The organism is Acidovorax sp. GW835-FHT14G06 (genome assembly GCF_058793595.1).
Map to the genome: position 1 here is coordinate 228368 of NZ_JBXAGA010000005.1, position 55068 is coordinate 283435.

The following is a 55068-nucleotide window of genomic DNA, read 5'->3' on the forward strand; positions in this document are numbered from 1 at the left end:
ACCGGCAAGGTGCAGGTGGTGGGCTACGACAACATCGGCGCCATCAAGCCCATGCTGGCCGACGGCCGCGTGTTGGCCACCGCCGACCAGTACGCCGCCAAGCAGGCCGTGTTCGGCATCGAGCTGGCACAGAAGGCCCTGGCCGCCAAGACGCCGCAGAACCAGCTGCCCGCCACGGTGAAGACGGATGTGGTGCTGGTGACGAAAGACAGCAAGTAAATCCGAGAGCGGCGAACAAGGCCCTTCTGGCGTTGTTCCCCGCTCAACCGATAAACACCGCCCTGCAGCCGCCCACTTCAAGCCCCCATGCCCAGTCGCTCGCCCGATCCTCAGTCCCCGCCCTTGCTCGCCATCCAGGCCGTGGGCAAGGACTACACCGCCACCGTGCTCGATGGCGTGAATGTGGAGCTGTTTGCGGGCGAGGTGCTGGCGCTGACCGGGGAGAACGGCGCGGGCAAGAGCACGCTGTCCAAGATCCTCTGCGGGCTGGAGCAGCCCACGCGCGGCGGCATGCAGCTGGCGGGGCAGGCCTACGCCCCCACCTCGCGCCGCGATGCCGAGCGCCACGGCGTGCGCATGGTGATGCAGGAGCTGGGCCTGGTGCCCACGCTCACCGTGGCCGAGAACTTGTTGATGGGCCGTCTGCCGCACCGGCTGGGCTGGCTGCAGCGCGATGTGCTGCACTCCGCCGCCCGTGCGCAGCTGTCCAAGATCGGGCTCGACACCATCGACCCCGCCACGCCGGTCTCGCAGCTGGGCATCGGCCAGCAGCAGATGGTGGAGATTGCGCGCAATCTGCAGGACGACACGCGCATCCTGGTGCTCGATGAACCCACGGCCATGCTCACGCCGCGCGAGACCAACTACCTGTTCGAACAGATCGCCCACCTCACCGCACGCGGCGTGGCCATCATCTATGTGTCGCACCGGCTTGAAGAACTGCGCCGCATTGCCGACCGCGTGGCCGTGCTGCGCGATGGCCGCCTGGTGGACGTGCGCCCCATGGCCGGCATGAGCGAAGACGACCTGGTGCAGCGCATGGTGGGCCGCGTGGTGAGCGACCTGGACCACCGCCCGCGCCGCCCCATCGGCCCCGTGGTGATGAGCGCTGAAAACCTGGGACGGGGCACCGCCGTGCAGGACGTGAGCCTGGAGCTGCGCGCGGGCGAGATCTTCGGCATTGCCGGGCTGGTTGGATCGGGCCGCACCGAGCTGGTCCGCCTGCTGTTTGGCGCCGACCGGGCAGACCGTGGCAGCGTGACGCTGCACCCGAATTCAGAGCAAAAACAGCCGCAAGCGCTAGTGGATCATGCGCCAGCAACTACACAAAACATAGCAAAACCATCAACTACAGCACCCACCGCCCCCCGCACCTGGCAGCGGGGTTTCGCATCCCCGCTGCAGGCCATCGCCGCAGGCGTGGGCCTGGTCACCGAAGACCGTAAATCCCAGGGCCTGCTGCTGTCGCAGCCCATCCGCATCAACGCCACACTGTCCGACCTGTCAGCCGTGTCGCGCGGCGGCTGGCTGCAGCGCGGGCTCGAAAGCCGCCTGGTGCAGGGCTTTGTGCGCACGCTGGGCATCCGCTGCCGCAGCCCCGAGCAGCCTGTGGGGCAGCTGTCGGGCGGCAACCAGCAAAAGGTGGTGTTTGCCCGCTGGCTGCACCGCGAAGGCCGCGTGCTGCTGCTCGATGAACCCACGCGCGGCGTGGACGTGGGTGCGCGCGCCGAGCTGTATGGCGAGCTGGACCGCATGGCCCTGGAAGGCCGCGCGCTGCTCATGGTGTCGTCGGACCTGCGCGAACTCATGGCCATGGCCGACCGCATCGGCGTGATGAGCGCGGGCCGCCTCGTGGCCGTGTTCGAGCGCGGCGAGTGGTCCGAGCAATCGCTGCTGGCGGCCGCGTTCTCCGAGCCCGGCGGGCGCACCAGCAACACCCCTTCAACTTCTTCTCCTGTGACCGCATGAACGCCCCCACCACATCTGCCGCGCCCGCTGCGGCGCCCTCCTCCGCCTCGGTCTGGCGCAGCCAGCTGGGCACCTACCTGGGCCTGCTGGCCGTTTTGGCGGGCATGGTGGCGCTGTTCTCGTCGCTGTCCGAATATTTCTGGAGCGCCGAGACCTTCATCACCATCGCCAACGAGATTCCGGCCCTGGCCGTGATGGCGGTGGGCATGACCTTTGTGCTCATCATTGCGGGCATCGACCTGTCGGTGGGCTCGGTGATGGCGCTGGCCGCTGCGACCTCGGCCGCCGCCATCCTGCAATGGGGCTGGACGGTGCCCGCCGCCGCCGCGCTGGCGCTGGCCACGGGCCTGGTGTGCGGCACCATCACGGGCACCATTTCCGTCGCGTGGCGGCTGCCCTCGTTCATCGTGTCGCTGGGCATGCTCGAAGCCGTGCGCGGCAGCGCCTATGTGGTCACCGACTCGCGCACGCAGTACGTGGGCGATGCGATTTCGTGGCTGTCAGCACCGTTTTTTGGCGGCATCTCGTTCGCCTTCTTGCTGGCCGTGGTGCTGGTGGTGGTGGCGCAGCTGGTGCTGTCGCGCACCGTGTTCGGCCGCTGCGTGGTGGGCATTGGCACCAATGAAGAAGCCATGCGCCTGGCCGGTGTGGACCCGCGTCCCATCCGCGTGATCGTGTTTGCCATGACCGGCCTGCTCGCAGGCCTGGCAGGCCTGATGCAGTCGGCCCGGCTGGAAGCCGCCGACCCCAACGCGGGCACCGGCATGGAGCTGCAGGTGATTGCGGCCGTGGTGATTGGCGGCACCAGCCTCATGGGCGGGCGCGGCTCGGTGGTGAACACCGCGTTTGGCGTGCTCATCATCGCGGTGCTCGAAGCAGGTCTGGCCCAGGTGGGCGCCAGCGAGCCCAGCAAGCGCATCATCACGGGTTTTGTGATCGTGGCGGCCGTCATTGTGGACACGCTGCGCCAGCGCCGCGCCGCCCGCTGAACCTGTTTCAACACACCGATTTTTCTTCTTCCTGCATGGCTACTATAAAGGACGTTGCGCGCCACGCCGAGGTGTCGGTCACCACGGTGTCGCACGTGGTCAACGGCACACGCCGCGTGAGCCCCGAGGGGCGCGAGCGCGTCGAGGCTGCCATCCGTGCCCTGGGCTACGTGCCCAGTGCCATTGCGCGCAGCCTCAAGAGCAACAATACGCGCACGCTGGGCATGCTGATCCCCAACAGCTCCAACCCCTACTTTGCCGAGATCGTGCACAGCGTGGAAGACCGCTGCTTTGGCGCGGGCTACAACGTCATCCTGTGCAACACCAACGACGAGGCGCACCGCCAGGGCTCCTACCTGCAGGTGCTGGCCGAACGGCGCATCGACGGGCTCATCGTAGTCTCCACCGGGCATGACGCCACGCTGGCCACGCAGCTGGCGGGCCTGTCCATCCCCACCGTGCTGGTGGACCGCGAAATCGACATCGCCGGGCAGCAGCCCTGTGACCTGGTGGAAACCGCCCACATGCAGGGCGGCCTGCTGGCCACGCGCCACCTGCTGTCGCTGGGCCACCGGCGCATTGCCTGCATTGGCGGCCCCGAAGGCATTGCACCCAGCGAACAGCGCATTGCCGGCTGGCGCACGGCGCTGGCCGACGCGGGCTGCGGCACGGGCGAGGGCCTGCTGTGGCACGGCAACTTCACGAGCCAGGGTGGCTACGAAGCCATGCACGCGGTGCTGCGCGCGCCCGAGCCGCCCACTGCCGTCTTCGTGTGTAACGACCTCATGGCCATGGGCGCGCTGTGCGCCGCGCACGAGCGCGACCTGCGCGTGCCCGAGGCACTGTCCATCGTCGGCTTTGACGACATCGAACTCACGGCCTTCACCAGCCCACCGCTCACCACCGTGGCGCAGCCCAAGCAGCGCATCGGCGCGCTGGCGGTGGACATGCTGCTGGAGCGCATCGACGGCAAGCGCCAGGACGCGCGCAAGGTCATGCTGCAGCCCGAGCTGCGCGTGCGCGCCTCCACCGCCCATGCGCCCGGAGGTGTGGCATGAGCACGCCCCAAACACCCCACGCGCCCCGCATTGCCGTCGTCGGCAGCCTGAACATGGACCTGGTGCTGCAGGTGCAACACGCGCCGGGCCCTGGAGAAACCGTGCTGGCCGACGCCCTGCATCTGGTGCCCGGTGGCAAGGGCGGCAACCAGGCCGTGGCCTGCGCGCGCCAAGGCGCCCAGGTGGCCTTGTTCGGCCGCGTGGGCGACGATGGCTACGGCCACACGCTGCGCGCCGGGCTCGACGCCGACGGCATCGACCACAGCGGTGTGCAGACCGACACCGACACCACCACCGGCGTAGCCGCCATCACGGTGGAAGCCACGGGGCAGAACCGCATCGTGGTCGTGCCCGGCGCCAATGGCCGGTTTGTGCTGGACGCTGCCGCGCTGGGCGCTGCGCTGCAGGGCGCAGGCGGCCTGGTACTGCAGTTCGAAACCCCCCTGCCCCAGGTACTGGCCGCCGCCGCGATGGCCCATGCCGCTGGCTGCCCCGTGCTGCTCAACCCCTCTCCCATCCAGCCCCTGCCCGATGCGATGTGGCCGCTGGTGCACACGCTGGTCGTGAACGAGGTGGAAGCCGCCGCGCTGGGAGGCCAGCGCGTGACCACGCCCGCCGATGCCGCGCAGGCCGCGCAGGCCCTGCGCGCCAAGGGCCCCGCACAGGTCGTAGTAACTCTGGGCGCTGCGGGCGCCGTGGCCGCCGATGCGGCAGGCAACCGCTACCACCCCGGCCTGGTCGTGAAAGCCGTGGACACCACGGCCGCTGGTGACACTTTCCTGGGGGCACTGGCCGTGGCGCTGGCACGCGGCGAGCCGCTGGACGCCGCCGTGCGCGAAGGCATCCGCGCGTCGGCGCTGTGCGTCACCCAGCCCGGCGCCCAGCCCTCCATCCCTACCCGCGCCGCCGTGGCGCAAAGCCCCCAACCGCCCGCCTGGAGCCCCCTGTGAAACGCACCGCCCTGCTGCACGCCGAACTCTCCCACGCCATCGCCACCCTGGGCCACGGCGACATGCTGGTGATCGGCGACGTCGGCCTGCCCATCCCCAACGGCCCGCTCCGCATCGACCTGGCTCTCACGCCCGGCATCCCGGCCGTGGCCGATGTGCTGCGGGTGGTGCTGGACGAAATGCAGGTCGAAAAAGCGCTGATCGCCACCGAAGCCGTGGAGCGCAATGGAGGGCAGTTGCCCGCCTGGTGCCACTTGCCGGTGGAGCCCCAGTCCGTATCGCACGAGGAGTTCAAGCGCCTGACCGAGCAGGCCAAGGTGATGGTGCGCACCGGCGAGTGCACGCCTTATGCCAATGTGATCCTGGTGGCGGGCGTCACGTTCTGACACAGCCTGGGCGGCCAGGCTGCGGGTTTTGGAGGACTTCGGGCAGGCACGACCTGCGGTACGCTGGGCAGCAGCCCACGGCGCGGCGTTAAAGCCCGCCACCGAAGCCCCGAATTCCTGCACCCATGCCCACCACAGCGCCCCACGATCTCCTGCCCCCTGAAATCACCGTTCTCGAACGCGGCTGGCTGTCGGCCAACAACATCCTCTTCATCGGCCAGCACGACACAGCCATCGTGGACACCGGCTATTGCAGCCATGCCGAGCAAACCGTGGAGCTGGTGCGCGATGCTCTCGCGGGCCGCAGGCTGGACCGCCTGCTCAACACCCACCTGCACAGCGACCACTGCGGCGGCAATGCCGCGCTGCAAAAGGCCTGGCCCGGCGTGCTCACGGCCATACCGCCCGGCCAGGCCGACCATGTGCGCCAGTGGGATGCCTACGCGCTGAGCTACACCCCCACAGGGCAGGAGTGCCCACCCTTTCGGGCCGACACGCTGCTGGTGCCGGGCTCGTGCGTGCTGCTGGGCGACAAGCCCTGGCAGGTGCATGCCGCGCCGGGGCACGACCCGCACTCGGTGGTGTTGTTCGAACCCCAGGGCCGCGTGCTGATCTCGGCCGATGCGCTGTGGGAAAACGGCTTTGGCGTGGTGTTCCCGGAGCTGGAGGGCGACGATGCCTTCGCCCAGGTGGGCGCCACGCTGGACCTGATTGAAACGCTGTCGCCCCAGGTCGTGATCCCGGGCCACGGGCCGGTGTTTGCCGATGCGCCCCGCGCCATCGACGGCGCCCGTCGCCGCCTGGATGGTTTTGTGCGCAACCCGGGCAAGCACGCGCTTTATGCGGCCAAGGTGCTGCTCAAGTACAAGCTGCTCGAATGGCAGCAGATCGGCATACCCAACCTCACGGCCTGGGCGCAGGCCACGCCGTATTTCGGCATGCTGCGCGCACGGCACTTTGCCACGCAGACCGAGGCCGAATGGCTGGAGAGCCTGGCAGATGAACTGGTGCGGTCAGGCGCCGCTGCGCGCCAGGGCGAGGTGCTGCACAACGTGTGAGGCCTGGCGCCTCGGCATGGCTGGGTGCCAGTGCGTGCCCTGACGGAGGGACCCCACCACTGGCGCAAAGCGCCTGGGCGGATCAGCACAACGCCCTCAGTGCTTGTATTGCTTGTCGCAGCCCGTCACGTGGTTCTTGCTGCTGGACATGCACTGGTAAAACGACTTCTTGTTGCCCGAGGCGCCCTGACAGTCCGACACGCTGTACTTGCCCTTGGCCTCGCGGATTTTGGGGGCGGCGGAATCAAACGCTGCCTGCGTCATGTAGCCATCGCGCACGTTCTTCTGGCCCACCTCCAGCATCAGGTCGGCCTGGTAGTGAATGTTGTCAACGGCCACGGCGCAGTTCAGGGGCACCTGCTGGCTGTCCACGGTGCCCAGCGATTTCTTGAGCCCTTCGCCAAACTCCTCCACGTCCTTGGAGACCTTCTTGGTGCCATCGGGGTTGTACTGCTGGCCCGCCTTGGCGCTGGCGCCCTTGTTGCCGGATGAGGTGCTGCCGCCACTGGTGCCGTTGTTGCTTTGCAGCTTCAGCGGCTCGGCGTCCTGTTTGGCGGGCGGGGGCTGCGAGCCATAGTGGGTCTTGCCATCGGCATCCACCCACTTGTACACGGGTTGCGCCTGAGCACCCGCGCCCCACGCCCACACTGCGGCCACACAGGCCATCCATGCCAGTTTGCCCATCACACCCTCTCTCTTTTAATTAAAACCCACTGAAGCGCCAGTTGAACATGCGCCTTCAGCTCCTCTATTTATAGCAAACCTGCTACCCCTCACTGCCTGTCAGCTCGGTGAGCGAAAGAGCGTCAGGGCAGGTCCTTGTTCACCTCGGGCAACGCCGCATCGCGGGGGCCAATGGTGCCCAGGCGGCTCTTGAGCGACTGGGGCTGGCCGGTGAGCATGGCCGCGTAGTTGGTGGTGTTGGAGAGCACCTTCTTCACGTAGTCGCGCGTCTCGGCAAAGGGCACGTTCTCGGCCCAAATGGCAGCGTCCAGCACCGGGCCGTTGCGCCAGCTGCGCGGACGGCCAGGGCCGGCGTTGTAGGCGGCGGCAGCCATGGGCATGGAGCCTGCAAAATCGTCCAGCGCCAGCTTGAGATAGGCGGTGCCGATGGTGATGTTGGTGTCGCGGTCGGTGATCTGGTCGGGCGTGAAGTTGGTGAGACCAATCTTCTTGGCCGTCCAGCGGGCCGTGGCGGGCATCACCTGCATGAGGCCCGAGGCACCGACGTGCGAGCGGGCATCCATCACAAAGCGGCTTTCCTGGCGGATCAGGCCGTACACATAGGCTGGGTCGATGCCGATGCCCTGGGCACGCTCCACCACGGTGCTGCGAAACGGCATGGGAAAGCGCTGCGTGACGTCCACCACGCCCTTGGTGCGCTCGCTGGTGTTGATGCAGCGGTCCCATACCTCGCGTTGGCACGCAAAGTCGGCGGCGGCCAGCAGTTCGCGGTCGGGCATGCCACCGCTCTGGTGCAGGTTGGTGGTGTAGTTCCACTCGCGCACGCCTTCGCTGCGCAGGCCCAGCAAGATGGCGTACAGCGCGCGGTTGAGCCCCGGGTTGGCGCGGGCTGCGGCTTTTTCTTCGGCGGTAAGGGGCGCGGGAGCGGGGGGGGTGGTGATGCGCTGGCCCAGCTCTTCGAGCGCCAGCTGCTCATAGAAGCCGCGCGTTCCGGCGATGCCTTCGAGCAGTTGCCGTGCTTCGGCGCGTTCGGCATCGGTCACGCGGCCTGCCAGCAGCGAGCGCGCCTTCCAGTACACCCAGGTGCTGTCCTGGCGGCCTTCAGGGCCCATGGCGTCCACCGCCTTGCCCACGGCCTTCCACTGGCCAGCGCGCAAGGCGGCACGCACCTTCCAGCCCAGCAGGTCGTCGTTGAGGTCGCTGTCCTTGGTCACATTGGCGAAATAGCCGTGGGCGTTGCTGGCCAGCTTCTGCGCAGCGGTCTTGCCAATCACGCCCCAAGCCCAGTTGCGCTCTTCGGCGGAGAGGTGCACGCCCCATTTGTTGTCAAGCTGATAGGCCGCACCATCGGGGTCGCTGGTGGCCAGTTTCAACAGCGCCAGCAGCACCAGTTCCTGCCGCGCCTTGCCGGCCGCAGTGGCGCGCGAGAGCAGGTATTTGCTGGGCGCATCGAGCACATCCTTGAGCTGCGGCAGCGATTCGGGCGAAACGATCTCGACCGCCGAGCGCACCACGCGGGGGCGGTTGGCCTCCACGCCCAGGCGGGCCTTGCGCCACACGTCCAGGGCCGAGAGCTTCTTGTAGCCATACAGCTCGCGCGCGGCGTGGGTGCAGCCATCGTCGGCGTCGCGGATCGCATACCAGTTGCTGCGCACGTCCTCGGCCACGGTGGCCGGTGCCGTGCCCTTGATCTGGTCGATCAGCAGCGCGTAGCAGCGCACTTCGCGGTCGTCCGACATGCGGTAGCTGGGGTGTTGGTCGGCAAACTGGCCCCAGTCGCGCCGCTGGCCCAGCAGCAGCAGCCAGTCATTGCGCAGGCGGTCTTCCTGGTAGGTGCCGGCGTAGCGCTGCATGAAAGCCTGAATCTCCTGTGGCGAGGCCTCGCCCAGACGCACGCGCAGCTCCCAGTAGGCGGCCCAGGGCTCGAGCGCATGGCCGCGTGCCGCAGGCAGCAGCTGCGCGAGCTTGTTGCGGTCGCCCTTGCGGAACGCCTGCTGCATCTCCAGCAGGGTATCGTCACCACGGTTTTGCGCCATGACAAGGGGCGCGGTGGCGGCCAGCAGGGTGGCGGCCACAAGGGGTGTCAGAATCGCTCTGAGAAATTGCATGGGGGAATTATCTGATGGACAAAGCAGCCCTTCGGCGCACATTGATAGAAGAACGCCTCAACCTGCCCGACCGCCTACAGCGGGCCGACCTGTTACAGCAGGTGATGCGCATCTGGCTGGTGAACCGGCCGGATACGGTGATCGGCGCCTACTGGCCCATCAAGGGCGAGTTCGACCCCCTGCCCGCCCTGCACCGCTGGAAGGAAGATGGCGAGCTGCTGGACGAACCCCTGCGCCGCCGCATCGGCCTGCCGGTGGTCAACAAGCAGCACAAGACCCTCACCTTCCACGCCTGGTACCCCGGCTGCCCCATGGAAGAAGACGCCTACGGCATCCCCAAGCCCAAGGACACCGAGGTCATCGTGCCCACGCTGCTGTTCGTGCCCTGCGTGGGCTACGCGCCGGGCGGCTACCGGCTGGGCTATGGCGGCGGCTTTTACGACCGCACGCTGGCCACGTTGCAGCCCAAGCCATTCACCGTGGGCCTGGGCTTCACCCATGGCTATCTGGACGACTTCGAGCCCGAGGAGTTCGACCTGCCACTCGACGCCATCCTGAACGACAACGGCGTGGTCTGGCCCATCTGATCCCCATCCAGGCAGACCTGCACAATGGCCTGTGATGCCTGCAGCGCATCATTCAGGCCAGTTTTTGGCATCGCTGGCGCGCCTGGTAGCCGCTAGCATGGCGGGCTGACCTCTTCATTTCAGGTGCCCACCATGCTCAAGCTCTACATCGGCAACAAGAACTACTCGTCCTGGTCCATGCGCCCCTGGGTGCTGCTCAAGCAGGCGGGCATCGTCTTTGAAGAAGTGCGCGTGCGCTTTGACAGCTTTGACGCGCAGTCGGAATTCAAGCGCACCATCGGGGCCGTGAGCCCCACCGCCAAAGTGCCCGTGCTGGTGGACGGCGACCTGGTGGTGTGGGACACCCTGGCGATTGCCGAGTACGTGGCCGAAACCCACCCTGACAAAAAGCTCTGGCCCACCGACGCCAAGGCCCGCGCGCGCGCCCGCAGCGTCTGCGCCGAGATGCACAGCGGCTTCACCGCCCTGCGCGGTCACTGCCCCATGAACATCGAAGCGACCCTTGCCGACACCGGCGCCCTGATCTGGCGCGACCAGGCCGGCGTACGCGCCGACGTGCAGCGCCTGGTGGACATGTGGAGTGCGCTGCTGCAAGAACATGGGGGCCCGCTGCTGTTTGGCGAATTCACCGTGGCCGACGCCTACTTTGCCCCCGTGTGCATGCGCCTGCATACCTACGCCTTGCCTGTGCCTGCGATCATCCAGGCCTATGTGGCCCGCGTGCGCGCGCTGCCCGGCGTGCAGGCCTGGATCGACGAAGCCCTGGCCGAAAAGGACTTTCTGGACTTCGAAGAGCCCTACCGCCTGCGCCATACCGAAGGCTGAGCATCACCATGGCTGTCACCATCTACCTGCGCTACGTGCTCAACACCAGCAAACTCAAGGAGTTCGAGCACTACGGAAAGCTGTGGATCCCGCTGGTCGAAAAATTCGGCGGCCAGCACCACGGCTACTTCATGCCCAGCGAGGGCGCCAACAACATCGCGCTGGCGCTGTTCACGTTCGAGAGCCTCGCAGCCTACGAGCGCTACCGTGAGGCGTCGATGCAGGATGCGGACTGCCAGGCGGCCTTCCGCTATGCCGAGGAAACGGGGTGCATCGTGAGTTATGAGCGGAGTTTTTTCAGGCCGGTGTTCCGATGAGACTTCAGGTACGTCGGTAGGAAGCACGGCGCGAGAACTCTGTCTATTCGCGCTGGATCAGCTTGCCCTCATCGTCATACTCGTTAGCCCAGCCAATGTGAATCGCCATCTGGCCCAACCCCAACAGCGCAACAATGGCCGCGATCGCGAGCAAAAGTGCCCGGCCATCGTAGACAGCGTCGTAGGGGTAGAGGATCCGCTCCATGTCGGCGACCTGGAACACGCGCACCCCATCGTGCCAAACGGTGAGTGGCGCCTGACTTGCCTCCATCTTGACCAATTGTTCGATAGGGCATCTGCCCGACTTTCCCCTGGTACAAGACACCTCCGCACCCGACGCAGTCCGAAAGACGGCCTCCCGCCCCAACGGCCCCGGGTGCTTCACTCTCACCGTCGCACTCTCTGCCGTGAGTGTTTCAAAAGGAGGAGCGTAGGGCCATAAAGCCATCCGCGCCAGCAAAGCCGCCAAGGAAAAAGTAAACACCGTGAAACGTTTCTTCATCGGCAGCGCTACCGGAACTGCTTGCGCAAAAACGCCTTGTGCCGCGCGATGTGCGCCAGCTGGGCGGGGGCAATGGAGCCGCCCAGGTCTTCGTCCTCGGTGTTGAGCACCCGGTTCGCATAGGCCATCGCGCGGGCCACCACCTCTTCCTCGCTCACGCCCCGCGAGGCAGCCAGGTCCATCGCAACGCGGCGCATGGCGCGCTGCGACAGCATCCACATCGCGCCGAAGGAATCCCACGCGGCCGCAACCTCCTTGAACTTGTCGTGTTCGGCCAGGATGTCGTTGAGCGGCTTGGCCAGGATCTCCTGCAGCGCCTCCACCTGGGCCTTCAGGGCCTCGAACTGCGCCTCGCGCTGCAGGGCCTCGGCGGCCGCATTGGCAGCGGCATCGGGCGCCGTCGGCACGGGCACGCTGCCATCGGGGTTGAGCTGGGCAATGGTGAGGTCGGAGGATAGGGACATGGTGGGTTGGAATATACGGCCGAGGGCTCGTCCTAAACTACGCCGATGCAAATCTACATGGTGGGCGGCGCCGTCCGCGACAAGCTGCTGGGTCGGCCCGTGAATGACCACGACTGGGTGGTGGTGGGTGCCACGCCAGAGCAGATGCTGGAGCTGGGCTACCTGCCAGTGGGCCGAGACTTCCCGGTGTTTTTGCACCCCGAAACGCGCGAGGAATATGCACTGGCCCGTACCGAGCGCAAGAGCGGGCGCGGCTACCGGGGCTTTGTGGTGGAAAGCTCGCCGGATGTGACACTGGAAGAAGACCTTTCCCGCCGCGATCTCACTATCAATGCAATAGCTACTAGTGCTTATGGGACAAGCGCTGGAGGCATTTTTGACCCATATTCTGGAGCCAAAGACATCGAGGCGCGGGTGCTGCGCCATGTGACGGACGCCTTCCGCGAAGACCCGGTGCGCATTCTGCGTGTGGCGCGGTTTGCAGCGCGGTTCACCGACTTCACGGTAGCGCCCGAGACAATGCAGCTGATGCGCGAGATGGTGGCGCATGGCGAGGTGGACCACCTGGTGGCCGAGCGCGTGTGGCAGGAGCTGGCGCGGGGGCTGATGGAAGAAAAGCCGTCCCGCATGTTCGAGGTGCTGCGTGAGTGTGGCGCGCTGCAGGTGCTGCTGCCCGAGGTAGCGCGCCTGTGGGGCGTGCCCCAGCGGGCCGAATACCACCCCGAGGTGGACACCGGCGTGCACCTGATGATGGTGCTGGACATGTCGGCCCGGCTGCAGGCGCCGCTCATCGTGCGGTTTGCCTGTCTGGCACACGACCTGGGCAAGGGCACCACGGCCGCCGATGTGCTGCCGCGCCACATTGGGCACGAAGAGCGCAGCGCCGAGCTGCTCAAGGACGTGGCGGAGCGCCTGCGCATGCCGGTGGACTGCCGCGAGACCGCCGATGTGGTGGCGCGAGAACACGGCCACATCCACCGCAGCACCGACTTGTCGGCCGCAGCCCTGGTACGCCTGCTGGAGCGCTGCGACGCCATCCGCAAGCCCGAGCGTTTTGCCGACATCCTGCTGGCCTGCGAGTGCGATGCCCGTGGGCGGCTGGGGTTTGAAGAGTCGGCTTACCCGCAGCGTCCCCGCCTGATGGCCGTGTTGGGTGCCGTCCAATCGGTCGTCACGCGCGAGATTGCAGCGCAGGCCGCCGCCAAGGGCCAAAGCGGCCCGCAGGTGGGTGCACTGATCCACCAGGCGCGGGTCGAGGCGGTGGCGCAGTGGCTGCACACCCAGGCGCACAACGAAACTACCTGACCGGGTGCACCACGTCCCGATGCGGGGATCCACCCTTTCTACAATCCGCGTCCGCTCGCACCCCTGGCGGGGTGCGCCTCTTGGCCTTTTTGCGATCCGACGCCTCCATGACCTCTGTGCACATCCGCCCCGCCACCCCGGCAGACGCCGACACCATCTCGCCGCTGTTGGATGCCTACCGGCAGTTCTACGAGCAGGCGCCGGACCTGGCCGGAACACGGGCATTCATTGCAGAGCGGTTGGAGCGTGAAGAGTCGGTCATCCTGCTGGCGCTGGATACGTCGCAGACAGCCGTGGGCTTTTGCCAGCTTTACCCCACGTTCTGCTCGGTGGAGGCCGCGCCCATCTACACGCTGTACGACCTGTTCGTGGCGCCCTCCGCGCGCAAGACAGGTGCCGGGCGCAGCCTGCTGCTGGCGGCAGAAGCGACGGCCCGCGCCCATGGCAAGGTGCGCATGGACCTGACCACGGCCCACACCAACACCACGGCGCAAAAGCTCTACGAATCGCTCGGCTGGACGCTGGACACAGTGTTCCGCGCGTACAACAAGCGTGTCAACGCCTGAACCGCCACGGCGCTTGCCGTGCTCCCCGCGCCAAACCCTCACCAGCGCAGCAGGCGCGGCCCCAGCACAGCCCCCAGCGCGGTGGGAATGGCCATGCCCGCCAGGTACCAGACCGCCAGAAACGGTGCGGCCATCTCGGGGCAATGCAGGGCGTACACCAAGGCGCCCAGCGCACCGGCCAGCAAACCGGCACCCGCGCCCGCCCAGGCCAGGCGTGTGGGCGCCGCGCCCTTGAGCGCCCAGAAACCCGTAGCAAACGCTGGCACCGACAGCGCCGCGATATTGAATGGGCAGGTGCGCCACGTGCTGCCCAGGATGAGCGGCATGCGCTCTGCGGCAGACACCTGTGACAGGGCCATCAGCGCCATGGCCCACAGCACCAGCGGCGGCACGGCCAGCCACAGCGCTGCGTTCCCCACGGGCATGCCCGGGCGGGCCATGCGACGCAGCAGCGCCAGCCCGGCAGCGGCCAGCGCGGCGGCAAACACCAGCTTGCCCCAGAACATGGGCAGTGCCATGGTCGTGAGCAGGTCGGGGCGCAGGCCGAACATTGCCAGCATCAGCACCCCGGCACCCACAATACCCGCTGCGATGGCAACGGCAAACCGCTGCTCAATCGCAGTGGTCTCTACGGGCCGGTCATCCGTGGCCAGCAGGTGGATCAATTCATCGGTTTTCATGCCATTCCCCTGATCTTGGCGGCCAGGGCCTTGAGCCCCCGGTGCACGCCGACTTTGACGGCCGACTCCGACAGCCCCGTGAGGCGCGCCGTCTCGACCACAGACAAACCTTCCAGCTTCACATACTCAATCGGCAGGCGCTGCTTGTCTGGCAGCGTGCGCAGAAGTTGCCCCAGGTCCCGCCGGGCTTCGGCAGCCTCGCTGTCGCTGCTGGCAAACAACTCGTCGGCATCGTCCAACGGGTCGTTGCGGCCCTCTTTCACCGCGTGCGAGCGCAGCCAGTCGATGAGCTTGTAGCGCGCAATCGCGTGCGCCCAGGCCGTCACCGGCATCTCGGGCCGGTAGGTGTGGCGCTGGTTGTGCACGGCCAGCAGCGTCTCCTGCACCAGGTCTTCCACCTCATCGGGCCGCTGCGCGAGGCGGCGACGCAGGAAGGCGCGAAGGTGAGCACTCAGCTCCTTCAAAAAGCGCTGGTAGGCGGCGGCGTCGGCATCCAGCCCCTGCAGCAACAAGCCTCGCAGGCGCTCTTCCACTATCTCCATGGTGTCTCCCTGAAGGCAATTCGGATGCCGGGACCGATGGGTTACAGGCCGCGCAAAAAATATTGGAGGCCTGCCGCCAATATTTTTTGCGCAATGCTGTAACCCGCCTGCTGCACAGCGCGAATTACAACGCAGATCGGGCAGTTCAGTGCTGGCTCTGTGCAGCACCCCGGTCGGATTCAAACCCTACCCAACCCTCGGAGAACCGTACCATGACCACTCGCACCCTCAGCCTCGGCGCCCTCGCACTCGTTGCCCTGACCTCTGGCGCCGCCATGGCCCAAACTAACGCGGCCCCCATGGATGGCGCCAAGCCCGCCATGGAGAAGTGCTATGGCGTCTCGATGGCAGGCAAGAACGACTGCGCCGCCGGCCCCGGCACCACCTGCGCGGGCACGTCCAAGATGGACTACCAGGGCAACGCCTGGAAGTTTGTGCCCGCTGGCACCTGTAGCACCATCAAGACCCCCAAGGGCATGGGCACACTGACACCCGCCAAGGCCTGAACCATGACCCCGTGCCCTCTCACCGCCGGCCTGGGACTCAAGCCCCAGCACTACGACGAGGCGCTGCATTGCTCGGCCCCCGGCCTGTGGTGGGAGGTGCACCCCGAAAACTACCTGGCCGATGGCGGCCCGCGCCTGGCCTGGCTGGATGCCATCCGCGCGCACCACCCGGTGGCATTGCACGGCGTTTCACTGTCCCTCGCGGCCGATGCACCGCCCAACGCGGCCCACCTGGCGCGACTGGCAGCCCTTGCAAGGCGGATGGAACCCGCCATCATTTCAGAGCACCTGGCCTGGTCCACCTGGCGCGGACAGTACCTGCCCGACCTGCTGCCGTTTCCGCGCACGCACGCGGCATTGCACCGCATCGCAGACAACATCGCCCGCACGCAGGATGCGCTGCAACGCCCCATCGCCATCGAGAACCCCACGCACTACCTCCACATCGACGGCCACGACTGGGCTGAAACCGATTTTTTGGCCGAACTGTTGCAGCGCACTGGTTGCACCCTGCTGCTGGACGTGAACAACGTGTTCGTCAGCGCCAACAACCTGGGCTTTTGCGCACAGGCCTACCTCGACGCCTTTCCCCTGCACGCAGTGACCGAAATCCACCTGGCAGGCCACCATGCCGACCCGGTGCATGGCAACGCCCTGCTGATCGACAGCCACGATGCGCCCATCGCTGCTGCGGTGTGGGCGCTGTACGAGCAGGTGATCGCGCGCACAGGCCCCGTGCCGACCCTGATCGAACGCGACGACCAGCTGCCCGCCTTCAGTGAACTGCTGGCCGAGCGGGAGCAGGCCCACAGCGCGCTTGCAAAACCACTGCCTCAGGAGGCCGCATGCAGTTGAGTGCATTTCAAGACGGTCTCTCTGCCGCGCTTCTGGGCCACGCCGTGCACGTACCGTGGGTGTCGGCGCTGGAGTCCCAACCGGGCTTTGCCGTATACAGCAACACCGTGCTCAAGGGCGGCATCGACGCACTGCAAGCCAACTACCGCACGGTGTGCCAGCTGGTGGGAGAAGACTGGTTCCGCGCCGCCGCAGCGGTCTATGTCCGCGCGCAGCCGCCGGCTGACGGACTGCTGATGGACTACGGCGTGGGGTTTGCAGACTTTCTGGCCGGGTTTGCACCGGCGGCCGAGCTGCCCTATTTGCACGCCGTGGCACGCCTGGACCGCTGCTGGACCGAATGCCATCTGGCGGCAGACGCCACCGCTGTCGGCCGCGACTGGCTGGCACAGCAAGCGCCCGACACTTTGCCCCTGGCGCAGCTGCTCCCCCACCCCGCCGCGCGCTGGGCCTGGTGCGAAGAACATCCCGCCTACGCACTGTGGCAAAGCCACCGTGAAGGCCTGGCCCTCACAGAGCCGCTGGAGTGGACAGGCGATGGGGCCTTGCTCACCCGGCCCCGTGCAGAAGTGACGTGGCGTCCCCTGTCGCGCGCAGGAATGGCGTTTCTGGACGCCTGCGCCCACAGCCAGACACTGGAGGCCGCCGCCACTTCAGCCCTGGATGCCGAACCCACCGCAGACTTTGCGGCCCTGATAAGCACCTTGCTGGACGCAGGCGCATTGATACCCACCGATTCACGCCCAGGCTAAGGAGCACTTCATGACCACCAGCACACATTTCCTCACCGCGCCCGCCAAAGGCCCCCGCGTGCTGTGGGCGCGCCTGGCCGATGCCGCCACGTGGCTCACCCCGCACAGCCTGCTGGCCTTGGTCAACCGGGTGGCCATTGCAGGCATCTTCTGGCTGTCGGCCCGCACCAAGGTCGAAGGCTGGTTGACCATCTCTGACAGCGCCTATGCGCTGTTCCGCGACGAATACAAGCTGCCCTTGCTGCCGCCCGAGCTGGCGGCGCAGATGGCCACTGTGGCGGAGCATCTGCTCCCTGTCCTTCTGGTGCTGGGGCTGTTCACACGCCTGTCGGCCCTGGCCCTCTTGGGCATGACGCTGGTGATCCAGCTGTTTGTCTACCCCGACGCATGGCCCACCCATCTGTCATGGGCGGGGCTGATGCTGTACCTGGTGGGGCGCGGTGCAGGCAACGTATCGCTGGACCGGGCGCTCGGAATCCGCTGAGCAACAGGTTTCTTCAACCTGCCGCTGTGCGCACCCAGCGCACGATGTCTGCCGCCCCCAGTGCGCCCGAGATGCGCGCCACCTCACGCCCCTGCTGGAACAGGATCATGGTCGGAATGCTGCGGATGGCATAGCGCGCTGCGATGGCCTGCTGGTCTTCGGTGTCGAGCTTGGCCAGGCGCACTCGGGGCTCCAGCTCCCGTGCGGCCTGCGCAAAGGCCGGTGCCATCTGGCGACATGGCCCACACCAGGGGGCCCAAAAGTCCACCAGCACCGGGATGTGGCTGCGCGCCACATGCTTGTCGAAGCTGGTCGCATCCAGCTCCAGAGGCGCCCCCGCAAAGAGCGGCTGATGGCATTGGCCGCAATCGGGCGCGCTGCCCAAGTCGGCACTTTGCACGCGGTTGGTGGTGTGGCAATGGGGGCAGACGATGTGCAGGGCTTCGGTCATGGCGTGGCAAGGGCTGGGGGGGGAATCGGCGTACTGATCACATTGCGACGCAGGCTCACCGTTTCAAGGGTTGGCCTCGCCAGCCTCGGTTGCCAAAGTTGCATACGGTCGCAGACCTTGCGCGCGTTTACCAGCCCTGAATCCCCCTGGTGGCCGTATCTGCATTGCAGCGTCTGCTATGGTTTCGCGCATGCAGCTGCTCCCCACACTGACAACTGCCCATGCGCTTTTTCTGGACTTCGACGGCACGCTCACCGAGCTGGCGCCGCGCCCCGAGGCGGTGCGCGTTGCGTCGGGGCTAGTCCCGACACTGTCATCGCTGTACACCCACCTGGGCGGCGCGCTGGCCATCGTGACCGGGCGGCCCGAGGCCGACATCGACGGATTTCTGGCACCGCTGCGTCTGCCGCTGGCCAGCGAGCATGGAGCCCAGTACCGCCTGGGTGGCACCTCTGTTCCCGCCACGTCACCACCCGCCCTGGAGCCCGTTTTACAGGCCGCACAAGACCTTGCAGCACGCCACCCCGGCCTGCTGGTGGAGACCAAGCGCGTCAGCGTGGCCTTGCACTACCGCCTTGCGCCACAGCTGGAGGCCTTGTGCCACGACACCCTGGTACGGGCCATGCACCAGGTGGAAGGCGTGGAACTGCTCTGCGGCAAATGTGTCTTTGAAGTGAAGCCCCGTGGCGTTCACAAGGGCCAGGCGATTGCCGACTTCATGACCCAAGCCCCTTTTGCAGGGCGCATACCGGTCTTCATCGGCGATGACGTCACCGACGAAGCGGGCTTTGCTGCCGTTCAAGCCCTGGGCGGCTGGGGCATCAAGGTGGGCGAAGGACCCACCATGGCACAACACCGCTGCATGACATCTGCCGCATTGCGCGGCTGGCTGTCGTCTGCACGCACGACCTTGGAGCGCGAACGATGAACACAGCCGCCACACAACCCCAGACGGGCTCGCTCAACCTCGGGATGATCGGCAACTGCGCCATCAGCGCACTCATCGACAACCATGCCCGCATGGTGTGGTGCTGCCTGCCCCGTTTTGACGGCGACCCCGTATTCAACGCCCTGCTGCAGCCCGGCGACGAAGGCAGCCACTTCGCGATCGAACTGGAAGACCTGGCGTCGGCCCACCAGTGGTACGAGCCGAACACCGCGATCCTGCGCACGCAGCTGTTCGACAAGGCAGGCCACGGGGTGGAGATCACCGACTTTGCGCCGCGCTTTTACAGCCGCTCGCGCTACTTTCGCCCTATGACGCTGGTGCGCCGGGTACGCCCCATCCAGGGCGCGCCACGCATTCGCGTAGCGCTCAAGGTGCGCTACGACTGGGGCCAGACCACACCCGAGATCACACGGGGCAGCAACCACATCCGCTACGTGGGCGAGAGCATGACGTTGCGCCTGTCCACCGATGCGCCGGTATCGCATGTGCTGTCAGGCCAGGCATTTGTGCTCACGCGCGAACACAACTTTCTGCTCGGGGCCGATGAAACCCTGGTGGACGGCATTGCCGACACCGCGCGCCTGTTTGAGCAGGAAACCACGGCCTACTGGCGCAGCTGGACCCGCGCTCTGGCCGTGCCCCTGGAGTGGCAGGACGCGGTGATCCGCGCAGCCATCACGCTCAAGCTCTCGCTGTACGAAGACACCGGCGCCATCGTGGCCGCCATGACCACGAGCATCCCCGAGTCCGCCCACAGCGGCCGCAACTGGGACTACCGCTACTGCTGGCTGCGCGATGCGTTTTTTGTGGTGCGCGCGCTCAACAGCATCTCTGAAGTCGGCACCATGGAGGACTACCTGCGCTGGCTGAGCAACGTAGTGGTCGAAGGCGGCGACGGGCACATTCAGCCGCTGTATGGCATTGGGCTGGAGAAAGACCTGCCTGAGCGTTTTGTGCCGCAGCTGGCGGGCTACCGGGGCATGGGCCCTGTGCGCGTGGGCAATCAGGCGGCCGAGCATTTTCAGCACGACGTGTACGGCAACATCGTGCTGGGCGCAGCCCAGGCGTTCCACGACCACCGCCTGCTGCACCGTGCGGGCCTGGCCGAGTTCACGCGGCTGGAACAGGTGGGCGAGAACGCGGTGCGTGTGTATGGCCAGCCCGACGCCGGCATGTGGGAGCTGCGCACGCGCGCCAGGGTGCACACCTCGTCCGCGCTGATGAGCTGGGCAGCCTGCGACCGGCTGGCCAAGATCGCCGCCACCCTTCAGCTGGCCGACCGTGCCAGCCACTGGCAGCAGCATGCCGACCGCATGCGCGCCGAGATCCTCGACAAATCCTGGTGCGAAGCGCGCCAGGCGTTCGCCGAGAGTTTTGGCGGCCATGAACTCGATGCGAGCGTGCTGCTGATGGCCGAGGTGGGCCTGATCGACCCCAAGGACCCACGCTTTGTGAGCACCGTGGAGGCCATGGAAAAGAGCCTGTGCGATGGCCCCTACATGCGCCGCTACGAGGCGGCCGACGACTTCGGCAAGCCCGAGACAGCCTTCAACATCTGCACCTTCTGGCGCATCGACGCGCTGGCGCGTATCGGCCGCAAGGCCGAGGCCCGCGCCATCTTCGAGACCATGCTGGCCGCCCGCAATCCGCTGGGCCTGCTGTCCGAAGACACGCACCCCGAGACCCGCGAGATGTGGGGCAACTTTCCGCAGACGTACTCGATGGTGGGCGTCATCAACGCTGCCGTGCGCCTGTCGGCGCCCTGGGACAGCGTGATTTGAGGCACTGTCCGACAACGGCCAGGGGCGATCCACAACGATGATCAATCCATGAGCCGTCTTGTTGTCATCTCCAACCGCCTTGCAGACCCCCGAAAACCCGCTGCCGGTGGCCTGGCCGTCGCCCTGGGCGAAGCCCTGAACCAGACCGGGGGCCTGTGGTTCGGCTGGAGCGGCACCGTGGTCGAAGGCGGCACACCCGGCGAGGGCGACCTGCACACCCGGCAGGCCGGTGCCGTCACCCTGGCCACCGTGGACCTGTGCCGCGAAGACCACGACAGCTACTACCATGGCTACAGCAACAGCGTGCTCTGGCCGGTGTTCCATTACCGCCTGGACCTGGCCGACTTCAACGCCAGCTACATCGCGGGCTACCGCCGCGTGAACCAGATGTTTGCGCGCAAGCTGCTGCCGCTGCTGCGCGACGACGACGTGATCTGGGTACACGACTACCACCTGATCCCGCTGGCCGCCGAGCTGCGCGCCATGGGCTGCAAGCAGCGCATCGGGTTCTTTCTGCACATTCCCATGCCGCCGCCGCTCATCATGGCGGCCATCCCGCAGCATGAGTGGCTGATGCGTTCGCTGTTTGCCTACGACCTGGTGGGTCTGCAGAGCGAGGCCGACGTTTCGCATTTCATGCGTTATGTGCGCAACGAAGGCCGCGCAGAAGAAGTGGACGAAAAGCGCGTGCGCGCCTTTGGGGCCACCGTGGTGGTGCAATCGTTTCCTATCGGCATCGATGTGGACGAATTCACGCGCCTCACGCACGCACCCGACGCGGTGGAAACCTACGAGAACATGCGCGCTGAGTATTCACGCAGGCGCCTGATGCTGGGCATCGACCGGCTCGACTACTCCAAAGGCATCCCGCACCGCGTGCGCGCGTTCCGTGAGCTGCTGGACCGGTATCCGGAAAACCGCGACAGCGCCACGCTCATCATGATCGCCTCGCCCACGCGCGACGACGTCAACGCCTATGCCGACCTGCGCCAGGAGCTGGAAGGTCTGTGTGGCTCTGTCAACGGCGACTATGGCGAACTGGACTGGATGCCCGTGCGCTACATCCACCGCATGGTGGCGCGCAAGCGGGTGCCGGGCCTGTGCCGCGCCGCTGCCGTGGGGCTGGTCACGCCACTGCGCGACGGCATGAACCTGGTGGCCAAGGAGTACGTGGTGGCGCAAGACCCGAACGACCCGGGCGTGCTGGTGTTGTCACGCTTCGCGGGTGCGGCCGAGCAGCTGAAAGAAGCGCTGCTGGTGAACCCCTACGACACCCAGGGCATGGCCGACAGCATCCAGCAGGCCTTGCAGATGCCATTGGTGGAACGGCAGGTGCGCCATCAAAAGCTCATGGCCCGTATACGCCAGTACGACGTGCACTGGTGGCGCAAGGCGTTTCTGGACGCGCTGCAGACGGCGGGCTAGCAGGCGCACCGGCAACAGCAGCTGTTGCGGCTGCCCTACAGCAGCTTGGTGATCAGGCTGACCACAAAGCTCAGCAGCAGCGTGGACGCCAGCGGCACATCCCAGTCGCGCCCCAGCCAGCGAAACCGGAAGTCCCCCGGCAACCGCCCAAAGCCCATGCGGCGCAGCAGGGGCGACAGCCAGCTGATGAACATCAGGGCCAGTAGGATGACGAGGAGCCAGCGGAACATGGGCAGCGCAGCAGCAGGCGGTCAGAGCCGGTGCGAACGGTCTCCGTGCCTGAACCCCACCGGTTCCCACGGCTCGCCCGCGCCCACGGCCAGCACCTTGAACAGCTCACCCATCTCGTGCTCCATGATCAATTTGGCCGCTGTCGCGCGCTGGGCCTGCGGTAGCTGCTCCATTTTTGGGAGCAATCCACAGTTGATCAGAAAGTGCGCCTGCGTGGTGTAACCCAGCACATTCAGGCCCGCCTCCTGCGCGGCCAGCGCCATGGCGGTGAAATTGACGTGCGCGGTGATGTCTTTAAGCCCCACCGCCACCAGCGGGTCGCCGTCGGCCAGGTGACCCTGGTGGCACATCAAGGTGCCCATGTGGCGCTGGGGGTGGTAGTACTCGTCTTCGCCAAACCCATAGTCCAGCAAGAAGGCCGCGCCGCACGTGAGCCGGTCGGCCAGCATGCGCATGAAGCCCTCGCCCTGGGCGTGGATCTCAGTCAGGTAGTCCTGCGGGCCTTCGATGTCGATGGGCGGGCGCAGGTCGGTGGGCCGGTCGGCCCAGGCAAAGCGGCCGTCTTCAGCCACCACCACGCCACGTTCGTGCCAACCATCACCGTCTTTGCCGCCCTGCTGGCCGCCGCGGCGCGCCAGCAGTTGCACGGGCATGGCGTCCAGCACCTCGTTGCCCACCACCACGCCGCTGAATTTCTCAGGCAAGGCATCCACCCAGCGCAGCTTGTGGGCATGCGCCACCAGCTTGGCCTGCTGGCGCGCGCGCAGGCTGCCCGACAGGTCGACGATGGTGTAGCGCTGCACCTGGTCGCCCAGCGCATCCAGCAACTGCAGCGCCAGCGCGCCCGAGCCCGCGCCAAACTCCCAGACCTCTTCGGTACCAGTTTGGGCAAGCGCCTCGCCCACCTGCACAGCCAGGGTCTGGCCGAACAGGGGCGTTAGCTCAGGCGCGGTCACAAAGTCGCTGCCCGACTCGGGCATGGCGCCGAACTTGGTGGAGTCATTGGCGTAGTAGCCCAGGCCGGGTGTGTACAGGGCCAAGGCCATGAAGCGGTCAAAACCCAGCCATCCGCCCTCGGCGGCAATGGCCTGGGTGATGTGCTGGTGCAGGGCGGTCGTTAAACTGTCGGGTCTTTGGGTCACGGCCCGCATTGTCCCCCACATGTCCACCCCTTCCCTCCCCCATCGCCCCCGCACCGTGCTGGTGACCGGTGCCGCCAAGCGCCTGGGCCGCAGTATTGCGCTGGCCCTGGCCGCCGGCGGCTGGCAGGTGGCGGTGCACTACCGCTCATCGGCGCAAGACGCTATTAATACCGTAGCTGAATGCGCAAGATTGACTAGCGCCAGCGCCCATTTTGAGGCTGATTTCGATGACGAGGCCGCTGTGCGCGGCCTGCTGCCCCGCGTGGTGGCGCATTTCGGCAGCGTGGACGCGGTGGTCAACAGCGCCTCCCTGTTCGAGCACGACAACGTAGAGACCTTTGGCTTTGCCGCGCTCGAAAAGCACCTGCGTAGCAACACCGCCGCCCCGGTGCTGCTGGCCCAGGCGCTGCACCAGCATGTGGCCGACCGGGTGGTGGCAGGCGAGACCGATGCTCAGGGCGCCGTGGTCAACCTGCTGGACCAGAAGCTCTGGAACCAGAACCCCGACTTCATGAGCTACACGCTCTCCAAGGCAGCGCTGGAAGCCGCCGGCACCATGCTGGCGCTGGCCCTGGCGCCGCGCGTGCGGGTGGTGGGCGTGGCGCCCGGACTCACGCTGACCAGCCACATGCTGAGCGACGAAAAATTCGCCCAATTGCATGCCCTCTCGCCTCTGGGCCGCTCGTCCACCGCCGAGGACGTGGCGAGCGCAGTGAAGTTTGCGCTGGAGAACCGGTCCATCACCGGCACCACGCTGCTGGTCGATGGTGGCCAGCACCTGATGAAGTTTGACCGCGATTTCTCTTTGATGTGAGCGCACGCACACACGCAAAAAATGGCTCACTCAAGCCAGGACCTTTCCCCATGACCCACGCTGTTGGCACCCAGATCCTCACGCTCACCGGTTTGCGCTTTGACGCCAACCTGGGCATCCTTGACCATGAAAAGACCGCCCCCCAGCCCATCCAGGTCGATGCCGAACTGAGCCTGGGCGTGCAGCCGCTGGCTCCGCGCGACGACGACATCGGCCATGTGCTGGACTACCGCCGCGTGCGCCAGATCATCATCGATGAGTGCACTGCCGAGCATGTCAACCTGCTGGAGAGCCTGATCGGCAAGCTGGCCAACCGCCTGATGCAGCTGCCCGGCGTGCTGGGCGTGCGGGTGAAGATTGCCAAACTCGAAATTTTTGACGACTGCGAAGTGGCCATTCGCGTCGAGACAGGACAGTGGTGACCCCATGAGCACCGTATTGAACGAAGCCCCGACCGCAACCTCCGCCCTCTCTACCCCCGTCGGCTGGACTGACGAGTCCACAGAAGCCGCAGCCAGTGCGACCGCCCGCATGAAGATCGAGCGCGAAACCCACAAGCTCGAAAAGCGCCTGTGCCGCGAGGTCGGCAAGGCCATCGTGGACTTCAACATGATTGAAGAAGGCGACAAGGTGATGGTGTGCATGTCCGGCGGCAAGGACAGCTACGCGCTGCTGGACATCCTGCTCAAGCTCAAGGCCCGCGCGCCCATCCACTTTGACCTGGTGGCGGTGAACCTGGACCAGAAGCAGCCGGGCTTCCCTGAGCATGTGCTGCCCGAATACCTGGCCAGCACCGGCGTGCCCTTCCACATCGAGAACGAAGACACTTACAGCATCGTCAAGAAGCTGATCCCCGAGGGCAAGACCACCTGCAGCCTGTGCAGCCGCCTGCGCCGGGGCATTTTGTACCGCGTGGCCGACGAGCTGGGCTGCACCAAGATCGCGCTGGGCCACCACCGCGACGACATCCTGCAGACGCTGCTGCTCAACATGTTCTTTGGCGGCAAGATGAAGAGCATGCCCCCCAAGCTGGTCAGCGACGACGGCAAGCATGTGGTGATCCGCCCGCTGGCCTATGTGGCCGAGAAGGACACCACCCGCTGGGCCGCGCACCGCAACTTCCCCATCATTCCCTGCAACCTGTGCGGCAGCCAGGAGAACCTGCAGCGCAAGCAGGTGGGCGAGATGCTGCGCGATTGGGAAAAACGCTTCCCGGGCCGGGTGGAGAACATGTTCAACGCGCTGCAGAACGTGGTGCCCTCGCACCTGCTCGATGGCAGCCTGTACGACTTCCAAAACGCCAAGGCCACGGGCATCGCCAGTGAAGATGGCGACAAGGCGTTTGACAAGGAAGAGTTTGTGGCGCCGTCGCCGTCGCTGCCGGGCGTGCAGGTGGTGCAGCTGTCGTGAACTGCCGGGGCCAGCGGCACTCTCATGGAGATCCTCTTTTTCAGGAGCCTCTGAAGATGCGACAACGCCGATGGATTCCCCTTCTGGTACTGAGCCTGGCCGCCGCCCTGCTCACAGGCTGCAGCACCACGCGCGTGGTCGAAGGCCAGGTGCAGAGCTTCTCGACCCTGGCGGCCGTGCCCGCGCCCGCCACCTACCGCATCGAACGCCTGCCTTCGCAGCAGGCCCCCTCATTTGACGCCATCGCCACGCTGGCCGAACAGTCGCTGGCACGCGCAGGGCTACGGCGCGACGATGCCGCGCCGCGCCTGCTGGTGCAACTGGGTGCGCAGGCCGACACGGTACCGCGCAACGATCCTTTCGGCCCCTCCGGCCCCTACAGCACAGGCCCTTGGGGCTTTGGCGGCTGGTATGGCCGGGGCTGGGGCGTGCATGGCATGTGGCGTTTTGGTGAGCCCACGCCCCTGCACCGCCGCGCGGTCAGCATCGTGATGCGCGACGCCAGCACCCAGGCCGTGGTGTACGAAACCTCGGCCGTGCATGAAGATGTGTGGGTGAGCGACCCTGCCGTCTATGGCGTGCTGTTCGACGCTGCGCTCAACGGCTTTCCGAAGCCGCCCGAGGGGCCACGGCAAGTTCGCCTGCCATTGGTTCCACCCTCACACTAATTCCCCATACACCTGTCCACTGCATGCACGCCACCCGCATCGTTGCCATTCGCCACGGCGAAACCGCCTGGAACGTGGACACCCGCATTCAGGGCCACCTGGACATTCCGCTCAACGATACGGGCCTGTGGCAGGCCGATCAGGTGGCGAAGGCCCTGGCGGGCGAGCCGATTGCGGCCATCTACTCCAGCGACCTGCAACGCGCACACACCACCGCCCAGGCCGTGGCCCGAACCACCGGCGCACCTCTGACGACCGAGCCCGGCCTGCGAGAACGCAGCTTCGGGCACTTTCAGGGCCGCACCTTTGCCGAGATCGAGGCGGAGCTGCCCGACGACGCGCTGCGCTGGCGCAAGCGCGACCCGCACTACACACCCGAAGGCGGCGAGTCGCTGGTCACGCTGCGCGAGCGCATTGAACGCACCGTGACCACCCTCGCGCAGCAGCATGTGGGCGAGCAGGTGGTGATGGTGGCGCACGGTGGGGTGCTCGATGTGCTGTACCGCCTGGCCACGCGCCAGGACATCCAGGCGCCACGCACCTGGCAGCTGTCCAACGCCGCCATCAACCGCCTGCTGTGGACGCCCGACGGCCTGACACTGATTGGCTGGGCAGACACCCAGCACCTTGACAACAACGCAGCGCGCGATGAAACCCATTCCTGAAGCACTAGAGGCCTGTATCGGCCAACGCGTGGACCTGATCGACACCCCCGCCCTGGTGGTGGACCTGGATGCCATGGACCGCAACATCCAGCGCATGGCCGACTTTGCGCGCAAGCACCATGTGCGCTGGCGGCCCCATGCCAAGCTGCACAAGAGTGCCGAACTCGCGCTGCTGCTGCAACGCGCAGGGGCCCAGGGAGTGTGTGTGCAGAAGGTGGCCGAAGCCGAGGCGCTGGCTGCCGGTGGAGTGGATGACATCACCATCACCAACCAGGTCATCGCCATGCCCAAGCTGCACCGCGTGGCGCGGCTGGCCGCGCAGCTGGCGGCACGCGGCGGACGCCTGGGTGTGGCTGTGGACCACTCCGACGGCATCGAACGCCTGGCCGAAGCCATGACACAGTACGGCAGCGACGCGGGCATTGATGTGCTGGTGGAGATCGACGTAGGCCAGGGCCGCTGCGGCGTACCCCCTGGCGAGGCCGCAGTGCCCCTTGCGCTGGCCGTGGCGCGCAGCCCGCGCCTGCGTTTTGCAGGTCTGCAGGCCTACCATGGCCGGGCCCAGCACCTGGCCAGCACCGTGGGGCGCAAGGAGGCCATCGCGCAGGTCGTGCGTGCAGCCATCCATACACGGCAGCTGATTGAGGAGGCCGGTGTTACGGTGCCGCTGATCACCGGATCGGGCACAGGCACCCTGGTGCACGAGGCCGCCAGCGGCGTATTTGGCGAGTTGCAGGCAGGCTCCTTCCTCTTCATGGATGCCGATTACGCCCGCAACGAGCGCGAACCGGCGCAACCCGCGTTTGAACACGCGCTGTACGTCAAGACCCAGGTGGTATCGGTGCGCGACACCCACGCCGTGTGCGACGCGGGCCACAAGAGCCACGCCATCGACTCCGGCCTGCCCACGGTGGCCCTGCTGCCGGCCGACCGCACCCTGCGCTACGCCAACGGCGGTGATGAACACGGCCTGCTGTATGCCGACGCCCCCGACGCCCGCCTGCCCAGCCTGGGCCACATGCTCTGGCTCATCCCCGGTCATTGCGACCCCACGGTCAATCTGCATGACTTTTTGATCGGTGTGCGCGGAGGTTTGGCGACGGGTACGGTAGAGCGCATCATCAGGGTTGATGCCAGAGGCGCGCTGACCTGATTGGGGCAAGAATCGGCGGACATTTTGGTGTCCTCCATGAGCCCCAGCCAGATCATTGTCCTTGCGACCCCCGTCTTCTTTTTGCTGATCGCCATCGAACTGGCGGTGGGCTACAGAAGGCAGCGCAACACCTACCGGCTGGCCGATGCGGTCAGCAGCATCAGCCTCGGTATGCTCAGCCAGACCAGCGCAGTGTTCACGCGGCTGCTGCGCATCGGCATCTACACGGCCCTGTTCGAGCACGTGGCGCTGTGGCGCAACGATGCCTTCTGGACCAGCCTGCCCGGATGGCTGCTGGCGCTGGTGTTCTACGACTTCTGCTACTACTGGCTCCACCGCATGGGGCATGAATCGGCCGTGCTGTGGGCCGCCCACGCGGTGCACCACCAGAGCCAGGACTACAACCTCTCCACCGCGCTGCGCCAGACGAGTTCGGGCGCGCTGCTGGGCTGGATCTTTTATGTGCCCATGGCACTGGCGGGCGTTCCGCCGCTGGTGTTCGGCGTGGTGGCACTGATTGACCTGCTCTACCAGTTCTGGGTGCACACCGAGCAGGTGGGCAAGCTGGGCTGGTTCGACCGCTGGTTCTGCAGCCCCAGCAACCACCGGGTGCACCACGCAGTGAACGACGCCTACCTGGACAAGAACTACGGCGGCATTCTGATCCTGTGGGACCGGCTCTTTGGCACCTTCAAGGACGAAGACGACCAGGAGAAGTGCGTGTACGGCACGCGCGGCCTGCTCAACAGCTGGGACCCGTTGTGGGCCAACACCCAGGTGTATGCGGGGCTGGCGCATGACAGCTGGCACGCGCGCAGCTGGCTCGACAAGCTCAAGGTCTGGGTCAAGCCGCCGGGCTGGCGGCCTGCCGATGTGGCAGAGCGCTTTCCCAAGCCCGCCTTCAGCATGGCGCAGATGCAGATCTTTCAGCCGCCCATGTCGCGCGGTGTGCAGCGGTTTGCGCTGGTGCAGTTTGCGCTGCTGCTGGCGGGCGTCGCGGCATTTTTGTGGCAGGCCGACACCGCACCGCTGGCGCGCAACGCCATCTGGTTTGCGGTGCTGCTGACGGTGCAATGGTCGCTGGGCGCTGTGATGCAGGGGCGCATTGGCATGCTGATGGCGCTGATGCTGCAAAGCGCTGCGCTGGCCACGGCCACCAGTGCGCTGGGGTTCACACAATGGCATTGGCTGTTCAAGCCGCTGACCATGGCAATTGCTATTATTTTGGTAGCTGCCAGTGCATATTTGACTATCGCAAGGGGTGCATTGGGCTCAAAACCGCCATGTGCCTTGCTCATCGCTGCCCTGGGCGGGTCATTGGCGGGGGATGTGTTCCTCATGTTCCAGGGCTTCTTCATACCGGGCCTGGTGAGCTTTCTGGTGGCGCATCTGTTCTATGTGGCGCTGTTCAAAAGCGGGCAAGCGTGGTTTGCGCACAGAGGTGCACTGGCCGCCACGCTGGGCATTGGCATGGCGATGTACGCATTTTTATGGGCAGGCGGTTTGCCGCCCGCACTGCGCGCGCCGGTAGCCGCCTATGTGCTGGTGATTGCGCTGATGGCCGCTCAGGCCATCGGCCGCGCTACAACACTGCGCGATGCGCCATCGTTGCTGGTTGCGGTTGGCGCCGGGTTCTTCATGCTCAGCGACTCGCTGCTGGCCACCAACCGCTTTGTGACGCCCCTGCCGATGGCACAGGTGTGGGTGCTGTCTACCTACTACGCGGCGCAGGTGCTGATCGTCTTGGGCATGCTGCCAAGCGTGGCGCGGGTACCGGCTGATGCGAAGGTTGTGGCGCCGGTCGAAGCGGGCCGCGCTGCGCACGCGGCCAATGGCTACACCGGCGCTGACGGGCTGGTTTCCACCGCGCCGCCCGGGCTGTGAAGCAGCAGGCGACACAGAAAAAAACAAGCCAAATCGGCCTCTAGCGCTTTATAGATAAGCGCCAGCAGATATCAAATCAGAAGCACTACGATTATTTGCACGCAAAGACACCGCGCCGCGCGCCCCTTAGCGCTTCAGCGCAGGCAACGCGGTGGGCACCGGCTCCACACCTGCAGCAATTGGCTCGTCGCGCGCAATGCGCCCGTCGATCAGCTCCACCAGCCGGTCGCAGCGCGCGGCCAGGCGCGGGTCGTGGGTGACCACCACAAAACTCGTGCCCCGCTCGGCGTGAATGCGGCGCAGCAGGGCAAACACTTCGGCCGACGAGGCAGTGTCGAGGTTGCCCGTGGGTTCATCAGCCAGCACCAGCGGCGGGTTCATGACCAGCGCGCGCGCAATGGCCACGCGCTGCTGCATGCCGCCCGACAGCTCTGCGGGGCGTTTGTCCATGGCATTGACCAAGCCCACAGCGTCGAGCAGGCTGCGCGCGTGATCGCGGCTAGCGGCACTGACGCTGCCTTCAGCCATGAGGGCCGGTAGCGTGACGTTTTCCAGCGCCGAGAACGCGGGCAGCAGGTGGTGGAACTGAAAGACAAACCCCAGGGTGCTGCGTCGGCGCAGGGTGAGCGCGGCATCGTCCAAGTCCTGCACCGCCTCGCCGTCCAGCAGATAGCTGCCAGTCGTCATGCGTTCGAGCAGACCCAGGATGTTGAGCAGCGTGCTTTTTCCCGACCCCGAGGGCCCCATCAGCGCGATGAACTCGCCCCGGCGCACTTGCAGGTTGATGCCGTGCAGCACCTCGGCCTCGCTGGGGCGGCCCAGGTTGTAGCTCTTGCGCACGGCATCGAACGCGATCAGATCGGGGGCGGCTGCGGTGTTCATCACATCCTGATGGCCTGCGCCGGGTCCAGCGCCGCTGCGCGCCGCGCGGGCGCCACGGCCGCCAGCACGCCGCACACCGAGGCAATCAGGGCAATCTGCAACGCCATGGCGGGCGCCAGCGCAATCGAAAACAGCGGCATGCCATCAGAGCCCCGCACGAAATGCGTGAACACCCAGATCAGCCCTACCGCCAGCAACAAGCCCAGCACCGAGCCCAGCGCACCCACCACAGCGCCCTGCAACAGAAACACGCGCAGCACCTGGCCCCGCGTGGCGCCCATGGCGCGCAGGATGCCGATCTCGCGGCCCTTTTGCACCACCGACACCACCAGCACGCTGGCAATGCCCAGCACCACCACCGCCAGCACCACACCCCGGATGATGGAAGTGCTGATGGACTGCGCGTTGAGTGCTGACACCAGCTGGGCATTGCTCTCTTGCCAGCTCTCGATCTTGTAGGGGAACTGCATTTGCAACGCACGCGCCAGGGTCTGTGCCACCCACACGTCTTTCAAGGTCAGGTCGAGCTGGCTGGCGCCCCCCGGCAGCGCCAGCAGGCTTTGCGCCGCGCGCAGCGGCACGATCACGGTGCGCCGGTTCAGGTCTTTCACCCCCAGGTCCACCAGCGCGGTGACGCGCACCGAATCACTCACCGTGCCGCCCGCGCCGCTCGTCTGTACCGTGAGGCGGTCTCCCACACGCACGCCCAGGTCGGAGGCCAGCTCGCGCCCCACGATGGCCTCGCCCGGTGCCAGCCGCGCGGTGCCACTGACCACCTTGGAGCGCAGCCCCACCACGCGGTCATAGCGGTCCAGGTCCACGCCCATCAGGGCAATGGCCTGCGATGCCTCGCCGCGCAGCGCCAAGCCTGAGCCGGACACCATGGGCGACACCCCAGCGACTTCGGGCAAACGCTCCAGCAGCGGCACCAGCGCCTGCCAGTTGGCCACCGACCGCAGGCGCTGGGCACGCGGTTGTGTATCGGTCAAAAGAGCGCTACCCGTAGGCAAGGAAGCTGCGGGCAAGACCAGATCGTCCGGCGCCCGCAGGGTGATGTGCGCCTGGGCGCCCAGTGTTTTGGCCAGAGTGTTCGACTGCAGGCCACTGATCAGCGCCGAGATGTAGGCGATGACCGCAACCCCCGCTGCCACCCCCACGATGATGAGCACGGTCTGCATGCGGCCCTCGCGCAGAAAGCGCAGCGCCACGCGCAACTCGAAGCCGGGCCAGATCCACATGGCGGGTCAACGGCCCATGGCGTTGGTGAGGGCAGCGCCGGCGTCAGCGCCTTGGGATCGACCTTGCGCTGCACCGGCTGTGGCGGAGCCCGCGCTCCACTCCACCGTGCGGGCACGTACGCGGTCGCCAGCCTGCGCGGTGCCGCCACGCAGCACAGTGTCGCCCTCGGCCAGGCCGTCCAGTACCTCCACAGCGTCCAGTGCGCGCAGCCCCAGCCGCACGGGGCGGGCCTGGGCGCGCCCCTCCTGCAACACCAGCACCGTGGCCTGGTCACCCACCACCGCACCCCGCAGGGCCGCCTGCGGCAGCACCAGGGCACGCTCGCGCCGCGCAGTCTCGACCTCGACCGACAAGGTCATGTCTTCGCGCAGGAAGGCGGGGGCCTGCTGCTCCAGTGCAAATTTCACCTCGATGGCGCCACGCTGAGCATCCACCGAGGGTGCGATGGTGAGCACACGTGCTGCAAAGCGCTGGCCCGCAAAGGCATCGGCCACCACCGAGGCCTTTTGGCCCGGCAGCAACTGGTCCAGAAAACGTTCGTCCACCTGGGCCACCAGCTGGGTGGGCCCGGCCAGCGCCAGGCTGAGCAGGGCCTTGCCAGGCTGCACGATCTGCCCGGGCTCGACGTCGCGGACCAGCACGCGGGCATCGGCCGGGGCCAACAACGTGGTCTGCGCCAGGCGGGCCTGGGCCACCACCGTGGCCGCCTGGGCCAGCGCCAGCTGCGCCTGCGCCTGGACCACATCGGTGCCCGCATCGGAGTTGGCTTGGACCTGCGCCTGCGCGCTCAACTGCTGCGCCCGGGCTACCTCGACGGCGCGCTGCGCCTCATCAAGCTGCGCGGCACTATAGAACCCCTGGGCCACCAGCTGCTGCACCCGCGCCAGGTTGGCGCTGGCCGCCTGCAGGGTAGCGTCGGCCTGCGCGCGCGCCGCCTGTACCGCGCTGCGGCCGCTGCTGCGCAGGCCCACCAGGCGCGACTGTGCCTGGCGCTCAGCCGCCACAGCCTGCGCCAGGGCAGCCCGCAGCTCGTCGGCCTCCAGCTGCACCAGCACATCACCCTGGCGCACCTGTGCGCCTTCTGCCACCCGCACCTCGGCCACGCGGCCGGTGATGGTGCTGCCCACGTCCACCCGCGACAACGTGGCCACGCGCGCCGAAAACTGCAGCGTACGCACCAGCGGCGCCGACTGCACCAACAGGGCATCGACCTGCGGCCCCTGCAACGCCATTGCGCCCACTGCGGCAGCCACCACCAGCACTGCCGCGCCCAGCCCCAGGACCCAACGTCGCTTGTTCACAAGACAATCCAAAGTGCGAGGGATGTTCGGGGTGTCATGTGCCGTGCCTTTAGATCATTCAGAGAAGAGTCCGCCCGCCGCCATGGGCGGCGCCACCCCCAGGTGCCTGAACGCCGCCAGCGTGGCAATCCGCCCACGCGGCGTACGCTGCAAAAAGCCCTGCTGGATCAGGTAGGGCTCGATCACGTCCTCGATGGTGCCGGCCTCTTCGCCAATGCTGGCGGCAATGTTGTCCAGCCCCACCGGGCCGCCGTCAAAGCGGTGGATCACGGCTTCGAGCAGCTTGCGGTCCATCACGTCAAAGCCCTGCGGGTCCACGTCCAGCATGGCCAGGGCCCGGTCGGCTATTGTTTTGGTGATGCGGCCATCGCTCTTGACCTCGGCATAGTCGCGCACCCGGCGCAGCAGCCGGTTGGCAATGCGCGGCGTGCCGCGCGAGCGGCGGGCGATCTCAAAACCACCTTCTTCGTCCATGGGCGCATTGAGCAGCCCCGCGCTGCGCTTGACGATGCGCGCCAGCTCGTCGGCCGTGTAGAACTCCAGCCGCGCCACGATGCCAAAGCGGTCGCGCAGCGGGTTGGTGAGCATGCCCGCGCGCGTGGTGGCACCCACCAGCGTGAAGGGCTGCAGGTCGAGCTTGATGCTGCGCGCCGCGGGCCCCTCGCCGATCATGATGTCGATCTGGTAGTCCTCCAGCGCGGGGTAGAGGATTTCCTCGACAACGGGCGAGAGGCGGTGGATCTCGTCGATGAAAAGAACGTCGTTCTTTTCCAGGTTGGTCAGCAGCGCCGCCAGGTCCTTGGGCTTCTCCAGCACAGGGCCACTGGTCTGGCGCAGATTCACTCCCAGCTCCGCCGCAATGATGTGGCTGAGCGTGGTCTTGCCCAGGCCGGGCGGGCCGAACAGCAGCACATGGTCGAGCGCCTCGCCCCGCTTACGCGCCGCGCCGATGAAGATCTCCAGCTGCTCCCGCGCCTTGGCCTGGCCCACATACTCCTGCAGGAGCTTGGGGCGTAGGGCACGTTCAATGGCCTCCTCTTGGGGGGATGCGGGGACTGAGGAGATGACGCGTTTGGCGGGGGCGGGGGTGAAGTCGTCGGTCTGGATGGTCATGTCAACGCCTATTGGCTGGTCCACGCGTAGTAGCCCACACCCTCGTACACATATTCAGGGTTGTTGGAGACAATGAAGTCACGTTCTGCCAGGCTGATCGTGTAGAAATGGACCTGCTTCGAGGGCCTGTAAAAGCGGTACACAGGGGATGCCCCAGCAGTGGGACTGGGCGCTGCATACCAGGCAACGCCCTCATAGCGATATGACTGCAGGTTATTCAGTACGGAGTCTCTTTCCTGTGCACTGCTGGTGTAGAAGTGCGCACCGCCCACAAGACCATAGAAACGATACACAGCGGAATTGCCGGTCGCAGGGGCTGCCTGCGCATAAAAGGCAACGCCTTCGTACGAAAAGCTGGGCGCCGTCTGTATCGTATTGTCACGCTCCGCCACGCTGGTGGTAAAAAAATGGGCGCCGGTCGTGCCATTGAAGAACCGATAGACTGCGGCGCGGCCATTGCCAGAAGGGGGGGGCGACGCTGGTGCCAGCCAGTTCTTCAATGCCGTGTTGAACGCAATATCAAACCGCCCATAGAACTCGGGGGATGTCTTGGCCGAGCACGTCGCACTCCCGCCATACAAGGTACCAATCACCTGGTTGGCACTGTTGAACAGCGCGGAGCCGCTACTGCCGCCCTCGGTTGTTCCTCGACTCCAGTTGATCTGATAGTAGTTGCCCGAATTGCCTATGCACTGGAATCCGGTGCCAGTGCCAGGAGGAGTGCAGAAGGTTTGCCCGCTGATGTTGCCAAAACTGATCTTGAGCACGTCCCCGCGCGGGTGATGCAGCCCCGTCACTTCCGAACCTACCACCTGAGCGCCCGCGTCCCAGCCAGCAAAAAATGCACCAGCCGGAGGGGCCTCATTGAGCTTGAGCAACGTCATGTCGAAACCATCGGAAGCGTAGAGCAAAGTCGCTCCACCCAGCCGCCTCTCTGCCGAAGAAGACAAGGTACGGCTATTGCATATTGGCGTCCTGTAAAACCAGTCCGTTTGCAGCGACTCGGCTTCCGCTGCGGACGAAATGCAGTGATTGGCCGTCAGAAAATAGGGCGTGCCTGAAGAAATGCTGTCATTCAGCAACGTGCCAGTGCACAGGTAGGTATTGGCCCCAGAAGTAAAGATCATCCGTGCGACCGCGTTGCGCTGATTGGCATACGCGTCGTAGCAGGAGGCGTCCAGTTGGCAGGCTGCCGACTCGTTGATCTTCGTGGAGAAATCGCCCTCCGTCGGAAGCGACAGGTCCTCAAAGATATGTGACACGCGAGGAACCGCAATGTCGAGTGCTCCCAACGGGGTCCCCGGAGGTAGCTCCACCTCCAGAGTGACTTCGTCAGAACCCAAATCGGGAGTCCACCAAGTCTGTCCGTCTAGGCCCGAATCCCCTGCCATCTTCTGTCGTTGAATGCGCTGCAGCACCTCCTGGCCTGGGATCTGAAACACCGTGCCAGCTTTTGCCGGACTGTAGATGCGCAGCACGGAGCCACCGGGCAACTGCTTGACCACCACACCGAGACGCAAGCCATGCGCCCCCTCTGAAGAAAAGCTGATGGCGGCGACCAGCCCTCCCGACTCGGTGGGCCTCCAATGAAACATCTGCAGTGTCTGGGCTGATGCGCCAGTGGCATCCACATCGCGGGCCATGCCGATCAGACGGGGCGCCAAGCCGGTCTTTAAAGGGAAAGGTATTGCCTTCTCTTGTGCAATGGCACCAAGCCGGATTTTCGCAGGGGTAGGCAGATTTATCGCTTCGCGCAACTTGACATATGGCACGCCCTGGTCAGCGCTGGCGGGCTGTACCCAGCCTTCCATGCGGGTGGTCTGGGACGTCGCCTCTGCCTCTCCGGAACCGCCCCCACAGCCCGCCAGCAGCAATGACAGGGCCACACCACCAAGCGCGCTCATCAGATTTCTAAAACTGTTTGCCATGGAATGCTCCAACAACCTGAAAAGACGTCATCACAAAGAACCACACGATTTTTCAAAGACACGCAGCGCTACTTCGCCAACGCCTTCAGCGCCATCTTGATGCCATCACTGACTCCCACCTCCACCGGCAGAGCCTTGAGCGCCGCTGCCGCTTCTTTGTCGTTGTATCCCAGCGCGAGCAGCGCCTGCAGGATATCGGCCTGCGCATCGCTGGTGGCCGCATCGCGCACAGCGCCCATGTCGGCGCCCAGCTTGCCCTTGAGCTCCAGCAGCAAGCGCTCTGCCGTCTTTTTGCCGATACCCGGCACCTTGACTAGGCGCCCCGCCTCCTGCAACGAGATCGCTTGCGCCAGGTCGCTCACGCCCATGCCGCTCAGGATGGACAAGGCAGTGCGCGGCCCCACGCCTGAAATCTTGATCAGCTCACGAAAAGCCTGGCGCTCAGGGGCGGTTGCAAAGCCGTACAGCAGCTGCGCATCCTCACGCACGATGAACTGGGTCAGCAGGCTCACCCGCTCGCCCACGGCGGGCAGGTTGTAGAACGTGCTCATGGGCACATTCACCTCGTAGCCCACGCCGTGACAGTCCAGCAGCACCTCGGGGGGATTCTTCTCCAGCAGGGTGCCGGTCAATTTGCCTATCATTGATGTCCTTTGACGTCGCGGACATGACATGCCGCGCCGCCGTTCTTGCTGTTTTCCGTTGCCTGACTGGAATTATCCGCGTGATCCTGCGCCACACCTTCACCCCCCACAACAACACCCGGCTCACCAACCTGTGTGGCCCGGCCGATGCGCACCTGCGTACCATCGAGGTGGCCTTGCAGGTGAGCATTGCGCACCGGCACGAGCAGTTCAAGGTCGATGGCCCCAAGGCCAAGGCCACGCAGGCGATGGAGCTGCTGCAGGCCCTCTATGAAATGGCCGAGCGCCCCATTGGCGAAGACTACATCCAGCTCATGCTCGCGGGCGACAGCGAACTGCTGGAGGCCCCGGACGACGCCATCATCCTCAACACCCGCCGTGCCGACCTGCGCGGCCGCACGCCCACGCAGAACCTGTACCTGCAGAACATCGCCACGCACGACATCACCTTCGGCATCGGCCCGGCCGGCACGGGCAAGACGTATCTCGCCGTGGCCAGTGCGGTGGACGCGCTGGAACGCAGCAGCGTGCAGCGCATCGTGCTGACCCGCCCGGCGGTCGAGGCGGGGGAACGCCTGGGCTTTTTACCCGGCGATCTGGCGCAGAAGGTGGACCCCTACCTGCGCCCGCTGTACGACGCGCTGTATGAACTGATGGGGCATGACAAGGTGCAAAAGGCCTTCGAGCGCAACGCCATCGAGATCGCGCCGCTGGCCTTCATGCGTGGGCGCACGCTGAACAACGCCTTCGTCATCCTGGACGAAGCGCAGAACACCACCCCCGAGCAGATGAAGATGTTCCTCACCCGCATTGGCTTTGGCGCTAAGGCGGTGGTGACGGGCGACGTGAGCCAGATCGACCTGCCCAAGGGCAACCTGAGCGGCCTGATCGACGCCGAACGGGTGCTCAAACGTGTGAAGGGCATCTCCATCACCCACTTCACCAGCGCTGACGTGGTGCGCCACCCACTGGTAGCCCGCATCGTGGACGCCTATGACGCCCCCCGCCGTGCAGCCACTGCACGCGGCAGGGACTGAACACCACTCGCTCCTATTTTCATAGCTTTCAGCACCTACTCTTCCAGCGCCTGCCGCCAATTTCGCTTCACATGCCACTGAACCAACTCTCCCTGTCGCTGCAGTTCGGCTCGTTTGACGAGGCCGCCGCCCACCGGGCCGTGCTGCCCCGCCACAAGGTCACGCGCTGGATTCGCCACGCCCTGGCCACCGACGCCGAGATCACCGTGCGCATCGTGGGTGCTGAAGAAGGCCGGCAGCTCAACCGCGAGTACCGCAAGAAGGACTACGCCACCAACGTGCTCACCTTCGACTACACCCAGGAGCCGGTGGTGACTGCCGACCTGGTGCTTTGCGCCCCCGTGATCGAGCGGGAAGCGAAGGAGCAAAACAAGAGCCTGGAAGAACACTACGCCCACATGCTGGTGCACGGCGCGCTGCATGCCCAGGGCTGGGACCACGAGACGAGTGAGGCCGATGCCGAGGAGATGGAGGCTTACGAGACCGACATCCTGCAAGAGCTGGGGTTTGCAGACCCGTACGCTTCTGAATAGCGCCGCCCAAGTAGAGCGGCCAAGGCATAGAGCGCCCTGGGCTTGGCGCTGCACGCGCCTCACCACGGGTCACATCTTGCCCACCAAGCCTCCTGCAGCGATCCGGAAACAAATCGTATTTCTTGCTGTTTATTTTTTACTGAATGGTATAAAAGCCCGACCTAAGGGAGGGCTAAGGAACAGGTTCGGGATAAGCGTTTGTAACGCTACACGGCCCTGGCTACGGCACTTGGGGGCACACATCTGACATCTCCACGCCCCCATCCTCCTCCGTTCGCACCGCTTCCTTTCCCACTTCAGGACAACAGGACATTGCCCATGATCGGACACTCGATACCTCGCAGGACACCTACCACCCCGAGGCCGACTCACCTGGCGCGGGCACTGATGATGGCCGTCCCTGTGATGCTGGCGGCCTGCGGTGGGGGCTCAGGTTCGGACGCTCCATCCACGGGCCTTGCAGCGCCGTCGGGTTTCACCGTGGGCTACGGAACCAAAGGTTACAAATTCCAATGGAACACCAGCACGGACGCCTCCCGCTACGAGCTGTTCGAAGACCCCGACGGCCCCACTGGCCCGCAGCCGGAGACGATAGTAGGCAGCACCAACGACCACACCATTACCGCCTTTTTCCACGAGATAAAGTCAGCGCAACTGCATGAGCGAGTGAATGCCACCTATCGCCTGCGCGCCTGCGACGGCACTGGCTGCGGAGCATTCACGACCGCAGTCACGCCCGATGTGACCCAGGCCATTGGCTACTTCAAGGCCAGCAACAGTGAGCCTGGCGACACGTTTGGGGGTGCCGTGGTGCTGTCGGCAGATGGAAAAGTGATGGCCGTGAGCGCGACTGGAGAACGCAGCAACGCGACCTGCCCCACAACCACCTCCTGCGACCAAGCCGACAACTCCATCGTGAACGCAGGCGCCGTCTATGTTTTCTCGCGCAACAATACCTACGGCTTGTGGACACTGGCGTCCTATCTCAAGGCCGGCAACAACCGGGCCTACGACAACGGACGCTACCTGGACAACGGCCCCCGCTTTGGCGCCAGCCTGGCCCTGTCTGCCGACGGATCCACGCTGGTCGTGGGAGCCCCCGGCGAGACCAGCAGTGCCAAAGGGGTGAACGGCGACGCATCCGACACCCAGACCCAGGGTGCGGGTGCCGCATACGTCTTCAAGGCTATCGGGAGCCCCCTGCCTCACGGCCTTTCTATGAAGTGGGTGCAGGAGGCCTACATCAAGGCAAGCAATACGCGCCCCAAGGCCGATTACAGCGTTGACATCATGGGCTATTACGTACGCAACCCCCAAAGCTTCGGAAGCAGCGTGGCGGTGTCTTCCGATGGCAACCTGGTGGCCGTTGGCGCACCCGGCGAAGGCAGCAAAGCCACCGGCATCAATGGCGATCAGAGCGACAACTCGGCCATCCGCTCAGGCGCGGTATACACCTACACCCGCAGCAGCAGCGGCGCCGGAGGAGGAAGCATCTGGGCCCATCAGGCCTACCTGAAAGCCAGCAACACCAACAGCCTAGGTTGGCAACACTTTGGCGAATCCATTGCGCTCTCGGGTGATGGGAGCACGCTGGCTGTGGGGGCCCCGCTGGAGAGCAGCAGCGCCACCGGCGTCAATGGCAACCAGCAGGATCAATCGGCCAGCAGCTCCGGTGCGGTCTACGTCTTCACCCAGAGCAGCAAAGGCTGGAGCCAGCAGGCCTTTGTCAAGGCATCCAATACTGCCGCCAACGACCGATTTGGCCTCAAGCTCGCACTTTCGGCAGATGGCAACACACTGGCCGTCGGAGCCCAGGATGAGAGCGCGTCTGGAACGGGCATCAACAACCCGCCCGGCGCTCGCACCCTGGCACGTGCGGGCGCCGCCTATCTGTTCACCCGCAGCAACGATGCGTGGAGCCAGCAGGCCTATCTGAAGGCCAGCAACACCGGCCAGGACCACTGGTATGGATCCAGCCTCGCACTGTCTGCCGACGGCAATACTCTGGCCGTGGGCGCCATGGCTGAAGCCAGCGGCGCCAGGGGCATCAATGGCAAACAGGCGGACCATTCTGCGGGCGGCGCGGGCGCTGCCTACGTATACCAGCGAAGTGGCGGTACCTGGAGTCAACGCGCCTACCTGAAGGCCAGCAATACCGATGCGGGGGACCTCTTTGGTGCCAGCATCGCATTGTCAGGCGACGGCACCACCCTGGCAGTGGGCGCCACGGGCGAAGACGGTCTGGCCAAAGACATCCAAGGCAACCAGGCGGACAACTCGGGTAGCCCCGCCTACCCTGCAATGCCCCTTCCCGTCAGCGTCGGGGCGGTGTATCTGTACTGACCATTGATCCTGGGCACGCCCTCCCACTCCACTCGTCAAAACCCAATACTCTGAGGAATCCCTTCATGCCTCGCATTCTTCAACCCCTGAACGGCTTGTTTCTCGCTATCCCGCTCGTACTGACAGCCTGCGGCGGTGGCTCCGGAAGCTCGACCTCCCCTACACCTTCCAGCCTCACCGTGGGGTATGGGATCAAGGGCTACAACTTCAGCTGGAATGCCAGCGCCGGAGCCACACGCTATGAACTGTTTGAGGACCCCGATGGACCGACAGGCCCCCTGCCCGAGACACAGCTCGGAGGCGCACTGAGCAGCACCTCTTACGCCCATAGCCTCGCCCCTCAGCTACTACACGAGCGTGTGAACGCCAGTTACCGACTGCGTGCCTGCGATGCGAACGGCTGTGGCCCGTTCACGGCCACCGTCACCCCCGACCTCACGCAGGCCATTGGCAAGTTCGAACTCGCAGGCGGCAATCCCGCGCGATTTGGCAGCTATACAAATGTGATTGCCCTGTCGGCGGACGGTGCAACAATGGTTGTTGGATCCCCGAGCGAGGGCAGCTCAGGCGGGTTGGCCGGGGCAGGCGCGGTGTATGTCTTCAGTCGCAATACAGTGGGCGGCACCTGGAGTCAGCAGGCGCGCATTGAAAGCACCAACTCCGCCGCCAAAATGGCCTTTGGCGCCAGCGTGGCTTTGTCTGCTGACGTTAATACGCTGGCTGTGGGCGCACCGGAAGAAAGAAGCAACGCGCGGGGCATCAATGGTGATGCATCCAACCGCGATGCGTATGGCGCAGGAGCGGTCTATCTGCTCACTCGCAGCAGCGGCACCTGGAGCCAGCAGGCTTACATCAAGGCACGCAACACACCGCAGAAAGTCGAATCCTGCAGCCGCCTCGACGTCATGGGCACGTTTGTGTTTCCCTGCACCCCCCAACACTTTGGCTTCAGCGTGGCTCTGTCAGCCGACGGAAACCTGCTGGCAGTGGGAGCACCTGAAGAAGGCGCTAACTTCACCCCGGGGCTTGAAGGAAGCCTCGTCGGCTCGATCTCCAGCGGAAGCGATTCCATTTTTGGCGGTGGTTTGGGCGCGGTTCACACCTTTGTCCGCAACAACAGTGCCTGGGCGGAGCAGGCGCACCTGCCACGCAGCAGCACCGACCGGCGTGTGGCCCGCTTCGGAGCGGTAGTAGCCCTGTCCAGCGATGGCACACTCCTCGCAGCGAACAGCCAGCACGACGTGTCTGTCCTGACACAACTCAGTGGTACGTGGAGCTCCCCCAAGCAAGTGTGGAGCAAGACCACCGACGTAATGGATGGGGAGCACCCCTTTGCGCTGTCCGGGGACGGAAGCACGCTGGCCGTCCTGGATGGTGCTGGATTCTCCAGCGTTGAGCTGCAAACCTTCACACGCACGGGGGACGCCTGGACGCAGCAGCCGGCCCTGTCGGTCAAGGCTGATGGCCAATCGCAGTCAACAAGCGTCATGTTGTCGCTTTCCTCGGATGGCCGCACGCTCGCCCTGGGTAACCTGAGGGACGCCAGCAACGCCCCCGGCATCAATGGCGACGCCAGCAACCAGGCCGCCAGCGCGGCCGGGGCCGTCAACATCTACCGCCGTGACAGCACCACCTGGGCACACAGGTCCTACCTCAAGGCGCCCCAACCGCGCGCACTTGCGCGCTTCGGCGCTGGCGTGGCGCTGTCTGGTGATGCCAGCACCCTGGCCGTGGGCACCAGCAGCGCTACGGATGGCGTAACACCCGCCGCGCCCAATGCAGCCTATCTGTACTGATTGCGCTGAGGGTAGCCCTTTCATATTGACCAGCCCCAGCACCTGACAGGCGCCAGGGAAGGAAAAAGTGTTGCACCTGCGCCGTCGCCAATGGCGGTGGCGCCACCCCCTACCATCGGTGCATGCTCGACACACCTTTGCTTCTCACCGCCGCCTTCATCGCTGGCGCCCTCAATGCCGTTGCCGGTGGCGGTAGCTTTCTGACCCTGCCTGCCCTCGTCTTCACCGGCGTGCCACCCGTGGTGGCCAATGCCACGGGCACGGTGGCGCTGTTGCCGGGCTACATGGCGGGGGCCTGGGGGTTCCGGGAAGACATGCAGCCGCCGCCCGGCCTGTCCATGCGGGCGGTGGTGCTGCTGGCCCTCATCGGCGGATCGGCCGGGGCGGCGCTGCTGCTGATCACGCCCGACGCTACCTTCCGCAAGGTCGTGCCCTGGCTGCTGCTGGCGGCCACGGCGATGTTTGCGCTGGGCCCCCGGCTGCGCCAGTGGGCCGGTGCGTCTGCCCATGGCCCCGCCGCGCCGTGGAAGGCGGCCCTGGGCATGCTGGCCGTGGCGGGGTATGGCGGCTACTTCAACGGCGGGTTGGGCATCTTGCTGCTGGCACTGTTCGGCCTGCTGGGGCAAACCCAGCTCAACGCCATGAACGGCATGAAGAACCTGGTCTCTGCGCTGCTCACCGCGATTGCGGTGGCCATCTACGCAGCAGGCGGCATCGTGCTGTGGCCGCAGGCGCTGATGATGATGGTGGCCGCCACCGCAGGCGGCTATGGCGGCGCCCGCGTGGCGCGCAAGCTGCCTGCCAACGTGCTGCGCTGGGGCATCGTGGCTACCGGGCTGGTGATGGCGGCGGTGTTCTTCTGGCGGCAGTGAACAGCAGCCCCTCGGCCTCGCCGCCAACGCCCAGGTCCACGCCTGCGGCGGTACCGGCACCCGCGCCGACACCCACGGTAGACAGCGGCCGCCCGCCGCCCCGCGTGCTATGGGCCATGCTGCTCACGCTGCTCAGCGGGTTCGCGCTGAGCCAGGCGTTTCGCACCACCACGGCCATCCTGGCCCAGGGGCTGACCGCAGAGTTCGGGCTGTCGCCGGGGTCGCTGGGGGCCTTTGCCGGGCTGTTCGGCCTGTCGTTCGGTGTGGCCCAGTTGCTGATGGGCGTGGGGCTGGACCTGTGGGGCCTGCGGCGCACGGTGCTGACCGCTTTCCCGCTGGCGATTGGCGGGGCCGCGCTGTCGGCGGCAGCGCCCGGCTATGCGTGGCTGATGGTGGGCCAGTTGATGATCGGCGTGGGCTGCTCGCCCGCGTTTCTGGCCTGCACGCTGTTCATTGCGCGGCATTTCCCTGCCGACCGGTTTGCCTACCTGTCGGGCGTGGCGATGGGAGTTGGCGGTCTGGGCCTGCTATTCACCGGCACGCCACTGGCCTGGCTGGTGCAGCACGGTGGCGGCTGGCGCACGGGTTATGCCGTGCTGGCGGTGCTCAGCGCGCTGTCGTGGCTGCTGATCTGGCTGCGGGTGCACGAGCCCGCCCCGCTCGTGCCGCCACCGGCGCAGCGCGAAACCTGGGGCCAGGCGCTGCTGGGCTTTGGCCAGCTGCTCACGGTGCCGCACACCTGGGGCATCCTGCTGCTGGGCATGTCGGGCTACGCCGCGTTTTTGTCGCTGCGGGGCCTGTGGCTGGCGCCGTTGCTGATGGAGCGGTACCACCTCACGCTGGTGGACAGCGGCAACGTGGCGCTGGGCCTGTCCTTGATTGCGCTGTTTGCACCCGGTCTGGCGGGCCGTCTGGACCCAGGCATTGGCCGCCGCCGACGCTGGATCGGCAACGCCTCGCTGCTGATGGCTGGGCTGTTCGCGCTGCTGGCATTTTTGCGTGTGCACCCGGCGGCCAGCGTGGTGCTCATCCTGCTGATGGGGCTGCTCTCGGGCTACGGCGTGCTGCAGTACGCCGATGTGCGCGCCTCATACCCGGCCGCGCTCACAGGCCGGGCCCTGTCGGCGTACACCATGGCGATGTTCCTGGGCGTGGCGCTGATGCAGTGGTTCACCGGCATCGTGGCCAACGGCGCCCAGCGCCAGGGCTGGGATGCGCACACGGCCGTCATGTTGGCCATTGCGACTTGGCTGACGCTGGCGTCCATGGCGTTCCGGTTTCTGCCTGTGTCGCCATTGGTTTCTCGGAAAACATCAGAGCCTAAATAGGCTCTAGCGCTTATATATCAAGCGAAAGCAGCTATCAATTTTGATGAGCTGCAGGCGGCATCCGCAGCGGAATCGTCACCGGTCCGTCGTTGACCAGGTGCACCTGCATATCGGCTGCAAACTGGCCGGTGGCCACCACAGGGTGAATCTTGCGCGCCTGGGCCACCAGGTAGTCGTACAGCCGCCGCCCCTCGTCAGGCGCGGCCGCCTGGGTGAAGCTGGGGCGGTTGCCGCCGGTGGTGTCTGCCGCCAGGGTGAACTGGCTGACCAGCAGCAGGCCGCCGCCCACATCCTGCACGCTCTGGTTCATCTTGCCCGCAGCGTCCGAAAAAATCCGCAGCTTGAGGAGCTTGGCCAGCAGCCTGTCGGCCTCGGCATCGGTGTCGCCGCGCTCGGCGCACACCAGCACGAGCAGGCCTGCGCCGATGGCGCCCACGGTTTGCCCCTCGACTTCTACACGCGCTTCGCGCACACGTTGCAATACGCTGATCACTTCACGGCATCCTTCAAATCATCACGGGGGTCGTCGAAATGCGCCTCCACATCCGTGGGCAGCAGCTCGATAGTGGCGCGCAGGCCGGGCACGGCGGTCATCAGCGCGCGCTCGACCTGGCCGCGCAGTTCTGCCGCGTGGCGCAAGGTCCAGTGGGCGGGCATATGCAGGTGCATGTCCACAAACTGGCGCTGGCCTGCGCGGCGCGTGGAGACATGGTCGAACCGCACGGCACCGGGTGCCTGTGCCGCCACAAATTGCTGCAGCGTGACTTCGATGGTGGCCTGCACCTCGGGCTCCACCGCTGAATCCATGAGGCCCTGGGACGAACGCCACACCAGCTCCACGCCCTCTTTCAGGATGTTCAGCGCCACGGCAATCGCCGCCACCGCATCCAGCCACAGCCAGCCGGTGAGGGCCGCGCCCGCAATGCCCACCAGCACACCGGCCGAGGTCCACACGTCGGTCACCAGGTGGCGGGCATCGGCCTCCAGCGCGATGGACCGGTGCTCGCGCGCCGAGCGGAACATCACCCATGCCAACAGCCCGTTCAGGGCCGAGCTGAGCACCGAAAGCCCCAGGCCCCAGCCCACCTGCTCGATGGGTTGTGGGTCGAACAACCGATGCCCGGCAGCCCACAGGATGCCCGCCGATACGCCCACGATGAGGATGCCCTCGAAGCCCGAAGAAAAATACTCGGCTTTGTGGTGGCCATAGGGGTGGTCGTCATCAGCCGGCCGCGCCGCCACCGTCACCATCGCCAACGCAAACATGGCGCTGGCCAGGTTCACAAACGACTCCATCGCGTCGGACAACAGACCCACCGAGCCCGTGACCACCCAGGCCAGCGTCTTGAGTGCGATGGTGACCACCGCCACGGCCACCGAGGCCCAGAGCAGGTTGCGGGGCGATAGCCAGGGGTGGGATGCTGGAGAAGATGCGGACATGGTGGGTATGCGAAGGAGCGGCAGACAGGCGAATCGGAAATTACACCAGAGCCACCTTAAGCTCCGTTTAATGGGAGGCACGAGTGCAGCCCAGGGCTGAGGCAACGCAGCCCCCATGCCAGAATCCGCGCATGCTCCCCGCCTGGCGCCTTCTTTTGCGACACACGCCCCACCTGCCCAGCCTGCTGCTATGGGCGTTGGTGGCCTGTGCTGGCTCTGGCTGGCTGGCGGTCAACCGCTTGCAGCAATTGCACGCGGCATTTGAGACGGACGCGCGCATCGTGCACCGGCTACTGAGCCAGCGCGTGGTGCAGCACGACGCCATCATGGCCACGCTGGCGCTGTTGCAGCCCGCCGCTGCGGCGGATGACCTGCACAACGCGGCATCGCCCCTGCCCCGCCTGACATCGGTGTACCCCCAGATCCTGGCCGTGCTGCAGAGGGCGGCCCACAGCGACTGGCCTCCCGCGCTGCAGGCCGAACTGGCGGCAGCCGAAGCCACCTCGCGCCGCACCGGCCACGCCGCTATGGCAGGGCTGAACCTGCCCGCAGGCCGCTACTACCTGGTGCTCGCGGGCACGCCCGGCAGCTATGCGCTGCACATCGACCTTCGCACCACCATCCCGACCGACGAGTGGCCTATGGACATGGCGACCAGCCCGGTTCGCGTGACGCTGGAGCGAAGCGGCGCTGCCTTTGTGGTGCAGCCCGGCCATGCCAATCAGGGCAGTGGCATCCGCAGCTACGACTTTCACAAACTGCTGGCCGCACCCAGCCAGCCGCTGGATGTGGTGGCCCGGCGCAGCGTGGGCCTGCACGAGCTGCCCTGGTGGGGCATGCTGGGCTGGTGCCTGCTGACCGCGGCACTGTGGGCTGCAGGCCGCGCACTGTGGCGCCAGCGCGTTGCCCGCCAACGGGCGGAAGAGCTGCTGCGCCTGGGCCAGGTGGCTCGGCTGAACACGCTGGGCGAGCTGGCTGCAGGCATGGCCCACGAACTGAACCAGCCGCTGACCGCACTGCTGTCCAGCACCCAGGCTGCGCAGCGCCTGCTGGCCGATGACCCGCCCGAGCTGGCGACGGCACAAACCGCCATGGCCAGGGCTGTGGAACAGGCACGCCGCGCGTCCACCGTGGTGGGCCGACTGCGCCGCCTGGTAGAGCGGCCCGACCTGGCGGCCCAGGCCCAGCCACTGGCGCTGCCCACCGCCGTGCAGGACGTGCTGCACCTGCTGGAGCCAGAAATGGCGCAGCGCGGCGTGGCGCCCGAGGTGTCTGCCCCCCCTGACTTGCCCCAGGTGCTGGCCGAACCCGTGGCCCTGCAGCAGATCATCCACAACCTGCTGATGAACGCCCTGCAGGCACTGGAGCAAGTGCCCCCCCCTGAACGCCAGCTGCACCTTGAGATGGCGCGCGCCGGTGCCGGACACGTGGCCCTGTCGGTACGCGACCACGGTCCGGGCATACCGCCCGAGGCGCGCCAGCACCTGTTCGAGCCCTTCTACACCACCCGCACCGGTGGGCTGGGCCTGGGCCTCACGCTTTGCGAGAGCCTGGCGCAGGCCATGGGTGCGCAGCTGACCCTGGCGCCCGAGGCCACGCCCCCGTCCGCCGCCCACCGGGGTGCCGAGTTTGTGCTGACCCTGTGCGCCGCCCCACCCGCCCATGACCGATAGCGCCCCATCCCTCTCGCCCCTGATCCACCTGGTGGACGACGACGCCGCCGTGCGCGACAGCCTGTCACTGCTCATCAGCACCGTGGGCCTGCGCGTGCAGACCTGGGCCGACCCACAGTCCTTCATGGCGGGGTTCGACCGCGCCAGCATTGGCGCCATCGTGCTCGACGTGCGCATGCCCGGCATCAGCGGCCTCACGGTGCTGGAGCAGCTGCTGGCGCAGGGCGTGGACCAGCCCATGATCCTGCTCACCGGGCACGGCACGGTGGAGATGTGCCGCCGCGCCTTCAAGGCAGGGGCCGCAGAGTTTCTCGAAAAGCCCGTGGATGACGAAGTGCTGATCGAGGCGCTGCAGAACGCCGTGCGCCAGCATGTGCGCTCGCGCGAACGCCACCAGGCCGACCAGCAGGCGCGCGAGCGTTTTGTGCAGCTGTCCGCCCGGGAACGCGAGGTGCTGGGACTGATCGTCGAAGGCCTGACCAACAAGGAAATCGGCAGGGCGCTCGAACTCTCCCCCCGCACGGTGGAGACGCACCGCGCCAACCTGTTTGCCAAGCTGGGAGCTGAATCACTGGCGCAGCTGATCCGGCGCTATGCGGCGCTGGTGGATGCAGCCGAGTGAACTGGCCTGCCCTCTGTGGTCTTTCCGTAGTTCTACGGAGGGCCGCGCGTAGCCGCCCGAATGGCTGAAAACGGCGGCAATTTCTACAGTTCTCCCACGGCGCCACAAAGGGTGGCACCGATCCAGAAACACCGGAGAACACCATGCAAAACCGCCTCGCCACCGTCGCCGCCCTCACCCTGTCCCTGATCGCCACGGCCGCCAGCGCCGAAGGCGTGCGCACCGAAAAGAACATGTCGCTGGACCTGGCCACGCAGATTGCCGCACAGACTGTGGCCACCTGCACCACCAACGGCTACGCCGTGACCGCCACCGTGGTGGACCGCGCAGGCACTGTGCGCGCCGTGCACCGCGCCGACAACGCAGGCCCCCACACGCTGGAAGCCAGCCGCCTGAAGGCCTACACCTCGGCATCGGCCAAGAACACCACACTGGCCATGATGGAAGGCGCGCAGAAGAACCCCGCTGCGGCGAACCTGGTGAACATTCCCGGCTACCTGCTGCTGGGTGGTGGCGTGCCGGTGAAGGTGGGCAACGAAGTGATCGGCGCTGTCGGCGTGGGCGGCGCACCCGGCGGCCACCTGGACGAGCAATGTGCCGTGGCGGGCATCGCCAAAGTGCAGGACCTGCTGAAGTAATCACCCGCCCTCACCCGCAACGCACGCCATCGGAGGCACCCTTGAAGCACTGGAACCTTGTTTTCGCACTGGCCGCAGCACTGGCCTGCGCCACCACGGCCCAGGCCCAGGTGCCTCCCACTGCCGCCGAAACGGCTGCTTACCAGGGCCTGCACGCCGCCGCAGCACGGGGTGATGTGCCCGCCCTGTCCAAGCTGATCGCCGCACGCGCCGATGCAAACGCCCGCGACGCGTATGGCCGCACGCCACTGCATGTGGCTACCTACGCCCGTCAGGCCGATGCCATCCGCACCCTCGCCAAAGCCGGTGCCGATCTGAACGCGCTGGAAAACGACCGCTACGACGCCGTGACCATCGCCGCCGTGGCCGACGACGAAGCCACGCTACGCCTGCTGCTGCAGCTGGGCGCCAGCGCCAGGCAGGTGACCAGCCGCTACGACGGCACGGCCCTCATTGCCGCTGCCCACCTGGGGCACGACGGTGTGGTGCGCCAGCTGATCGCCGCCGGGGCGCCGCTGGACCACGTGAACAACCTGCACTGGACGGCGCTCATCGAGTCCATCGTGCTGGGCAACGGCGGCCCGCGCCACCAGGCCACGCTACAGGCCTTGCTACAGGCGGGGGCCAGCCAGGCACTGACCGACCGGCAGGGCAACACGCCCTTGCAGCTGGCGCGCCAGCGGGGCTTCGGCGAGATGGTGCGGATGCTGGAGACCGCCGCAGCCCGGCGCTGACGCAGCCGGGTGCAGGGCATGCACTTACTATCAAATTGATAGCTATCAGTGCATGATTCACTAGCGCATCCGGCGCTTTTCATTCAAAGTCCTGGGTTCCGGTCACCATGCGGGCCTTCACGGTCTTGCCCTTCACACGCCCCTGGTTCAGGCGCTGGGCAGCTTGGGCGCCGATGGTGCGGTCCACCGCCACATAGGTGGAGAAGTCGTTCACGTTGATCTTGCCGATCTGCTCACGGGTGTAGCCCATCTCGCCGGTCAGCGCGCCCAGTACGTCGCCCGCACGGATCTTCTCCTTGCGGCCGCCGATGATCTGGATGGTGACCATGGGCGGCACCAGTGGGCCGCTGCCGGTGGGCGTGAGGTCGGCCACCAGGAACCAGCGTGACTCGCGGCCCTGCAGCTGCTCGATCTTGCCCACGCTGCCCATCTCGTCCATGCTGGCCAGGTTGAGCGCCAGCCCTTCGGCATCGCCCCGGCCCGTGCGGCCGATGCGGTGGATGTGCACCTCGGGGTCGGGCGTCACATCCACGTTGATCACGGCGGCCAGGTTGGCAATGTCCAGCCCGCGCGCGGCCACATCGGTGGCCACCAGCACCGAGCAACTGCGGTTGGCAAACTGCACCAGCACTTGGTCACGCTCGCGCTGCTCCAGCTCGCCAAACAGCGCCAGCGCGCTAAAGCCCTGCGCCTGCAGCACACCCACCAGGTCGCGGCACTGCTGCTTGGTGTTGCAGAACGCGATGGACGACTCCGGCCGGAAGTGGTTGAGCAGTTGCGACACCGTGTGCAGGCGCTCGCTGTTTTTGACCTCATACCAGCGCTGCTCGATCTTGCCTTCGGCATGCTGCGCCTGCACGGTGATCTGCTCGGGCGACTTCATGAACTGCGCGCTGAGCTTGGCAATGCCCTCGGGGTAAGTGGCCGAGAACAGCAGGGTCTGGCGCTCCTTGGGGCACTGCTTGGCCACCACCACGATGTCGTCGAAGAAGCCCATGTCGAGCATGCGGTCGGCCTCATCGAGCACCAGGGTGTTGAGCGCTTCCAGGCTCAGGTGCTGGCGCTCCAGGTGGTCCATCACGCGGCCGGGCGTGCCCACCACGATGTGCGCGCCATGCTCCAGGCTCAGCGTCTGCGCGCGCAGCGGCACGCCGCCGCACAGGGTTACGACCTTGATGTTTTCTTCGGCACGAGCCAGGCGGCGGATCTCGGTGGTCACCTGGTCGGCCAGCTCGCGCGTGGGGCACAGCACCAGGGCCTGCACCGCAAAACGGCGGGGGTTGAGGTTGGCCAGCAGGGCCAAGGCAAACGCGGCGGTCTTGCCGCTGCCGGTGCTGGCCTGGGCGATCAGGTCCTTGCCCAGCAACGCGGGCGGCAGGCTGGCCGCCTGGATGGGGGTCATTTGCGTGTAGCCCAGCTGCTGCAGGTTGGCCAGCGTGGCGGGGCTCAGGGCCAGCGTGCTGAAATCAGTGCGGGCTAGGTTTTCTTTGGAGGTCATGGGGCGATTATCCCGCCCACCCCCTACAGACCGCTACGCCTGCAGGGCCAACACCCCCACAAAGGCCAGGGTGTGTGCCAGCACGCCCGGCGCCACGGCCAGGGCGTAGCGCCAGCCCCCACTGGCCAGGGCCACCACACATTTGCTACCCGCATGCACCAGCAGAGCGACCATCAGGGCCTGCGCAATGGCGGGTGCAGCCGCACTGTCTGGCCCGCCGCGTACCAGCACTGCCGCTGTGGCGGCGTGCACGTCTGCCAGGGCCGCCAGCAGCGCGCCTGCGAGCATGCCCGCGTCGCCCTGCCACGCTGTCAGCCCCTGCACACTGGCCTGTATGCCGGTGAGCAGGGCGGCAATCAAGAGGGCATCGCGCAACTTGAACATGGGGGTGTCGGGAGGGATGACAGCAGCCCTCTGCGCTTCGGCATTCGTAGGCGATGCAGCCGTTGCAAGGTAGCGCGCCGCACCCCGACCGCACCACCACCCCACGGCAACCGCCACGCACCCGCCCGCCAGTGCGGGCAGCCACAAACGCGCAAGCCACTGTGGCTGCACCGTGACGGCCACCACCACAATCTGCGCCATGGTGGCCACACACGAAAGCACCGCAGCGCCTGCGTTCGTGCGCGCCGTGGCCCGGCCCGCACGCACCTCCATGCCCAAGCTGCCAATGGTGGCGGTGCTCGACACAAAGCCCGAGGCCAGCGCCGACAGCGCCACCGCATGGCGCGCCTGCATCAGCCGTTTGGCCAGATGCGCCAGCGACTGGATCACCAGCAGCACGATGACCAGACGCACCACCACCTGCGGGTTCAGCACCCCCTGCCACAGGGGGGTGTTGGGGACGAGTGGGTACACCAGCAAGGCCAGCGCGGCCAGAATGAGCCCGCTGCGCACCTCGCCGGGCTGTAGCCACTGGTTGGAGAACTGGTGCAGCGCGCCCCGCATCGCCAGCAATCCCGTCACCACCACTGCCAGGGCGGCAGCCAGCAACTGGTCGCGTGCGCAGGTCACTCCGATCACATAGGCCAGCAACAGCGCGATCTCGGTGGTCACGCCGGGGTCGCCGGATCGGTCACGTGCATAAGCCACCACAGTCAGCGCCGCCACCAGGGCAGCCCCCACCGCCACCAGGGCGGACAGGCCCGTCAGCGCTGCCGCAGCCCCCCCCAACGAGGCCAGGGCGAACGACCGCACCCCGGCCAGCGCCCGGTCAGGCCCTTCACCCTTGCGGCGCTCGCGCTCGATGCCCATCAGCAAACCGCACCCCGCCGCGCTCGCCAGCACGGCCAGCGCGGTGAAAAAACTTCCGAACTCGTGCATGAAACTCTCGCACCTTTCCTGTGGATGGCTCTCCTGGCAACGCTCCATGGTGACAGAAAGACTGGCCCCGTACCGCTTCTGCATAGCGGACATGCGGAGTTGCCCCAAGCCTTGGCGCTCGGTGGATCGGCTATAACGAACCCCATCCGCGCCTGCCCATGCAAGACCCCCACAACGCAGCCCCCGCCCCTGGCCCCAGCGGCTCCAGCGACGCCTTGCTGCGCCTGATCGCCGACTCGGTACCGGCCTTGATGGCCTACTACGACGTCCCTGATCTGCGTTGCCGGTTTGCCAACCAGGGCTACGCGGCCTACAACGGCCACACCACCGAATCCATCCTGGGCCTGACGGTCCAGCAAGCGATTGGCGACAAGGCATGGCAGGCCATCGAACCCCACGTGCAGCAGTCTCTGCTCGGCGAACATGTGAAGTACACACGCGAGCAGACTTTGCCCAATGGCGAGGCGCGCATGATCGAAGTCAATTTGATCCCGCACTTTGGCGGCGATCAACGGCAAATGGGCTCCTTTGTCCTGATCACAGACATCACCGAACGCTGGCGTGCCGAACGCACGGTACGCCAAAGTGAAGAGCGCATGCGCAAGTTCACCGAGGCCACGGACGAGGCCATCGTTTTCCACCGCGATGGCATCATCACCGACGGCAATGAGGCGCTGTACCGCCTGACGGGATTTGCGCTGCACGAGGTGCTGGGCCTGTCGATCTTCAACTTCATCAGCCCTGAATGGCGCGCCACCGCGCTCGAATACACCCGCAGCGGGCGTGAGGACCCCTACGAGGTGACGATCCGCCACAAGGACGGCCATGCCATCCCCGTCGAGGTCGTCGGCAAGACCATGCCCCTGCACCACGCGGACTACCGCATCGTGGTGGTGCGCGACATCACGGCCCGCAAGCAGGCGCAGGAGCGCGAGGCCTTCATTGCACTGCACGACCCCCTCACGCAATTGCCCAACCGGCACTTCCTGATGGAGCAGCTGTCGCAGGTGCTGTCGCTGGCGCGCAGGCGGCATGGCCGTGTGGCGGTGCTGTTCATGAACCTGGACCATTTCAAGACCGTGAACGACTCGCTCGGCCACCATGCGGGCGACCAGCTGCTGTGCAACGTCGCCGAGCGACTGCGCCAGGGCGTGCGCGATGCCGACGTGGTCGCGCGCATCGGCGGTGATGAGTTTGTGGTGGTGCTGACCGACGTGCAGACGCCCGATGACGCGGCCATGGTGGCCGACAAGCTGCTGGACTCCATGCACGGCGTGTTCACGGTCGATCAACTGCCGCTCACCATCTCCCCGTCCATCGGCATCAGCCTGTACCCGGACCACGGCGGCAGCGCCGACATGCTGCTGCGCTGCGCCGACGCGGCCATGCAGCACGCCAAGGACAGCGGGCGCGGCAACCGCCAGTTCTACGCCACCAGCATGGAGGCCAGCGCCCTTGATGTGCTGCACCAGGAGCGCCTGCTGCGCGACGCCATCGCCCGCAACCACTTTGTGCTGCATTTCCAGCCGCAAATTTGCCTGGCCGACGGCAGGCTGCAGGGCCTGGAAGCGCTGGTGCGCTGGCGCCACCCCGAGCGTGGACTGGTGGGGCCTGATGAGTTCATCACGTTTGCGGAGTCACGCGGTCTCATCACCCCCATTGGCCGCTGGGTAATGCACGAGGCTTGCCGACAACTCAAGGCCTGGCAGGACCAGGGCCTGGCCAGGGTGCCCGTGGCGGTCAACCTCTCGGCCCTTGAATTCCGCCAGCGCGACGTGGCCGCCGACATTTCTGCCGTCCTCCAGGAAACAGGGCTGGCACCGCAATATCTGGAGATCGAACTGACCGAGTCCGTGCTCATGCACCAGACCGGCCAGACCTTGAACACCCTGCACGCCGTCAAGGCCTTGGGCGTCGGCATCTCCATCGATGACTTTGGCACCGGGTACTCGTCCCTGGCCTATC

56 protein-coding genes (2 of these 56 only partly in view) are annotated in these 55068 nt (G+C 66.2%); 37 read left to right on the forward strand and 19 right to left on the reverse strand.

The annotated features are described in order from the left end of the window. The 7 genes from AC1Q64_RS10465 to AC1Q64_RS10495 all read left to right on the forward strand — a co-directional run. Positions 1-219, forward strand: the end of a protein-coding gene (locus AC1Q64_RS10465) for a sugar ABC transporter substrate-binding protein (protein ID WP_099731324.1). The gene continues 735 nt to the left of window position 1, outside the view; 219 of the gene's 954 nt are visible here — the last part of the coding sequence; its start codon lies beyond the left edge, outside the window; its stop codon occupies positions 217-219. Positions 220-306: 87 nt separating this feature from the next. Continuing rightward, positions 307-1968 carry a sugar ABC transporter ATP-binding protein gene (locus tag AC1Q64_RS10470; RefSeq protein WP_492251276.1) on the forward strand — a complete coding sequence of 554 codons (1662 nt, stop codon included), beginning with the start codon at positions 307-309 and terminating at the stop codon, positions 1966-1968. Next, positions 1965-2957, forward strand: coding sequence for an ABC transporter permease (locus AC1Q64_RS10475; RefSeq protein WP_492251277.1), 993 nt, complete (start codon positions 1965-1967; stop codon positions 2955-2957). The genes AC1Q64_RS10470 and AC1Q64_RS10475 overlap by 4 nt, the downstream gene beginning before the upstream one ends. Positions 2958-2992: 35 nt before the next feature. Further along, positions 2993-4015, forward strand: a complete 1023-nt coding sequence (locus tag AC1Q64_RS10480) for a LacI family DNA-binding transcriptional regulator (protein WP_492251278.1) — start codon at positions 2993-2995, stop codon at positions 4013-4015. Next, complete coding sequence (rbsK, locus tag AC1Q64_RS10485) at positions 4012-4965, forward strand: ribokinase (RefSeq protein ID WP_492251279.1); 954 nt, start codon at positions 4012-4014, stop codon at positions 4963-4965. Before AC1Q64_RS10480 ends, rbsK begins: the two co-directional genes overlap by 4 nt. Then, positions 4962-5351, forward strand: coding sequence for a D-ribose pyranase (rbsD, locus tag AC1Q64_RS10490; RefSeq protein WP_492251280.1), 390 nt, complete (start codon positions 4962-4964; stop codon positions 5349-5351). The genes rbsK and rbsD overlap by 4 nt, the downstream gene beginning before the upstream one ends. A 125-nt stretch (positions 5352-5476) precedes the next feature. Then, on the forward strand, positions 5477-6409 hold the full coding sequence (locus AC1Q64_RS10495; RefSeq protein WP_492251281.1) for an MBL fold metallo-hydrolase: 933 nt from the start codon (positions 5477-5479) through the stop codon (positions 6407-6409). A 96-nt stretch (positions 6410-6505) separates the two neighbouring features. Here the strand turns inward: AC1Q64_RS10495 and AC1Q64_RS10500 are convergent, their stop codons facing one another. Next, positions 6506-7093, reverse strand: a complete 588-nt coding sequence (locus AC1Q64_RS10500) for a DUF4124 domain-containing protein (protein ID WP_492251282.1) — start codon at positions 7091-7093, stop codon at positions 6506-6508. Positions 7094-7215: 122 nt separating this feature from the next. Beyond that, on the reverse strand, positions 7216-9201 hold the full coding sequence (locus AC1Q64_RS10505) for a lytic transglycosylase domain-containing protein (protein WP_492251283.1): 1986 nt from the start codon (positions 9199-9201) through the stop codon (positions 7216-7218). Between the two features lie 14 nt (positions 9202-9215). On the opposite strand from AC1Q64_RS10505, the gene AC1Q64_RS10510 reads away from it, so the two are divergent. The 3 genes from AC1Q64_RS10510 (at position 9216) to AC1Q64_RS10520 (ending at position 10930) form a co-directional block, all read left to right on the forward strand. Then, positions 9216-9788 carry a 5-formyltetrahydrofolate cyclo-ligase gene (locus AC1Q64_RS10510; RefSeq protein ID WP_056059531.1) on the forward strand — a complete coding sequence of 191 codons (573 nt, stop codon included), beginning with the start codon at positions 9216-9218 and terminating at the stop codon, positions 9786-9788. A gap of 132 nt (positions 9789-9920) precedes the next feature. Continuing rightward, on the forward strand, positions 9921-10613 hold the full coding sequence (locus AC1Q64_RS10515) for a glutathione S-transferase family protein (protein WP_492251284.1): 693 nt from the start codon (positions 9921-9923) through the stop codon (positions 10611-10613). An 8-nt stretch (positions 10614-10621) separates the two neighbouring features. Further along, complete coding sequence (locus AC1Q64_RS10520; RefSeq protein WP_492251285.1) at positions 10622-10930, forward strand: NIPSNAP family protein; 309 nt, start codon at positions 10622-10624, stop codon at positions 10928-10930. Between the two features lie 43 nt (positions 10931-10973). Here AC1Q64_RS10520 and AC1Q64_RS10525 read toward each other — a convergent pair whose 3' ends face one another. Both AC1Q64_RS10525 and AC1Q64_RS10530 read right to left on the reverse strand, forming a co-directional pair. Further along, on the reverse strand, positions 10974-11432 hold the full coding sequence (locus AC1Q64_RS10525; protein WP_492251286.1) for a hypothetical protein: 459 nt from the start codon (positions 11430-11432) through the stop codon (positions 10974-10976). A gap of 8 nt (positions 11433-11440) precedes the next feature. Continuing rightward, positions 11441-11896 carry a hypothetical protein gene (locus tag AC1Q64_RS10530; RefSeq protein ID WP_492251287.1) on the reverse strand — a complete coding sequence of 152 codons (456 nt, stop codon included), beginning with the start codon at positions 11894-11896 and terminating at the stop codon, positions 11441-11443. Positions 11897-11941: 45 nt separating this feature from the next. Here AC1Q64_RS10530 and AC1Q64_RS10535 point away from each other — a divergent pair, with 45 nt between their 5' ends. Together AC1Q64_RS10535 and AC1Q64_RS10540 are read left to right on the forward strand one after the other, a co-directional pair. After that, positions 11942-13201 carry a multifunctional CCA addition/repair protein gene (locus AC1Q64_RS10535; protein WP_492251288.1) on the forward strand — a complete coding sequence of 420 codons (1260 nt, stop codon included), beginning with the start codon at positions 11942-11944 and terminating at the stop codon, positions 13199-13201. A gap of 107 nt (positions 13202-13308) precedes the next feature. Continuing rightward, positions 13309-13767 (forward strand): GNAT family N-acetyltransferase, encoded by a 459-nt coding sequence (locus tag AC1Q64_RS10540; RefSeq protein WP_492251289.1) that lies wholly within the window; start codon positions 13309-13311, stop codon positions 13765-13767. A gap of 38 nt (positions 13768-13805) precedes the next feature. On the opposite strand, the gene AC1Q64_RS10545 is transcribed toward AC1Q64_RS10540, so the two are convergent. Together AC1Q64_RS10545 and AC1Q64_RS10550 are read right to left on the reverse strand one after the other, a co-directional pair. Then, positions 13806-14447, reverse strand: a complete 642-nt coding sequence (locus AC1Q64_RS10545) for an NrsF family protein (RefSeq protein WP_492251290.1) — start codon at positions 14445-14447, stop codon at positions 13806-13808. Next, entirely contained in the window at positions 14444-14989 is a 546-nt protein-coding gene (locus AC1Q64_RS10550; protein ID WP_291435849.1) for a sigma-70 family RNA polymerase sigma factor, read from the reverse strand. Before AC1Q64_RS10550 ends, AC1Q64_RS10545 begins: the two co-directional genes overlap by 4 nt. A 212-nt stretch (positions 14990-15201) precedes the next feature. Between AC1Q64_RS10550 and AC1Q64_RS10555 the strand changes: the two genes are divergently transcribed. The 4 genes from AC1Q64_RS10555 to AC1Q64_RS10570 are packed head-to-tail and all read left to right on the forward strand — an operon-like array spanning position 15202 to position 17586. Continuing rightward, a complete protein-coding gene (locus tag AC1Q64_RS10555; RefSeq protein WP_492251291.1) occupies positions 15202-15495 on the forward strand; it encodes a BufA1 family periplasmic bufferin-type metallophore in 294 nt (97 codons plus the stop codon). Between the two features lie 3 nt (positions 15496-15498). After that, positions 15499-16350: an MNIO family bufferin maturase gene (gene bufB, locus AC1Q64_RS10560; RefSeq protein ID WP_492251292.1), complete on the forward strand. Its 852-nt coding sequence runs from the start codon at positions 15499-15501 to the stop codon at positions 16348-16350. Beyond that, positions 16341-17102, forward strand: coding sequence for an HvfC/BufC N-terminal domain-containing protein (locus tag AC1Q64_RS10565; protein WP_291435855.1), 762 nt, complete (start codon positions 16341-16343; stop codon positions 17100-17102). The genes bufB and AC1Q64_RS10565 overlap by 10 nt, the downstream gene beginning before the upstream one ends. A 10-nt stretch (positions 17103-17112) precedes the next feature. Then, on the forward strand, positions 17113-17586 hold the full coding sequence (locus AC1Q64_RS10570) for a DoxX family protein (protein WP_492251293.1): 474 nt from the start codon (positions 17113-17115) through the stop codon (positions 17584-17586). Between the two features lie 13 nt (positions 17587-17599). Here the strand turns inward: AC1Q64_RS10570 and trxC are convergent, their stop codons facing one another. Further along, entirely contained in the window at positions 17600-18037 is a 438-nt protein-coding gene (gene trxC / locus AC1Q64_RS10575; protein ID WP_291435858.1) for a thioredoxin TrxC, read from the reverse strand. 190 nt (positions 18038-18227) lie between these two features. Between trxC and otsB the strand changes: the two genes are divergently transcribed. From otsB to otsA, 3 genes are read left to right on the forward strand one after another with little or no spacing between them, the layout of a single operon-like run. Next, the gene (gene otsB / locus AC1Q64_RS10580) at positions 18228-18965 is read left to right on the forward strand and encodes a trehalose-phosphatase (protein ID WP_291435860.1); all 738 of its coding nucleotides are present in this window, start codon (positions 18228-18230) and stop codon (positions 18963-18965) included. Further along, positions 18962-20767 (forward strand): glycoside hydrolase family 15 protein, encoded by a 1806-nt coding sequence (locus AC1Q64_RS10585; protein WP_492251294.1) that lies wholly within the window; start codon positions 18962-18964, stop codon positions 20765-20767. The genes otsB and AC1Q64_RS10585 overlap by 4 nt, the downstream gene beginning before the upstream one ends. 48 nt (positions 20768-20815) lie before the next feature. Next, complete coding sequence (gene otsA, locus AC1Q64_RS10590; protein ID WP_492251295.1) at positions 20816-22192, forward strand: alpha,alpha-trehalose-phosphate synthase (UDP-forming); 1377 nt, start codon at positions 20816-20818, stop codon at positions 22190-22192. A gap of 35 nt (positions 22193-22227) precedes the next feature. Here the strand turns inward: otsA and AC1Q64_RS10595 are convergent, their stop codons facing one another. Together AC1Q64_RS10595 and AC1Q64_RS10600 are read right to left on the reverse strand one after the other, a co-directional pair. After that, positions 22228-22422: a DUF2905 domain-containing protein gene (locus tag AC1Q64_RS10595; RefSeq protein WP_056745516.1), complete on the reverse strand. Its 195-nt coding sequence runs from the start codon at positions 22420-22422 to the stop codon at positions 22228-22230. A gap of 21 nt (positions 22423-22443) precedes the next feature. Continuing rightward, the gene (locus AC1Q64_RS10600) at positions 22444-23574 is read right to left on the reverse strand and encodes a class I SAM-dependent methyltransferase (protein ID WP_492251422.1); all 1131 of its coding nucleotides are present in this window, start codon (positions 23572-23574) and stop codon (positions 22444-22446) included. 10 nt (positions 23575-23584) lie between these two features. Between AC1Q64_RS10600 and AC1Q64_RS10605 the strand changes: the two genes are divergently transcribed. The 7 genes from AC1Q64_RS10605 to AC1Q64_RS10635 are packed head-to-tail and all read left to right on the forward strand — an operon-like array spanning position 23585 to position 30159. After that, on the forward strand, positions 23585-24379 hold the full coding sequence (locus AC1Q64_RS10605) for an SDR family oxidoreductase (RefSeq protein ID WP_291435866.1): 795 nt from the start codon (positions 23585-23587) through the stop codon (positions 24377-24379). 50 nt (positions 24380-24429) lie between these two features. Continuing rightward, positions 24430-24801, forward strand: a complete 372-nt coding sequence (locus tag AC1Q64_RS10610; RefSeq protein ID WP_492251296.1) for a dihydroneopterin aldolase — start codon at positions 24430-24432, stop codon at positions 24799-24801. Positions 24802-24805: 4 nt separating this feature from the next. Next, positions 24806-25789 (forward strand): tRNA 2-thiocytidine(32) synthetase TtcA, encoded by a 984-nt coding sequence (gene ttcA / locus AC1Q64_RS10615; protein WP_492251297.1) that lies wholly within the window; start codon positions 24806-24808, stop codon positions 25787-25789. Positions 25790-25845: 56 nt separating this feature from the next. Next, on the forward strand, positions 25846-26457 hold the full coding sequence (locus tag AC1Q64_RS10620; protein ID WP_492251298.1) for a DUF4136 domain-containing protein: 612 nt from the start codon (positions 25846-25848) through the stop codon (positions 26455-26457). A 23-nt stretch (positions 26458-26480) separates the two neighbouring features. After that, the gene (locus AC1Q64_RS10625; RefSeq protein WP_492251299.1) at positions 26481-27122 is read left to right on the forward strand and encodes a histidine phosphatase family protein; all 642 of its coding nucleotides are present in this window, start codon (positions 26481-26483) and stop codon (positions 27120-27122) included. Beyond that, positions 27106-28275, forward strand: coding sequence for a DSD1 family PLP-dependent enzyme (locus AC1Q64_RS10630; RefSeq protein WP_492251300.1), 1170 nt, complete (start codon positions 27106-27108; stop codon positions 28273-28275). The genes AC1Q64_RS10625 and AC1Q64_RS10630 overlap by 17 nt, the downstream gene beginning before the upstream one ends. Before the next feature lie 36 nt (positions 28276-28311). Then, complete coding sequence (locus AC1Q64_RS10635) at positions 28312-30159, forward strand: lysoplasmalogenase family protein (protein WP_492251301.1); 1848 nt, start codon at positions 28312-28314, stop codon at positions 30157-30159. Positions 30160-30285: 126 nt separating this feature from the next. Here the strand turns inward: AC1Q64_RS10635 and AC1Q64_RS10640 are convergent, their stop codons facing one another. The 6 genes from AC1Q64_RS10640 to ruvA form a co-directional block, all read right to left on the reverse strand. Next, positions 30286-31041 (reverse strand): ABC transporter ATP-binding protein, encoded by a 756-nt coding sequence (locus AC1Q64_RS10640; protein WP_492251302.1) that lies wholly within the window; start codon positions 31039-31041, stop codon positions 30286-30288. Further along, positions 31041-32279: an ABC transporter permease gene (locus tag AC1Q64_RS10645; RefSeq protein WP_492251303.1), complete on the reverse strand. Its 1239-nt coding sequence runs from the start codon at positions 32277-32279 to the stop codon at positions 31041-31043. Before AC1Q64_RS10645 ends, AC1Q64_RS10640 begins: the two co-directional genes overlap by 1 nt. A 6-nt stretch (positions 32280-32285) precedes the next feature. Continuing rightward, on the reverse strand, positions 32286-33581 hold the full coding sequence (locus AC1Q64_RS10650; protein WP_492251304.1) for an efflux RND transporter periplasmic adaptor subunit: 1296 nt from the start codon (positions 33579-33581) through the stop codon (positions 32286-32288). 54 nt (positions 33582-33635) lie between these two features. Then, the gene (gene ruvB / locus AC1Q64_RS10655) at positions 33636-34694 is read right to left on the reverse strand and encodes a Holliday junction branch migration DNA helicase RuvB (protein ID WP_492251305.1); all 1059 of its coding nucleotides are present in this window, start codon (positions 34692-34694) and stop codon (positions 33636-33638) included. 8 nt (positions 34695-34702) lie between these two features. Next, on the reverse strand, positions 34703-36622 hold the full coding sequence (locus tag AC1Q64_RS10660) for a trypsin-like peptidase domain-containing protein (protein ID WP_492251306.1): 1920 nt from the start codon (positions 36620-36622) through the stop codon (positions 34703-34705). Positions 36623-36690: 68 nt separating this feature from the next. Beyond that, on the reverse strand, positions 36691-37266 hold the full coding sequence (gene ruvA, locus AC1Q64_RS10665; protein WP_291435892.1) for a Holliday junction branch migration protein RuvA: 576 nt from the start codon (positions 37264-37266) through the stop codon (positions 36691-36693). An 80-nt stretch (positions 37267-37346) separates the two neighbouring features. Here ruvA and AC1Q64_RS10670 point away from each other — a divergent pair, with 80 nt between their 5' ends. The 6 genes from AC1Q64_RS10670 (at position 37347) to AC1Q64_RS10695 (ending at position 45175) form a co-directional block, all read left to right on the forward strand. Next, on the forward strand, positions 37347-38303 hold the full coding sequence (locus tag AC1Q64_RS10670) for a PhoH family protein (RefSeq protein ID WP_291435894.1): 957 nt from the start codon (positions 37347-37349) through the stop codon (positions 38301-38303). A gap of 71 nt (positions 38304-38374) precedes the next feature. Further along, positions 38375-38836: an rRNA maturation RNase YbeY gene (ybeY, locus tag AC1Q64_RS10675; protein WP_291435896.1), complete on the forward strand. Its 462-nt coding sequence runs from the start codon at positions 38375-38377 to the stop codon at positions 38834-38836. Positions 38837-39223: 387 nt separating this feature from the next. Further along, positions 39224-41179: an FG-GAP repeat protein gene (locus AC1Q64_RS10680; RefSeq protein ID WP_492251307.1), complete on the forward strand. Its 1956-nt coding sequence runs from the start codon at positions 39224-39226 to the stop codon at positions 41177-41179. Positions 41180-41244: 65 nt separating this feature from the next. Next, positions 41245-42975, forward strand: a complete 1731-nt coding sequence (locus AC1Q64_RS10685; RefSeq protein WP_492251308.1) for a hypothetical protein — start codon at positions 41245-41247, stop codon at positions 42973-42975. Between the two features lie 122 nt (positions 42976-43097). After that, positions 43098-43847, forward strand: coding sequence for a sulfite exporter TauE/SafE family protein (locus AC1Q64_RS10690; protein WP_492251309.1), 750 nt, complete (start codon positions 43098-43100; stop codon positions 43845-43847). After that, a complete protein-coding gene (locus tag AC1Q64_RS10695; RefSeq protein ID WP_492251310.1) occupies positions 43844-45175 on the forward strand; it encodes an MFS transporter in 1332 nt (443 codons plus the stop codon). Before AC1Q64_RS10690 ends, AC1Q64_RS10695 begins: the two co-directional genes overlap by 4 nt. Positions 45176-45209: 34 nt before the next feature. Here AC1Q64_RS10695 and dtd read toward each other — a convergent pair whose 3' ends face one another. Both dtd and AC1Q64_RS10705 read right to left on the reverse strand, forming a co-directional pair. Then, on the reverse strand, positions 45210-45668 hold the full coding sequence (gene dtd / locus AC1Q64_RS10700) for a D-aminoacyl-tRNA deacylase (RefSeq protein ID WP_291435906.1): 459 nt from the start codon (positions 45666-45668) through the stop codon (positions 45210-45212). After that, positions 45665-46615, reverse strand: a complete 951-nt coding sequence (locus AC1Q64_RS10705; protein ID WP_492251311.1) for a cation diffusion facilitator family transporter — start codon at positions 46613-46615, stop codon at positions 45665-45667. The genes dtd and AC1Q64_RS10705 overlap by 4 nt, the downstream gene beginning before the upstream one ends. Before the next feature lie 131 nt (positions 46616-46746). Between AC1Q64_RS10705 and AC1Q64_RS10710 the strand changes: the two genes are divergently transcribed. From AC1Q64_RS10710 to AC1Q64_RS10725, 4 genes are all read left to right on the forward strand, one after another. Next, a complete protein-coding gene (locus AC1Q64_RS10710; RefSeq protein ID WP_492251312.1) occupies positions 46747-48288 on the forward strand; it encodes a sensor histidine kinase in 1542 nt (513 codons plus the stop codon). After that, the gene (locus AC1Q64_RS10715) at positions 48278-48910 is read left to right on the forward strand and encodes a response regulator transcription factor (protein WP_291438226.1); all 633 of its coding nucleotides are present in this window, start codon (positions 48278-48280) and stop codon (positions 48908-48910) included. Before AC1Q64_RS10710 ends, AC1Q64_RS10715 begins: the two co-directional genes overlap by 11 nt. 143 nt (positions 48911-49053) lie before the next feature. After that, positions 49054-49548 carry a GlcG/HbpS family heme-binding protein gene (locus tag AC1Q64_RS10720; RefSeq protein ID WP_492251313.1) on the forward strand — a complete coding sequence of 165 codons (495 nt, stop codon included), beginning with the start codon at positions 49054-49056 and terminating at the stop codon, positions 49546-49548. 41 nt (positions 49549-49589) lie between these two features. Next, positions 49590-50282, forward strand: a complete 693-nt coding sequence (locus AC1Q64_RS10725; RefSeq protein ID WP_492251314.1) for an ankyrin repeat domain-containing protein — start codon at positions 49590-49592, stop codon at positions 50280-50282. 79 nt (positions 50283-50361) lie between these two features. On the opposite strand, the gene dbpA is transcribed toward AC1Q64_RS10725, so the two are convergent. Together dbpA and AC1Q64_RS10735 are read right to left on the reverse strand one after the other, a co-directional pair. Beyond that, positions 50362-51780: an ATP-dependent RNA helicase DbpA gene (gene dbpA, locus AC1Q64_RS10730; RefSeq protein ID WP_492251315.1), complete on the reverse strand. Its 1419-nt coding sequence runs from the start codon at positions 51778-51780 to the stop codon at positions 50362-50364. 33 nt (positions 51781-51813) lie between these two features. After that, positions 51814-53103 carry an MgtC/SapB family protein gene (locus AC1Q64_RS10735; protein WP_492251316.1) on the reverse strand — a complete coding sequence of 430 codons (1290 nt, stop codon included), beginning with the start codon at positions 53101-53103 and terminating at the stop codon, positions 51814-51816. Positions 53104-53261: 158 nt separating this feature from the next. On the opposite strand from AC1Q64_RS10735, the gene AC1Q64_RS10740 reads away from it, so the two are divergent. Continuing rightward, positions 53262-55068, forward strand: partial view of a putative bifunctional diguanylate cyclase/phosphodiesterase gene (locus AC1Q64_RS10740; RefSeq protein WP_492251317.1) — the 5' portion only. Its footprint extends 257 nt past the window's final position; only the first 1807 of its 2064 coding nucleotides appear in the window; the start codon lies at positions 53262-53264; its stop codon lies beyond the right edge, outside the window.

Coding starts and splice junctions, on each gene's coding strand:
- AC1Q64_RS10510 (WP_056059531.1), top strand. CDS start 9,216: ATGGACAAAGCAGCCCTTCGGCGCACATTGATAGAAGAACGCCTCAAC.
- AC1Q64_RS10710 (WP_492251312.1), top strand. CDS start 46,747: ATGCTCCCCGCCTGGCGCCTTCTTTTGCGACACACGCCCCACCTGCCC.
- AC1Q64_RS10495 (WP_492251281.1), top strand. CDS start 5,477: ATGCCCACCACAGCGCCCCACGATCTCCTGCCCCCTGAAATCACCGTT.
- dbpA (WP_492251315.1), bottom strand. CDS start 51,780: ATGACCTCCAAAGAAAACCTAGCCCGCACTGATTTCAGCACGCTGGCC.
- AC1Q64_RS10540 (WP_492251289.1), top strand. CDS start 13,309: ATGACCTCTGTGCACATCCGCCCCGCCACCCCGGCAGACGCCGACACC.
- AC1Q64_RS10500 (WP_492251282.1), bottom strand. CDS start 7,093: ATGGGCAAACTGGCATGGATGGCCTGTGTGGCCGCAGTGTGGGCGTGG.
- AC1Q64_RS10585 (WP_492251294.1), top strand. CDS start 18,962: ATGAACACAGCCGCCACACAACCCCAGACGGGCTCGCTCAACCTCGGG.
- ruvB (WP_492251305.1), bottom strand. CDS start 34,694: ATGACCATCCAGACCGACGACTTCACCCCCGCCCCCGCCAAACGCGTC.
- AC1Q64_RS10550 (WP_291435849.1), bottom strand. CDS start 14,989: ATGGAGATAGTGGAAGAGCGCCTGCGAGGCTTGTTGCTGCAGGGGCTG.
- AC1Q64_RS10720 (WP_492251313.1), top strand. CDS start 49,054: ATGCAAAACCGCCTCGCCACCGTCGCCGCCCTCACCCTGTCCCTGATC.
- AC1Q64_RS10690 (WP_492251309.1), top strand. CDS start 43,098: ATGCTCGACACACCTTTGCTTCTCACCGCCGCCTTCATCGCTGGCGCC.
- AC1Q64_RS10705 (WP_492251311.1), bottom strand. CDS start 46,615: ATGTCCGCATCTTCTCCAGCATCCCACCCCTGGCTATCGCCCCGCAAC.
- AC1Q64_RS10525 (WP_492251286.1), bottom strand. CDS start 11,432: ATGAAGAAACGTTTCACGGTGTTTACTTTTTCCTTGGCGGCTTTGCTG.
- AC1Q64_RS10470 (WP_492251276.1), top strand. CDS start 307: ATGCCCAGTCGCTCGCCCGATCCTCAGTCCCCGCCCTTGCTCGCCATC.
- ruvA (WP_291435892.1), bottom strand. CDS start 37,266: ATGATAGGCAAATTGACCGGCACCCTGCTGGAGAAGAATCCCCCCGAG.
- AC1Q64_RS10595 (WP_056745516.1), bottom strand. CDS start 22,422: ATGTTCCGCTGGCTCCTCGTCATCCTACTGGCCCTGATGTTCATCAGC.
- AC1Q64_RS10620 (WP_492251298.1), top strand. CDS start 25,846: ATGCGACAACGCCGATGGATTCCCCTTCTGGTACTGAGCCTGGCCGCC.
- AC1Q64_RS10660 (WP_492251306.1), bottom strand. CDS start 36,622: ATGGCAAACAGTTTTAGAAATCTGATGAGCGCGCTTGGTGGTGTGGCC.
- AC1Q64_RS10605 (WP_291435866.1), top strand. CDS start 23,585: ATGTCCACCCCTTCCCTCCCCCATCGCCCCCGCACCGTGCTGGTGACC.
- AC1Q64_RS10530 (WP_492251287.1), bottom strand. CDS start 11,896: ATGTCCCTATCCTCCGACCTCACCATTGCCCAGCTCAACCCCGATGGC.
- ybeY (WP_291435896.1), top strand. CDS start 38,375: ATGCCACTGAACCAACTCTCCCTGTCGCTGCAGTTCGGCTCGTTTGAC.
- AC1Q64_RS10635 (WP_492251301.1), top strand. CDS start 28,312: ATGAGCCCCAGCCAGATCATTGTCCTTGCGACCCCCGTCTTCTTTTTG.
- AC1Q64_RS10625 (WP_492251299.1), top strand. CDS start 26,481: ATGCACGCCACCCGCATCGTTGCCATTCGCCACGGCGAAACCGCCTGG.
- AC1Q64_RS10535 (WP_492251288.1), top strand. CDS start 11,942: ATGCAAATCTACATGGTGGGCGGCGCCGTCCGCGACAAGCTGCTGGGT.
- bufB (WP_492251292.1), top strand. CDS start 15,499: ATGACCCCGTGCCCTCTCACCGCCGGCCTGGGACTCAAGCCCCAGCAC.
- AC1Q64_RS10515 (WP_492251284.1), top strand. CDS start 9,921: ATGCTCAAGCTCTACATCGGCAACAAGAACTACTCGTCCTGGTCCATG.
- AC1Q64_RS10475 (WP_492251277.1), top strand. CDS start 1,965: ATGAACGCCCCCACCACATCTGCCGCGCCCGCTGCGGCGCCCTCCTCC.
- AC1Q64_RS10610 (WP_492251296.1), top strand. CDS start 24,430: ATGACCCACGCTGTTGGCACCCAGATCCTCACGCTCACCGGTTTGCGC.
- rbsK (WP_492251279.1), top strand. CDS start 4,012: ATGAGCACGCCCCAAACACCCCACGCGCCCCGCATTGCCGTCGTCGGC.
- otsB (WP_291435860.1), top strand. CDS start 18,228: ATGCAGCTGCTCCCCACACTGACAACTGCCCATGCGCTTTTTCTGGAC.
- AC1Q64_RS10600 (WP_492251422.1), bottom strand. CDS start 23,574: ATGCGGGCCGTGACCCAAAGACCCGACAGTTTAACGACCGCCCTGCAC.
- AC1Q64_RS10555 (WP_492251291.1), top strand. CDS start 15,202: ATGACCACTCGCACCCTCAGCCTCGGCGCCCTCGCACTCGTTGCCCTG.
- AC1Q64_RS10630 (WP_492251300.1), top strand. CDS start 27,106: ATGAAACCCATTCCTGAAGCACTAGAGGCCTGTATCGGCCAACGCGTG.
- AC1Q64_RS10645 (WP_492251303.1), bottom strand. CDS start 32,279: ATGTGGATCTGGCCCGGCTTCGAGTTGCGCGTGGCGCTGCGCTTTCTG.
- AC1Q64_RS10565 (WP_291435855.1), top strand. CDS start 16,341: ATGCAGTTGAGTGCATTTCAAGACGGTCTCTCTGCCGCGCTTCTGGGC.
- AC1Q64_RS10715 (WP_291438226.1), top strand. CDS start 48,278: ATGACCGATAGCGCCCCATCCCTCTCGCCCCTGATCCACCTGGTGGAC.
- AC1Q64_RS10685 (WP_492251308.1), top strand. CDS start 41,245: ATGCCTCGCATTCTTCAACCCCTGAACGGCTTGTTTCTCGCTATCCCG.
- AC1Q64_RS10520 (WP_492251285.1), top strand. CDS start 10,622: ATGGCTGTCACCATCTACCTGCGCTACGTGCTCAACACCAGCAAACTC.
- ttcA (WP_492251297.1), top strand. CDS start 24,806: ATGAGCACCGTATTGAACGAAGCCCCGACCGCAACCTCCGCCCTCTCT.
- otsA (WP_492251295.1), top strand. CDS start 20,816: ATGAGCCGTCTTGTTGTCATCTCCAACCGCCTTGCAGACCCCCGAAAA.
- AC1Q64_RS10570 (WP_492251293.1), top strand. CDS start 17,113: ATGACCACCAGCACACATTTCCTCACCGCGCCCGCCAAAGGCCCCCGC.
- AC1Q64_RS10505 (WP_492251283.1), bottom strand. CDS start 9,201: ATGCAATTTCTCAGAGCGATTCTGACACCCCTTGTGGCCGCCACCCTG.
- AC1Q64_RS10480 (WP_492251278.1), top strand. CDS start 2,993: ATGGCTACTATAAAGGACGTTGCGCGCCACGCCGAGGTGTCGGTCACC.
- AC1Q64_RS10640 (WP_492251302.1), bottom strand. CDS start 31,041: ATGAACACCGCAGCCGCCCCCGATCTGATCGCGTTCGATGCCGTGCGC.
- trxC (WP_291435858.1), bottom strand. CDS start 18,037: ATGACCGAAGCCCTGCACATCGTCTGCCCCCATTGCCACACCACCAAC.
- AC1Q64_RS10680 (WP_492251307.1), top strand. CDS start 39,224: ATGATGGCCGTCCCTGTGATGCTGGCGGCCTGCGGTGGGGGCTCAGGT.
- AC1Q64_RS10545 (WP_492251290.1), bottom strand. CDS start 14,447: ATGAAAACCGATGAATTGATCCACCTGCTGGCCACGGATGACCGGCCC.
- AC1Q64_RS10735 (WP_492251316.1), bottom strand. CDS start 53,103: ATGCACGAGTTCGGAAGTTTTTTCACCGCGCTGGCCGTGCTGGCGAGC.